At 35.2% G+C, this 57,671-nt stretch carries 50 protein-coding genes, 6 pseudogenes and 1 riboswitch (1 of these 57 running past the window's edge); of the genes and pseudogenes, 8 read left to right on the top strand and 48 right to left on the bottom strand.

All coding sequences use genetic code 11. The features are described from left to right. Positions 1 to 909 carry the 5' portion of a bifunctional diaminohydroxyphosphoribosylaminopyrimidine deaminase/5-amino-6-(5-phosphoribosylamino)uracil reductase RibD gene (ribD, locus tag EM4838_RS15955; protein ID WP_071868068.1) on the bottom strand. It extends 165 nt beyond the left edge of the window, so the window shows 909 of its 1,074 coding nt (coding positions 1-909); it begins with the start codon at positions 907 to 909; the stop codon falls past the left edge of the window. Between the two features lie 109 nt (positions 910 to 1,018). After that, a riboswitch (FMN riboswitch) is annotated at positions 1,019 to 1,152 on the bottom strand. Between the two features lie 266 nt (positions 1,153 to 1,418). Here ribD and EM4838_RS15950 point away from each other — a divergent pair. Beyond that, a complete protein-coding gene (locus EM4838_RS15950) occupies positions 1,419 to 2,003 on the top strand; it encodes a recombinase family protein (protein WP_269149441.1) in 585 nt (194 codons plus the stop codon). Between the two features lie 28 nt (positions 2,004 to 2,031). On the opposite strand, the gene EM4838_RS15945 is transcribed toward EM4838_RS15950, so the two are convergent. From EM4838_RS15945 to EM4838_RS15925, 5 genes are all read right to left on the bottom strand, one after another. Continuing rightward, a complete protein-coding gene (locus EM4838_RS15945) occupies positions 2,032 to 2,355 on the bottom strand; it encodes a DUF7006 family protein (protein ID WP_373865806.1) in 324 nt (107 codons plus the stop codon). Positions 2,356 to 2,521: 166 nt separating this feature from the next. After that, positions 2,522 to 5,020 carry a WxL domain-containing protein gene (locus EM4838_RS16700; protein ID WP_179948064.1) on the bottom strand — a complete coding sequence of 833 codons (2,499 nt, stop codon included), beginning with the start codon at positions 5,018 to 5,020 and terminating at the stop codon, positions 2,522 to 2,524. 1 nt (position 5,021) lies between these two features. Continuing rightward, positions 5,022 to 6,080: a WxLIP family cell surface protein gene (locus tag EM4838_RS15935; RefSeq protein WP_071868079.1), complete on the bottom strand. Its 1,059-nt coding sequence runs from the start codon at positions 6,078 to 6,080 to the stop codon at positions 5,022 to 5,024. Between the two features lie 144 nt (positions 6,081 to 6,224). Continuing rightward, complete coding sequence (locus tag EM4838_RS15930; RefSeq protein WP_071868078.1) at positions 6,225 to 7,022, bottom strand: WxL domain-containing protein; 798 nt, start codon at positions 7,020 to 7,022, stop codon at positions 6,225 to 6,227. A 4-nt stretch (positions 7,023 to 7,026) separates the two neighbouring features. Beyond that, positions 7,027 to 7,395 carry an LPXTG cell wall anchor domain-containing protein gene (locus tag EM4838_RS15925; RefSeq protein ID WP_071868077.1) on the bottom strand — a complete coding sequence of 123 codons (369 nt, stop codon included), beginning with the start codon at positions 7,393 to 7,395 and terminating at the stop codon, positions 7,027 to 7,029. An 853-nt stretch (positions 7,396 to 8,248) separates the two neighbouring features. Between EM4838_RS15925 and EM4838_RS15920 the strand changes: the two genes are divergently transcribed. Next, on the top strand, positions 8,249 to 8,464 hold the full coding sequence (locus EM4838_RS15920; RefSeq protein ID WP_071868076.1) for a DUF378 domain-containing protein: 216 nt from the start codon (positions 8,249 to 8,251) through the stop codon (positions 8,462 to 8,464). Positions 8,465 to 8,701: 237 nt separating this feature from the next. Here EM4838_RS15920 and EM4838_RS15915 read toward each other — a convergent pair whose 3' ends face one another. From EM4838_RS15915 to EM4838_RS15900, 4 genes are all read right to left on the bottom strand, one after another. After that, entirely contained in the window at positions 8,702 to 9,229 is a 528-nt protein-coding gene (locus EM4838_RS15915) for an NAD(P)H-binding protein (RefSeq protein ID WP_307725293.1), read from the bottom strand. Between the two features lie 360 nt (positions 9,230 to 9,589). Continuing rightward, the gene (locus EM4838_RS15910) at positions 9,590 to 9,805 is read right to left on the bottom strand and encodes a hypothetical protein (RefSeq protein WP_071868075.1); all 216 of its coding nucleotides are present in this window, start codon (positions 9,803 to 9,805) and stop codon (positions 9,590 to 9,592) included. Positions 9,806 to 9,871: 66 nt separating this feature from the next. After that, positions 9,872 to 10,072 (bottom strand): cold-shock protein, encoded by a 201-nt coding sequence (locus tag EM4838_RS15905; protein ID WP_071868074.1) that lies wholly within the window; start codon positions 10,070 to 10,072, stop codon positions 9,872 to 9,874. Between the two features lie 268 nt (positions 10,073 to 10,340). Continuing rightward, entirely contained in the window at positions 10,341 to 11,096 is a 756-nt protein-coding gene (locus tag EM4838_RS15900) for a trypsin-like serine peptidase (protein WP_071868073.1), read from the bottom strand. 394 nt (positions 11,097 to 11,490) lie between these two features. Between EM4838_RS15900 and EM4838_RS15895 the strand changes: the two are divergent. Continuing rightward, positions 11,491 to 11,932: pseudogene (locus EM4838_RS15895) on the top strand (recombinase family protein). 135 nt (positions 11,933 to 12,067) lie between these two features. Here the strand turns inward: EM4838_RS15895 and EM4838_RS15890 are convergent. From EM4838_RS15890 to EM4838_RS15840, 11 genes are all read right to left on the bottom strand, one after another. After that, positions 12,068 to 12,415, bottom strand: coding sequence for a DUF7006 family protein (locus EM4838_RS15890; RefSeq protein WP_071868072.1), 348 nt, complete (start codon positions 12,413 to 12,415; stop codon positions 12,068 to 12,070). Positions 12,416 to 12,434: 19 nt separating this feature from the next. Continuing rightward, entirely contained in the window at positions 12,435 to 13,913 is a 1,479-nt protein-coding gene (locus EM4838_RS15885) for a helix-turn-helix domain-containing protein (protein WP_100917309.1), read from the bottom strand. Positions 13,914 to 13,963: 50 nt separating this feature from the next. Then, positions 13,964 to 15,247 carry a helix-turn-helix domain-containing protein gene (locus EM4838_RS15880; RefSeq protein WP_100917308.1) on the bottom strand — a complete coding sequence of 428 codons (1,284 nt, stop codon included), beginning with the start codon at positions 15,245 to 15,247 and terminating at the stop codon, positions 13,964 to 13,966. A gap of 61 nt (positions 15,248 to 15,308) precedes the next feature. After that, entirely contained in the window at positions 15,309 to 21,482 is a 6,174-nt protein-coding gene (locus tag EM4838_RS16940) for a WxL domain-containing protein (RefSeq protein WP_233433789.1), read from the bottom strand. A gap of 13 nt (positions 21,483 to 21,495) precedes the next feature. Beyond that, positions 21,496 to 22,539: a WxLIP family cell surface protein gene (locus EM4838_RS15870; RefSeq protein ID WP_100917307.1), complete on the bottom strand. Its 1,044-nt coding sequence runs from the start codon at positions 22,537 to 22,539 to the stop codon at positions 21,496 to 21,498. 90 nt (positions 22,540 to 22,629) lie between these two features. Next, positions 22,630 to 23,436: a WxL domain-containing protein gene (locus tag EM4838_RS15865; protein WP_100917306.1), complete on the bottom strand. Its 807-nt coding sequence runs from the start codon at positions 23,434 to 23,436 to the stop codon at positions 22,630 to 22,632. A gap of 24 nt (positions 23,437 to 23,460) precedes the next feature. Then, a complete protein-coding gene (locus tag EM4838_RS15860) occupies positions 23,461 to 23,769 on the bottom strand; it encodes an LPXTG cell wall anchor domain-containing protein (protein WP_071868109.1) in 309 nt (102 codons plus the stop codon). Between the two features lie 666 nt (positions 23,770 to 24,435). Then, on the bottom strand, positions 24,436 to 24,924 hold the full coding sequence (locus EM4838_RS15855; RefSeq protein ID WP_100917305.1) for a hypothetical protein: 489 nt from the start codon (positions 24,922 to 24,924) through the stop codon (positions 24,436 to 24,438). Positions 24,925 to 25,100: 176 nt separating this feature from the next. After that, positions 25,101 to 27,086, bottom strand: coding sequence for a BspA family leucine-rich repeat surface protein (locus EM4838_RS15850; protein ID WP_100917304.1), 1,986 nt, complete (start codon positions 27,084 to 27,086; stop codon positions 25,101 to 25,103). Between the two features lie 200 nt (positions 27,087 to 27,286). Further along, positions 27,287 to 27,655, bottom strand: coding sequence for a DUF7006 family protein (locus EM4838_RS15845; protein ID WP_071867407.1), 369 nt, complete (start codon positions 27,653 to 27,655; stop codon positions 27,287 to 27,289). A 126-nt stretch (positions 27,656 to 27,781) separates the two neighbouring features. Further along, positions 27,782 to 28,381 (bottom strand): TetR/AcrR family transcriptional regulator, encoded by a 600-nt coding sequence (locus EM4838_RS15840; protein WP_071867406.1) that lies wholly within the window; start codon positions 28,379 to 28,381, stop codon positions 27,782 to 27,784. 77 nt (positions 28,382 to 28,458) lie between these two features. Here EM4838_RS15840 and EM4838_RS15835 point away from each other — a divergent pair, with 77 nt between their 5' ends. Continuing rightward, positions 28,459 to 29,064: a TetR/AcrR family transcriptional regulator gene (locus EM4838_RS15835; RefSeq protein WP_071867405.1), complete on the top strand. Its 606-nt coding sequence runs from the start codon at positions 28,459 to 28,461 to the stop codon at positions 29,062 to 29,064. 7 nt (positions 29,065 to 29,071) lie between these two features. Here the strand turns inward: EM4838_RS15835 and EM4838_RS15830 are convergent, their stop codons facing one another. Genes EM4838_RS15830 through EM4838_RS15805 form a run of 6 tightly spaced genes read right to left on the bottom strand, consistent with a single transcriptional unit; the run spans position 29,072 to position 33,244 of the window. Continuing rightward, positions 29,072 to 29,356 (bottom strand): hypothetical protein, encoded by a 285-nt coding sequence (locus tag EM4838_RS15830; RefSeq protein ID WP_071867404.1) that lies wholly within the window; start codon positions 29,354 to 29,356, stop codon positions 29,072 to 29,074. A gap of 4 nt (positions 29,357 to 29,360) precedes the next feature. Continuing rightward, on the bottom strand, positions 29,361 to 29,819 hold the full coding sequence (locus EM4838_RS15825; protein WP_071867403.1) for a hypothetical protein: 459 nt from the start codon (positions 29,817 to 29,819) through the stop codon (positions 29,361 to 29,363). Position 29,820: 1 nt separating this feature from the next. Next, positions 29,821 to 30,321, bottom strand: coding sequence for a hypothetical protein (locus tag EM4838_RS15820; RefSeq protein WP_071867402.1), 501 nt, complete (start codon positions 30,319 to 30,321; stop codon positions 29,821 to 29,823). Positions 30,322 to 30,359: 38 nt separating this feature from the next. Beyond that, positions 30,360 to 30,848 (bottom strand): hypothetical protein, encoded by a 489-nt coding sequence (locus EM4838_RS15815; RefSeq protein WP_071867401.1) that lies wholly within the window; start codon positions 30,846 to 30,848, stop codon positions 30,360 to 30,362. A gap of 17 nt (positions 30,849 to 30,865) precedes the next feature. Next, on the bottom strand, positions 30,866 to 31,339 hold the full coding sequence (locus EM4838_RS15810) for a hypothetical protein (protein ID WP_071867400.1): 474 nt from the start codon (positions 31,337 to 31,339) through the stop codon (positions 30,866 to 30,868). Between the two features lie 9 nt (positions 31,340 to 31,348). Then, positions 31,349 to 33,244: a BspA family leucine-rich repeat surface protein gene (locus EM4838_RS15805; RefSeq protein WP_071867399.1), complete on the bottom strand. Its 1,896-nt coding sequence runs from the start codon at positions 33,242 to 33,244 to the stop codon at positions 31,349 to 31,351. 366 nt (positions 33,245 to 33,610) lie between these two features. On the opposite strand from EM4838_RS15805, the pseudogene EM4838_RS15800 reads away from it, so the two are divergent. Next, positions 33,611 to 34,929, top strand: a pseudogene (locus EM4838_RS15800) (IS4 family transposase). A 246-nt stretch (positions 34,930 to 35,175) separates the two neighbouring features. Here the strand turns inward: EM4838_RS15800 and EM4838_RS16935 are convergent. Next, positions 35,176 to 35,994: a DUF6710 family protein gene (locus EM4838_RS16935; RefSeq protein ID WP_071867398.1), complete on the bottom strand. Its 819-nt coding sequence runs from the start codon at positions 35,992 to 35,994 to the stop codon at positions 35,176 to 35,178. 196 nt (positions 35,995 to 36,190) lie between these two features. Here EM4838_RS16935 and EM4838_RS15790 point away from each other — a divergent pair, with 196 nt between their 5' ends. Beyond that, positions 36,191 to 36,685 (top strand): hypothetical protein, encoded by a 495-nt coding sequence (locus EM4838_RS15790; RefSeq protein ID WP_071867397.1) that lies wholly within the window; start codon positions 36,191 to 36,193, stop codon positions 36,683 to 36,685. Positions 36,686 to 36,994: 309 nt separating this feature from the next. Here the strand turns inward: EM4838_RS15790 and EM4838_RS15780 are convergent, their stop codons facing one another. The 9 genes from EM4838_RS15780 to EM4838_RS15735 all read right to left on the bottom strand — a co-directional run bounded on the left by EM4838_RS15780 (position 36,995) and on the right by EM4838_RS15735 (position 43,973). Next, positions 36,995 to 37,336, bottom strand: coding sequence for a helix-turn-helix domain-containing protein (locus EM4838_RS15780; RefSeq protein WP_071867395.1), 342 nt, complete (start codon positions 37,334 to 37,336; stop codon positions 36,995 to 36,997). Positions 37,337 to 37,682: 346 nt separating this feature from the next. Further along, the gene (locus EM4838_RS15775) at positions 37,683 to 38,216 is read right to left on the bottom strand and encodes a hypothetical protein (protein WP_071867394.1); all 534 of its coding nucleotides are present in this window, start codon (positions 38,214 to 38,216) and stop codon (positions 37,683 to 37,685) included. 134 nt (positions 38,217 to 38,350) lie between these two features. Next, the gene (locus EM4838_RS15770) at positions 38,351 to 38,530 is read right to left on the bottom strand and encodes a hypothetical protein (protein WP_071867393.1); all 180 of its coding nucleotides are present in this window, start codon (positions 38,528 to 38,530) and stop codon (positions 38,351 to 38,353) included. 401 nt (positions 38,531 to 38,931) lie between these two features. Further along, positions 38,932 to 39,627 carry a hypothetical protein gene (locus EM4838_RS15760; protein WP_071867391.1) on the bottom strand — a complete coding sequence of 232 codons (696 nt, stop codon included), beginning with the start codon at positions 39,625 to 39,627 and terminating at the stop codon, positions 38,932 to 38,934. After that, positions 39,620 to 40,057, bottom strand: coding sequence for a hypothetical protein (locus tag EM4838_RS15755; protein ID WP_071867390.1), 438 nt, complete (start codon positions 40,055 to 40,057; stop codon positions 39,620 to 39,622). The genes EM4838_RS15760 and EM4838_RS15755 overlap by 8 nt, the downstream gene beginning before the upstream one ends. A gap of 3 nt (positions 40,058 to 40,060) precedes the next feature. After that, complete coding sequence (locus EM4838_RS15750; RefSeq protein WP_071867389.1) at positions 40,061 to 40,279, bottom strand: DNA helicase UvrA; 219 nt, start codon at positions 40,277 to 40,279, stop codon at positions 40,061 to 40,063. A 433-nt stretch (positions 40,280 to 40,712) separates the two neighbouring features. Beyond that, positions 40,713 to 40,973, bottom strand: coding sequence for a hypothetical protein (locus tag EM4838_RS15745; protein ID WP_071867388.1), 261 nt, complete (start codon positions 40,971 to 40,973; stop codon positions 40,713 to 40,715). Between the two features lie 488 nt (positions 40,974 to 41,461). Next, entirely contained in the window at positions 41,462 to 42,976 is a 1,515-nt protein-coding gene (locus EM4838_RS15740) for an ABC transporter transmembrane domain-containing protein (RefSeq protein WP_205216947.1), read from the bottom strand. A gap of 112 nt (positions 42,977 to 43,088) precedes the next feature. Then, a complete protein-coding gene (locus EM4838_RS15735) occupies positions 43,089 to 43,973 on the bottom strand; it encodes a helix-turn-helix domain-containing protein (RefSeq protein ID WP_071867386.1) in 885 nt (294 codons plus the stop codon). A gap of 195 nt (positions 43,974 to 44,168) precedes the next feature. On the opposite strand from EM4838_RS15735, the gene EM4838_RS15730 reads away from it, so the two are divergent. Continuing rightward, positions 44,169 to 44,675 (top strand): hypothetical protein, encoded by a 507-nt coding sequence (locus EM4838_RS15730; protein ID WP_071867385.1) that lies wholly within the window; start codon positions 44,169 to 44,171, stop codon positions 44,673 to 44,675. A gap of 13 nt (positions 44,676 to 44,688) precedes the next feature. Further along, positions 44,689 to 45,723 carry a radical SAM protein gene (locus tag EM4838_RS15725; protein ID WP_081367449.1) on the top strand — a complete coding sequence of 345 codons (1,035 nt, stop codon included), beginning with the start codon at positions 44,689 to 44,691 and terminating at the stop codon, positions 45,721 to 45,723. Between the two features lie 536 nt (positions 45,724 to 46,259). Here EM4838_RS15725 and ssb read toward each other — a convergent pair. The 11 genes and pseudogenes from ssb to EM4838_RS15665 form a co-directional block, all read right to left on the bottom strand. Then, entirely contained in the window at positions 46,260 to 46,724 is a 465-nt protein-coding gene (gene ssb / locus EM4838_RS15715) for a single-stranded DNA-binding protein (RefSeq protein WP_071867382.1), read from the bottom strand. 2 nt (positions 46,725 to 46,726) lie between these two features. Continuing rightward, positions 46,727 to 47,626: a nucleotidyl transferase AbiEii/AbiGii toxin family protein gene (locus EM4838_RS15710; protein WP_071867381.1), complete on the bottom strand. Its 900-nt coding sequence runs from the start codon at positions 47,624 to 47,626 to the stop codon at positions 46,727 to 46,729. Positions 47,627 to 47,638: 12 nt separating this feature from the next. Further along, complete coding sequence (locus EM4838_RS15705; protein ID WP_071867380.1) at positions 47,639 to 48,235, bottom strand: type IV toxin-antitoxin system AbiEi family antitoxin domain-containing protein; 597 nt, start codon at positions 48,233 to 48,235, stop codon at positions 47,639 to 47,641. An 80-nt stretch (positions 48,236 to 48,315) separates the two neighbouring features. Next, a complete protein-coding gene (locus tag EM4838_RS16655) occupies positions 48,316 to 48,465 on the bottom strand; it encodes a hypothetical protein (RefSeq protein ID WP_164885436.1) in 150 nt (49 codons plus the stop codon). Between the two features lie 15 nt (positions 48,466 to 48,480). Further along, positions 48,481 to 50,684, bottom strand: a pseudogene (locus EM4838_RS15700) (type IA DNA topoisomerase). A gap of 10 nt (positions 50,685 to 50,694) precedes the next feature. Beyond that, positions 50,695 to 52,164, bottom strand: a complete 1,470-nt coding sequence (locus tag EM4838_RS15690; RefSeq protein WP_071867378.1) for a toprim domain-containing protein — start codon at positions 52,162 to 52,164, stop codon at positions 50,695 to 50,697. A 61-nt stretch (positions 52,165 to 52,225) separates the two neighbouring features. Then, positions 52,226 to 54,997: pseudogene (locus EM4838_RS16930) on the bottom strand (ArdC-like ssDNA-binding domain-containing protein). A gap of 18 nt (positions 54,998 to 55,015) precedes the next feature. Further along, positions 55,016 to 55,219 (bottom strand): hypothetical protein, encoded by a 204-nt coding sequence (locus tag EM4838_RS15675; protein WP_233433788.1) that lies wholly within the window; start codon positions 55,217 to 55,219, stop codon positions 55,016 to 55,018. Between the two features lie 132 nt (positions 55,220 to 55,351). Beyond that, positions 55,352 to 55,540, bottom strand: a pseudogene (locus EM4838_RS17185) (hypothetical protein); the annotation flags it as partial. A gap of 84 nt (positions 55,541 to 55,624) precedes the next feature. Beyond that, positions 55,625 to 57,107 (bottom strand): annotated as a pseudogene (gene mobP2, locus EM4838_RS16925) (MobP2 family relaxase); the annotation flags it as partial. Positions 57,108 to 57,125: 18 nt separating this feature from the next. After that, complete coding sequence (locus tag EM4838_RS15665) at positions 57,126 to 57,548, bottom strand: hypothetical protein (protein WP_071867376.1); 423 nt, start codon at positions 57,546 to 57,548, stop codon at positions 57,126 to 57,128. Between the last annotated feature and the right edge of the window lie 123 nt (positions 57,549 to 57,671).

Raw genomic sequence — 57,671 nt, 5'->3', positions numbered from 1 at the left:
TTCATCCCAGAGACTTTCTGCTAAAAAAGCATCATGGATTTTCGCTCCACCTTCTACATACAACGACTGAATACCTTTCTTTCTCATGGTCTCAATAAAGAACGTAAAAGAAAACTTAGGTGTATAAAAAATGGTTACATGAGGAAATCGTTCCTTTAGCTTAGAATTTTCCGTAAATATCCAGACCGGACTTGTTGTCGTTTGAAAAAGATCGAGTTTAGGATTTTTAAGGATCCGTCCTCTACGATCCAAAACAATGCGCACTGGTGAAAAGCTAGTTTCGGCATCAGGTAACAAACGAGGGTCATCAACTAGAACGGTTTCGCTCCCCACAACGATTCCTTGATATTCTCCTCGCTCTTTGCGTACTCTTGAGATTGACTCTGAGCCCGTGATTGAGTACCGAGAATCTTTCTTTATAGAAATTTTCCCATCTAGTGTAACGGCTTGTTTCAATATGATATAGGGACGATCCATTTCAAAAAAATGGTTATAAAAAGGATTCAGTCCTTTACATGTCTCTTCTTCGACACCTACAATTACTTTGATTCCATGCTTTTGTAAAAATTTTCTGCCTTTTCCTGCTACTAAAGGATTTGGATCAAGTTGCCCTATGACTACCGTTGTGATACCAGACTGGACAATGGCTTGCGTACAAGGTGACTGCTTTCCTTGGTGGTTACAAGGTTCTAAAGTAACATATAAAGTTGAATCAAACAGTTCTTCGGGGGAACCACAATTTTGAATAGCATTTACTTCAGCGTGAGCCTCGCCATAATGTAAATGCGCACCTAGTGAAATTAGCTTTCCTTCTTTGACAATCGCAGCGCCAACTAATGGATTGGTAAAGGTGTTTCCCTTTCCTTTTTTTGCCTCTTCAATCGCAGCTAGCATGAAAGACTGGTGCATATCAATTCCCCCTTTCAACAAAAAATGCCCTGCGAAATTAATCACAGGGCATAACTAAATAAACCTAAAGATAATCGATTTTAATACAAATAAAACCGATCTTCAGTCGATTTTTCTTCTCCCATCCAGACTTTAACTGTCGGTGCCAGATTTTCACTAGCTCAACCACAAAAATGTGGGTCACGGACTTCGAGTAAACTCGTCACCGTCGGTCGGGAATTACACCCTGCCCCGAAGAAATATTTAATTCGTTTAGAGTATATTCTTAAATCTCAAATGTGTCAACCTAAAAAAGTAAAACGTAGTATGAACGTAAGCATTGCATTAATGTTGAACGTATAAATAAAATAAGAATATCGTGTCCAGAAAATGGTCCGTTTCTGGACATTTTATTTTTTTACCTTAAATTTAAATTTCTCTATACTTTTAGTGTTCATAAACCCATATCAAAATCTATGTTCAATTAATCTATATGGAGAAAGTTATGTTACAATAGATTTTAGTTAGGAGTGATTTTTTTGAAAATAGGATATGCCCGAGTATCCACTGGATTACAAAATTTAGATTTACAAAAAGATAGTTTAAACAAATTTGGTTGTGAGAAGATTTTCACCGATCATATGAGTGGAGCAAAAAGTAATCGACCAGGATTGGACATGGCCATCGATTTTGTTCGTTCTGGAGATACTCTCGTAGTTTGGCGTTTGGATCGGCTGGGAAGAAATATGGAAGATCTGATTTCGATCGTCAATCGTTTGAATGAACGTGGTGTGAGTTTTCATAGTCTTCAAGAAAATATCACAATGGACAAATCTAGCTCTACCGGACAACTTATGTTTCATTTGTTTGCGGCTTTTGCCGAATTTGAACGCAATTTGATTTTGGAACGCTCGGCTGCTGGAAGAGAAGCTGCACGTGCAAGAGGAAGGTTTGGTGGCCGTCCTGAAAAGCTAACTTCTCAGGACTTGGAATTACTGAAGACTCTAGTAGATAACGGTACGCCTATTAAGACGATTGCCGAACGTTGGAATGTTTCTCGAACAACTATTTATCGTTATCTTAGTAAAATAATGGAAAAGGAAACACCTAAGTAGTTATTAGGTGTTTCCTTTTCTTAGAAATTTATACTACATTAAATACCATTGAATATTTATTATTTGCACTCAGATCATTGCCACAAAGTTCCTTAAAATACGTACGGTAGTCCGTCTCCACAAGCCGCGAAATCTCTTTTATTGGCAATTTACTATAGTCGTAACAAATTATTTCTGCCATTAGTGTTAGTTTCGCATCAATCCCTATAATTTTAGGGAGATTTTCCCAAAAATTATCTGGTGAAATCGTGCTTATCAATTGATTAAGTTCCTCGAACTGTTGCGTTAAGTACGCATTCAGTTCTTCATTTTCTCTTTTGTCATGTGACATTCTTTCTTGAAACTGACGCAGATATTCATCCTTTGTTAGAGTGGTTTCATCTTACATTCTCCTTTCCCTTTGTCTTTATTTTTTATGGATATAGCTACAGTATTTAGATCATCATTCTGGATAGCAATTTTTGGATTTATCAAAGTTTGTAAAGTTATAGCAAGAGTAGAGAAAATGGAATGCTTTTCTAATTGTCAGGAACACTACTTAATTCCCACGTCAACTTGGTCGAATAAGTAGTTGCTTCTGGATTCGCTCCTTTTGGTACATTGAGTGCCACACTTTCTTTTGCCGTTTCAGCATTCCCAAAACGATAAATCCAAGTACCTATCCCTTCATTCCCTTGTGCTTTTAATAAGATACGACGATTCCCTGGGATTAGCTCACAGGGAGCAGATTGCAGTCCAGGCGCTGTTCCCCCTTGAGCAGTAACGACTTGTTGGTTTAACAGAGTTATACTAGCGCCATTCAATACTTGGTTTTCTTTCCCTTTAAATTGTTCTTGTTGTGTGACGGCTAATTCCCAACCATTGCGCTCAGATTCTGGGCGTCGATCACTAATCTGGACATAGTTTGGTCGTACTTCTTTTTCATTGACCGCCCCATCTTCATTCAATAGCCGTTGTGCTTGTGCATGATACGTTTGGTCATGAATAGAAATAGCTTGGGAGCCAAAGTTAAAGGAAGAAACAAAGTCAATACTTAATAACCCTTGATTTCCAGGTAGATTTGGTTTATTTTCTGGGTCGACTTCAATTTCTGGCTTTAATGGATCTACAGGATCTACTGTGTTTTTCATGTATCGAAAAATGATAAGTTGTTCTTCTTCAGCAAATCGACCGGAAGTATTATCTGGAATTTCTTGTAACGTATACCCTTCAATTGCTTTTTCTTCAATTTGAAATGGTTCACGTATCCCACCAGTAATGATTTCTGGAGCGATAACTTCTTGATCATTGATATCTCTGTAATGAACGACTACTGATCCTTTTTTTTGCCACTGATAAGTACCTGGATTACTACCATCGTATTCCCGCCAAAAATTAGTTGAAGAAGAGGTAATATAGGCTTCAGGAATTGTATTTCCTTGATTCAAATAATAGACCCAGCTACCAGTATAGTTATCTGAAGAAGTAATGATAGGCATAGTAGGAGGACTAGCCAAATGGTCAAATCGGGAATTTGTTCCTAGACGAAGATCTGAAAGATTGGTCGTATTAGAAAACATATTGGTAGCTACAGAGACATTTGCAGTATTCCAATTTGAGATATTTAATGATTCTAGTCTACGATTACCAAAGAACATCCATCCCATATCGGTAACATTCGACGTATTCCAGCTTGAAACATCTATTGCTGTTAGACTTTCGGTATTCTGGAACATCGTTGTCATACTGGTAACATTCGATGTATTCCAATTGGAAACATCTAGGGTTTCTAGATTCCTTGCACCATTGAACATCGTTCTCATATTGGTAACATTCGATGTATTCCAGTTCGAAACATCTATCACTTGTAAACTTTCGGCATTCTGGAACATCGAGTTCATACTAGTAACATTTGACGTATCCCAGTTTGAAACATTTAAGGTTTCTAGATTACTATTAAGATTGAACATAAATCCCATATCAGTAACTTTCGATGTGTCCCAGTTTGAAAGATCTAACGTTTTTATGTTGTTCGTTCCACCAAACATATTATGCATATTAGTGACATTCGAGGTGTCAAATCTCCCAGCATTATCAATACTTTCCAAATTTGGCAATGCCCAAAATAAAGCGGTGGAATTTGATGGTAATATCACTTGATCTTCTACGATAATTTGTTTGACCGAAGAGTAGGTTTTCCATGGAGCATCTCCTCTTGCGCCAGCTTCCCCACCATATAATGTGATTATTTCAGTTCCTTCCTCATACGACCAAGGGACCGTTCCCCATAGATTCTGTTCAGGCTCATAAGTATATACAACCGTTTGTTCTTCTACTCCAAAAGTTCCAGAGGCATTTTCAGGAATCTTACTCAATTGCCAACCACTAATGTTTAGAGCTTCAGTTGTATAAGTTTGATCAACTAAACCAGTCAGCACGCTAGAATCAGCTAATTGATTCCCTGCCTCATCTTCATGCTTTACAGTAACATTTCCACCTTGAACTGGCTCAAAGACTGCACGAATCACAGAGTTTCCAGGTTCTCTTTGGCTTACACTAAGATCTTCGCTATTTGGACTAAATATAAATATCGGACCTGAGGCGACTTCCCAGTGTAAAAATCGATAACCGGGATTGGGAAATGCTCTCATATTCCCCAGATTATCTCCTACCCGGAGCCATACCACATTCGATCCTGCAGAATCAGTTCGTCTTGGGTTGCCACCGGCTGGAGGGCTTGCAATTAATTCTAAACGATATTCAGTAGCACGATTACTTACCTCTTCACTTTCGGTTTTTTCTGATTCTTCTTGCTTTTCTAAATATTCCGAAGTCGCTGTTTCTTCATGATTATCAGAAGAGCTTGAATAATCATGTGTATAAGTTATTGGATCCAATAATTCTGCTTCTTTTGTTAGCTCCACAGAATTATCGATCGCAAACACAGGCATACTCGTTTCAATTACTGGAGAAAAAAGCAAAGGAAAACAAAGAAGACAAGTGCTTGCCACGACCAAGGCTTTTTTAATTTTCATCATGTTAGACCTCCTTGTCATTTTTAGGTCTTCGTTTTTTAATAAGTAGCCAAACAATAAGCAATAACAATAGAATAATCAAGATAATCGCTGCAACGAGCCACCAATTGAGACTCGTATCAATTTTGACATCTTGTTGATTCAATGTTCGAGCTTCATCTGCTTCAATGGTAAACTTCCGTTCCCATTGCCATTCCTCTCCTCCTGAACGTGCCGTCATTTTCAATACGTAGTCACCACTGCGAAAGCGATCACCCTCTAAAGAAATTGGAAAGTTGAAATTGGAGTTTGGTGCCATTTGCATCTGTTCTTGACTGGCTTGGTATAAAATATCCTCTTCGCCAACTCGTTGAACCGTTGCTTCAACTTCTAAGCGATTCACGAATGTTGGGGTGAAGTTTTGTAGATTCGCACTGATCACATTGCGGTAGTTGAGTTGATCGGCAAAAACATCTAACAACTCTAAATCAGGTTGCACGGCATCTTGATTGTTACTCACCACCACACCGAGGATATACGCAAACTCGTTTTGGATGGCGACTCCTTCTTCCTCGCTTGTTTCTTCAGTTATGTCTTCTTTGACTTCGGATACCCTTAAGCCACCCGCTAAGAATCCTTCAAAAGCTTCTTTTGGCATCTTCAGATCAAGTGTCACCGTTTTCGTTTCATTGCCACCAAGTTCAAGGATTTCGGGTTGTTCGATCAATTCATCCAGCGAGTGCTTGAGTGTGGGATCTGCTTTTTCCGCGTCTTGCCCGTATTCCACAACCCCCATCACGTTCGTATACGCAGTATGTGGCGTGATTTTGATTTTCTTTGCTTCTGCATTGGCGTTTTGTAGTTTCAATGTCAGTTTTTCTGTCGCATCCGGTGCAAGTGTCAACTGAAAATAGCGATTATTTCCTGACTGTTGATTGTCTGAGAACTCCGGTGTCACATAAAAATTCAACGTTCCCTCTTCTGCCCCCACACGCATCGGTGCCACCAAACTGACCAACAACAGAAGCAGTATCATTCCTGTTTGTTGGATTATATTTTTTCGATATGTACTGACTTGTTTCATTCATTTACCCCTTCCTTTAAAGAAAGTAGCGCTACAAAATTGTAACGCTACATCTTTTGTTTCTATCAACTGAAACCGTTGGTTTCGTCATGACTATACGCCAAAATTTTACTCAGGTTGGTTTACATCTTCGTTATCGTCATTCTAAGGAGTAGAAGATAATTCCCAAGTCAGTGTGGATTTGTATTGTGTCGCATCTTTCGCTGTCGAACCAGGAATAAATAATCGGATGGCATTATTTGTAACTACATCAACCTTATCGTCCGCCTCTTGTGCATCTAAGTTTGCTTGATCCCCCCAAACGACGGAAGAAACACCCGCACCTTTATCTTTTTCCGCAGTCATCACGGATACAGCAGACTCATTTGGTATTAATTTTAATTCAGCTGCATGAGCCACTGGTGCATTACCAGGCGTACTTCCTCCATACTGGATACTTGGATTCAATAATGAAATCTGTGCACCACGCAAAGTATCATTGACTGTTTCAGTCGTTGCTTTGAAATCTGTCATACGTACTTGTAGATCCCAACCCGCATTCGTCCCACGGACATCTTGTACTTGTGCAAAACTGACATAAGGGACTTTATTTGCTTCACCAGTCGTACCGGTTTTTTGTTGTTTTTCTGCGATCATATTGTAAGTTTGATCCTGATTCGAGATCACTTGTGAACCGAAATTCATCGTGGCAGCTTTCATGATCGATAAAGGTCCAGTTGTGCCTGGCACTTCAGGCTCGATCTCAACATCTGGTCCTCCTTCTGGTGGAACAACGACGAGGTCTTCCTCTTCATTTGGTGTAAATTCAATTGTGCCATCGGTTGTGACGTTACGTATTTCTTTTGATGTTTCTTCAATTGTGTCGTCTGCGAATGCTGTGATACCGCCGGCAAAAATGGTGGAGCTTAACGCTACAATAGTAGCTAATCTAACGAATTTCATATATTTAAATCCTACTTTCTTTATTTGTTTTTTTCTTTTTGCGGATCCAAAACCAAAAACTAAGTGTGACTATGATGATCAGAATCCCCAACATTTTCCAAGTACCCATCTGACTCTCGTTCGTTTGTGGTAATCTTTTATGCTCGCTCTTTCTCACTTCTGAGGGTGATTGGGCAATTTCTTTTGGAAAGCTTGGTTTTACCTCAACTTCTGGTGCTGGCTCCGGTGTTCCTGGTGTTTCGTAGACGCCAGTAAAACCAATTTTCCCTTCAGTTTCTACCGAACGTACTTCTTTTCCAAAAACAACTAATGGCGCATATACTTGAATCAGCAACATACCCATACTTAGTATGTATCTTTTTTTGTTTTTCATATCCCTCTCCCTATAACCTTTCTTAGATTTCTCGAAAATCTTCGTTTTTAAGGAGACGACAAAAAAAAGACATCCGATCACATCGAATGTCTTGAAAAAGTTGTTAGATTAGTTTCTCTACCCTGAGATATAAATAACAAATTCCTATTATTAAAAACGAAGGTTTTTGAGAATTATTCTATAAGAATGTGCCTCTATGATAGATTCTTACCCAATAAATATTAACAGTTTTTCCGCTTTTAAAAAAACATTTATTTCACACATGTATGAAATAAATGTTTTTATTTTCTTTTTTGATCGTCTTATAAAAAAATGATCATATGTTCCAATAGAAACTAATTTTTCTTTTACGCGTGTCAACAGCTGTATTCAATAAAATGAAGTGACGTCAGGGTATACCCCGTTGGACTACTATTAAACATCTGAATCTAACTAATTATGTGAACTTTCAAATAACTAAAAATAATCATACATCTTGAGATATGTTATAAATTACTTACTCAACATATTGTCCAGCATTCGCCTCCACATATACCTCAACTTCATTTACAGGAATTGAGGGGAGCCAATAGTAATCGGACGGATTCCAATTGTTACCATAAGATTGTTTATCATCTAAAAGACAACAGATTGTATTCTATTTTAAATTTCCAGATGATTTAATTTTCAAAATATTTGTAATCTAATGTTTTATAAGTCAGATATTATTTTTTATTTTTAAATGCATTATCTGCGATACATTTGCTTGTTTTCATCTTTTTACGTAGTTTACTAAAATTCCTGAGCGTTATTTAAGCAATGTTTCTTTTTTTAGTACATAATTATTATAACAAATTAAGAAAGGAGAACTCTAATGAAAACTTTAGATGCTATTGCATTAACTTTATTGATTGTGGGAGGGCTGAACTGGCTGTTAGTCGGCTTGTTCGAACTTGATTTAGTTGCTATGATTGCTGGTGGTTCAACAACTATCTTTGCAAAAATCATTTATATCGTCGTAGGCATTTGTGCAATCTACTGCATGAAATTCTTCCCAATGATTACTAAAAAAGTTGACGAAACATATTAAAAAGCTATTATCTTCATAATCCTTCCCGTTACTGGGAAGGATTTTTCGTTTGTGATCATCTGTTTTACATATTTAAATATAAAAAAGGATTAAAAAATTTTGAGTTTTTGATACCTTTTTAAAATGGTTCCAGAATTCAACCTTCTAACTTTTAAGTTATTACATTTCAATTTGATTTTCAAAAAGCTTGTCAAGAACCAACGGGGCTCCTGGACAAGCTTTCTCTCAGTTTAATTTTCAGACATTTCTTAAGGCATCGTTAATAGGAGTTTCTCCATCGCGCATTTTGATGATCTTATGAATCGTATTATCAAATTTTAGAATTCCAGCAAGCGTGATAGCTACGTTCTCAATAGAATTTTCGGCAAATTTACCGTTATCTATGGTAATCTTCTGACTTCCTTTTTTATCTACTAAATTTGTCGGTTGTAAAATCGTATAGTCTAATTTAGTATTATGCACTAAGTAGGTATCTGCTAAAAACTTTGCGACATTGTAATCCGGAATTTCCTTTAGCCCTTTTTGTTTCCACTGTTCCGGTTCTAACGAAAAAATTGAACTAAGCATGATAAAACGAGAAACACCATTAATTCCTGCTGCTTGCATTATTTTTATCGCACCAAAAACATCTGTCTGTAACAGATTTTTTCCACGTGAACCGGCAGTAAAGTATATAGTATCAACTTTACCTATAGTTTCACTAATTGAAGACAAATCATCATGAAGATCTAAAAAGACAGCAGAGATTTGCGGATGTTTTCTTATGTTCTATGGATGACGAGACCCCGCTAAAATTTGATGTCCTTCTATAACAAGCTGATCGATCAACTTGCTTGCAACACGTCCTGTAGAACCAACTATAAATATTTTCATATAATCTTCCTCCATTGTTTTACTTACCTATCCAACATATCATCAAATTAAGATTAAATCAGTTTTATATTTTATCTATAGAAATCATTATGAAGGGATTGACTTCAGTTTTTTTATTTATTACTAGATGTACATATAATTTATGATAACATATGACTTCCTCTTATTGTCTTTGCGTTTTTTGCGTAAAGGCAAAGACAGAGATTCCTGTAATGAATTTAATAGTACCTTTTTAAACTAGTAGTACTTAATTCAGATAGCTACTAAATTTTTATAACTGATCACCGTTTTTTCTGAAGTAACGCTTACTTGGGCTATACTTAGAGTGACAACTGCCGAATTGTTTAGCAGGGATACGATGGTTCCAACGACTTGTTTCTTTTTATGTTTAAATGATACCTGTTGATTTTCTTTAAAAGCCAAGCCTTCAATCGATGGTTCTATTGGTTTCCACTTTCCAAAACTCATAATAATCTCCCCTTTTTAAGTATTAAAAAAACCGTCTCAAGCAATTGAGACGGTTGAACAAATCATTTATGCTGTGCAAATATTAACGGCTTGCATGCCACGTTGACCTTCTTCAGTATCAAAGGTGACTGCTTGACCTTCATCAAGAGACTTGTAGCCATCTGCTTGAATCGCAGAAAAATGAGCAAAGACATCTTGGCCATTCTCTCCGGTGATAAAACCAAAACCTTTATCTGCATTAAACCATTTTACTGTACCATTATTCATACTATTTCCTCCTTGTGCATCACTACGTATGCGTTTTGTTGCAATAATTGTTTGATAAGCAAAAGGAGAGTATAAATGTAAGCATAGCACTCTTAATACGTTTCAAAGTATATCACTATATTTAGTATACCACACAAGTGGGTTGTATTCCAATTTTATAAAATTTATTTTGGTCTAAAGACAATAATATGAGAGCAGAATGATGTTCATTCCGCTCCCATATTTGATTTTATACAACGAATCAGTCTTTATTGACAAAGATCCATAATTATTGCAGGTGATTTAAGATAAAATCATACTTTTCTTTGTTTATTTTTGCAGCAGTATTAACATTTGTGCGTGGTGCGCCTACATGAACACCTAAAATTTCATTAGTAGTATTAAAAACTGGCGAACCAGACTGACCGCCTACTGTAGACATATTATGTTCAATAAAGTAATTATCTACAAACGTTGCCTTACCTAAAGATTCCCACATTGTACCCCAGGGCTTATCTCCAGGATACCCGGCAGTTGACATTATAGTGTTTACGGGTAAATTGTTAACCACATTGAATTTTAAAGGCGGCACAACCTCACCAATACTTTTCCCATTCAAGGGTTCAATAATCATTAGAGCCATATCATTACTTAAAAAGTTATTCTCTAGATACTTGGGAAATATATGAATCTGACTCACTTTGAATTTACCGTAAGGTATTTTACTGCCACTTCTAGCAGGAATAACATACACACTCTCTTTTTCAGGTGTATCACGTACTCTATTTACAACATGAGCAGCGGTTAAAATAGTATTTTCCCCTATTACAGCTCCACTTCCAGCTGATCCATCAGCTGCAATAAAAGCGATACTATTATATGGAGGTTCTGTAGTGTCCATAACTTGCGTACGGTTATCTGTGCCGATTATTACTCTTGTCTGTGAACTATTTTGTTCAGCTACAGCATAACGATTTCCTAGACCAACTCCACCAAATATTCCTAACAGTAAAATAACCACGGTAAGTATTTTTTTCTTTTTCATTATTATTCCCCCTTTATATTCAAAATTTATACAGGCAAAATCATATCTCAAGTTGATAAATGTAAAAAAACTATTCTGAACATTTAAATGAACCTATATAGTTAAAAGTACTATCAAATATATTAACTGTCCAGACATATCATTTTATTACAATATAAATCTAATTTATGTGTAATTATTAGAGTACGGTTGAATACTATTTTATTAGAGTAAAATTGGAAATCATATTCTGCGTTTAAAGTGTATTTTAAATTGCTTAGAAAATTAAGTAATAAATTTGAAAATTGCTTGTATCCGATTTTCATCGATCAATCAAAATGAACAACGGCAAATTGAAAAAATGAAAAAGTTCGGCGTAGAAAAATTTTTCATCGAGAAATAATCCGAAGCAACGATTACTCATCAACCGATTTTCCAGGAAGCTTTAGAGTTTGTCAGAGAACAAGATATTTTTATTGTCGAAGCCATCGACCGATTAGGAAGAAATTATGACGAAATCATTGACTCAGTCAATTACCTCTGTGCAACTAATCATTACTAGTTTACCAATCATGGCTAAAGCGATTGGCAATCCTCTATTGTATAAATTCATCAAAGATTTAATCATTCAAATCCTGGCCATGATTGCTGAACAGGAACGTACAGAATCTAAACGACGCCAGACACAAGGAATTAAGCTTGCTAAGGCTAATGGTGTTTACAAAGAACGTCCTAAGCTCTATAGTGCGGACGCAAAAGCCCTCCAACGTCGCCTTTTTTATAAAAGCATCGTCGAGGATCTAAATCAGGGTATTGCTATTTCAAAGATTGCAACAGACTACAATATTACTAGATAAACAGTTTATAGAATTAAAAATGAAATCAACAATAAGAATACTTATATAAAGACAAATAATCATTAACCATTATAAAAACTCTTACTAAAGTAAGAGCCTACACATTTAAGTTATTCCCATCAGGCCATCAATCCATCATACCACATTGAAAATCATGGAATGTTTCGGGTCCATACTGCGATTGTACCCACATAGTTCTTTAAAGTAGATGAGATAGTCACTTTCGGCGATTCGAAGGATTTCCTCATCTGAAAAATTATCAAAGTCGATCAGATCTGCTACTAGCCTCATCCTGGCATCGATTCCTAATATCTCCGGCAATATTTTCCAAAAATTCTCCTGACAGATCTGACTCACTAAGGTCTCCAATTGTTGGATCTGGGTGTTTAAATAGACCTTTAGATCTTCACTTGCTAGTTTTTCGGCCTCTTCAAAAGTACCTTGAAAGCCCTCCAGATAGGCTTCTTTTGTAAAAAATGTCATTATTTTTTCCTTCCTTCTTTTAAAATATTTCCTGATCGATCAGTGGATTCAACTGATGCTTGACTCTTGCCCAATCTTGCGCCGTAGGAATACTTCCCATAAGAACATAATCTGTGTCAAGAGCGAAATCCAAAAGGTACGGTCGATAGTTCGTTACAATCAAATCAACGTGCTCATCATTTAAACGTTCCGGCGTCAATTCCTGAATTGGCATAAACAACAGCTTATGATATTCCCCTAGTAATACACGTGCCTGCATTCGGATTGATTGAACCACTAAGTAGTCGCCTTCTAATAAAAATAAAACTTTTTTGACCGGTTGGTAATAGTGGAACAATAAGTTCATATATGCCGTAAAACTCACCACGATATCTTCAAAATATTGGGCAGAAAAACTGAGTACTGGGGCGTGTTTTAAGAGAAATTGTTTATGGTCCTCATAAATCTGTTTGTCGCTTTTCTTCACCATCAAATGGATTTCTTTTAGCTCTTTGTTCAACACCGGACTCACTGCTTCATTCATCAAGTGCGAAATGAAAAAAGAGGTCATAAACTGTCCTAAAGTATCCGTATCCCACTGTTCAAAAAAAGGGTCAGAAAGGTAATCTGACACAATGAACTGAAGGTCCTTCCAATGGCTGAATCGTTGGTTAAAAGTTTGTTCTTGGTCCACACGATGGATCGTCCGTTTGGAAATAATCGATAAATGGATCCAAGCGAATTCTTCTTTTGGTAGATAGATCTCGTATTCCTGTTTGATCCTTTCTTGTAAAGAATAAAGCAACTGAAAATCTTTTTCTTGATAAATGCTTACCTTTAGCCATTCAGGTAAGGACACAAAATGGTTCTGATGGACTCGGACCATTGCGATATAAAGCTGGTAATAAAAGGCTGAAATCGTGATTCCTGTGCCCAATTCATACTTACCCAATTTGCCAGACAGTTCGTTCAAGACTAACGTATGTAAGCTTTCTGGCGGACGGATTGTATACGGAGTTTGTTCACTGCTATAATAAAAATCAAAAAAGAACTTTCGGATATTGACTTCTTCCCCTAAAAAATTGACTGGGTTAAAAGCAAGTGTTAACTCATACTCAGCTAATACCGGTCGGATTCTTAATAAAAACCTTCGCAAAGTACTCTCTGCATAACTGTACTGGTGAGCCAAGTCAGCCACTGTAAAATCTTTTCCCAAAAAAACATTTCCCACGATTTCAAATAACACTTCGTTTTCCAACAGTTGTTCTTTTTTTTCTTGGTAGTCACTACGATTTCGTTCTTCAAAACGATACCCACTATAATTCGAGCGCAATTCGATGCTTGTACCAAAATGGTTTTTGAATGTTTGAATATCTTTTATCAAGGTACGTTGTGAAATAGCCAGTCGTTCACTCAGCTCTCCAATCGTAAAACGTCGTTCTTGTTCCATCATACTTAACACCTGCATCCTTCGCTTAACCTCTGCGCTTGTAATAAACGCCATCTGAAACTCACGCAACTTTTTTCCCCCCTCACTTGTTCAAATATTTTTCTTTCCTGCCTGTTAAATCATCTTGACTCAAAAAATACAGAGAGCACTTCAATGATGTTCTCCTTGCTAGGTACGTAGGGAAGTTCAATCGTTGCACGAGCATTTCTAGCTTGTGGTTGATTCCCGATTTGTACATGGCGTACTAGTCCGAGTGGATTCATTTGGGCAGCTTCAACCACCTGTAGGCCATCTTTTTTTAAAATCGTTTCAATTTCCTGTTTGATCCATCGTGTCAAAGCACGTGGTCCTACTAGCTGATAGGAAACATAAATCGTCTGGCTATATTTTTTCTTTTCGGCTAAAAAACGTTCCATGAGTACGTCTAAAGGAGACGGTTCCTCACTGTTTGCATACGGCACTTGTTCTGGTGCTTCAAGTGTAGGCAGCTGGAAGAAGACCTCCATTAAAAAGAGGAGGATTTCGAAAAAATCATAAGTCAGACCTTCGGTCTCACCCATCGGTAACTCATACTCACTCGCAGGTGAAAACGTGCGGATAAATACTTGTTGTGTCATAGGGTTCAGAAACTGGCGTTCATCTAATGAGAGGAGGAACAACGCGGCTTTTTCTGATCCTGGAAGAGCCACACTTACCTGTTGATCCAAAGCCTGGGTTAGAGTCGTTTGAACTTGTTTATATGCCACTTGTTCATGTAAGCAATGACCCTGGTCAACCCGTTGCTTGGCTAGTCTCAGCCATTGATTAAACAAAGTTTGGTCTAGGTGCCAAGGCCCGTCTTGAATCGCCACTTTCTCCTGATGCAGGTCCTGAATATGTTCTGAAAGAAACCTGGGATACAATGGTAAGGTGAAATAAAAATCATAAAGGAATTGGCGAATACCCGCTTCTTCGCCCCACAATTGATTGTTTTTAGATTCAATTTGTATCCCATAATAGGTCTTTAATAACGTTTGAAGCTGCCGTTTCATCCGTTGAAACCGCGTACTCGAAACATCAAGATACGCCATCCACTGTTGATTGTCTAAACACGTTCCCGCAGCCAACTGATCCACCAAGAGAAAAAGTTTCTCTTTATCTAGTAACGCTTGTTTCTTCTCATAATACACTTTAGGGTTAAGAAAAGAAAAGTGGTAGCCCTTCTCATCGCCGATCAAATGGATTCTCTCACCAAAGTAGTCCTTGATCGCCTTCATGTCCTCAATAATCGTCCGTCGCCCAAATCCAGTCTGCTCAACTAAGGTGTGGGCGATAACGTGTTCCTCTTCTTCTAACGTTGCCAACAAGACCAGCCATCGTTTAGTCTTATCCGCCATGACTAAATGATCAAATAAAATGTGCATATCTTTTCTCTCCTTTCTATGAAGAAAAAGAAAAGAGCCGTAGCTCTTCTCTTTCTTGTGACTAATTGTCGGGAACTACACTTAGTTCCCAGGTGAGTGTTGTTTCGTATGTGCTTGCTCTTGGATTCGCGGTTGGAGGGACTTCAAGTGCCACGCTTTCGCTTGCACTTTCACCGTCACCAAACCGATAGATCCAGGTACCTGCTCCTTGGCCATCGAGCGCAGTCAAAAGTTTAGTCTTTTCTCCTGGAATTAAGGTGACACCGTCTTGATTATACAACATTGGTTCGTCGCTTCCATGAACAGACGCCAATTGTTGGTTCGCTAAAGACAAACGCGCCCCTCTTAGTTCATTTTCCTGTAGATCCGTAAATTGATTGTTTTGCGTAACTGCTAATTGCCAGCCGTGACGTTCCTCTTCTGGCCGTCGATCACTGATCTGGATATAGTTTGGTCGCTCTTCAGCCTCATTGACGGTTCCATCAGGATTTAACAAGCGTTGCGGTTGCGCATAATACCGCTTCGTTCGCGTAGAGATTGCTTGTTCGCCAAATGTGAATTGAGAAGCAAAATCAATACTTAATAAGCCTTGTTCTTCTTCGAGCTCAGGTTTATTCTCTGGATCGACTTCAATTTCTGGATTCATCGGATCTACCGGTGAAACAGGACCAAGATTCCCAACCGTTAAAATCGTCGCTGGTTCAAATGTCACATCATGAAACAGTAACTCGGTTGCCGGATTGATATTACCTCGATCATTATTTGTTTCAGGTGGAGCAACGACCTCTGCGACCTTTGCGGATCCTGCATTATCCCGTAAAAAGATTTGAATTTCATCATCTTCTTTTAGTGAGAGTTTACTTAGATCAAGCGTAAATCTGCCATCATCGTTAACAGTGACCTCCGACGTATCAAAGGATTGCCCATTATGCGTTGCGGTCACTTCAACCTCTTTATTTTCTGAAATCCCTTGGATGGTTTTACTATTTTCACCAATGATAGAAGATGAGAATTTCGCAGGTACCGGAGGGACAATTGGAAAGACTTCCACAGTGTTCGTTAAAATCTGATGATCAAAGCCTTCGGTCAGTTCTCCACTTGTTAATTCTACATGGCTGATTCGAACTTTTGATCCCGCTTCGAGGGGGGCAGGTAAGGTAATTTCAAAAAGTCCGCCACGTGGGGCTTCCCCGTAGATACTGATACCTGGTGATTCGTCTGAATGACCGACGGTCTTAGTCGTATAGTCTTGTGTGTGTCCTGATGGAGATTCTACTTCGACTGTCACGATCGCTTCATCATCCCACGCTGGACGACTATCGTCTAGTCCTACAGGAAGACTCACACGCCCATAGATTTTCTTATCAGCATTGGTTGGCACTCTCAGCTCATCTGCGATGGCCCATCGCCCATTATTACTACTTAAACGACTGTATGCAGTTAAACCTGTGTTTCCAAACACTTCCGTATTTAGTTGATCTGGTGCACTTGTCTCGCCTAATATGTTGAAATTTGCACCTCCGAATGAATAATCAATACTACGGAAATCCAAATCTGGATCCCCAGTAAGATCTGCACCATTTTTCCAAACAGATAAATCACTATTCGTCGCATTTAATGTAGAACCATTATTGACATTAAAAATATTTCCCCCACCTGAACGATTATTTTGAAAATTCATATACAGAGGATTCTCAAAGTTTACATTAATTACTGCAGCGCTAAATACTCCTGCGGTAGCTGACGCAGTTCGACCTTCGGCTCTAAATATACCCCCATTTTTTACATCAAGTGTAGGAGAACTTGTTCCCATGTCTAACGCAGGACCACTTTCAGCAATAATATTGACATTTGAACCAATTCCTTCAATAGAAAAAGAATTATTTGTACCACCTGGATAACTAATTCCTTGGTTATTTACTCCGATTCCTCCATCATTTGCTGTACCATTTCCAGGATTATAGACACTAAATTCACCGCCATTTTTAACCATTATGGAATTATTATTTCCAAACATGCGCATTCCAGGTGTTGATCCACCCGTTTTTTCAATACTCATCTTCGCATCATCAATCGTAAAACTACTACTACCAAATTGCATAAATCTTACCGCTGCTGCTGCACCTCCAGCAGGCTCAGAAGAAGCCCCTTGTTTAACTAGTAATTCTGCTTTCTCCGAAATGTTAAATTGCGCATTTTCACTCCAAAGTCCGATTGTAGTTGCCATATTACTAGTGATTTCAACAGAAGCTTCATCTGAAACATTAATTTCTGCTCCTGGTGATACCCCCACGCCAGTTCCCAAATACACTGTAGCTACAGAAAAAACGGCAGCGGCTGAACTAGCAATCGTAACTTCTGTACCTGCGTCTGAAACATCTAGTTTAGGATAACTACCATTTAGCCAAATACTGCTTGCACTAACAGAATTTATGTTAACTTTACTTTTAGAGGCAATATTAACTACATTAGTACTTCCTTGTGTATATATGTTACGTCCACTTGTGGTCTCCAAAGAAACCTCACTTGAGTTATTGATACTTAGGTTATTGTTACTTCCAATTTGTGAAATATTATCTCCACCAACTGTTTCTGACGAAAATATACTATTTTTTATTTCAAATATCCCGTTATTACCATCAGAATAGAAACTTGATCCGTTAAGCAGATTTGTTTCCAACTCACTATTTTCTATAATAGCTTGAGATGTATTACCTGTCATAACTAATCCTCGACGATTACCAGATGTGATATCAATGTTAATTTTTGAATCAAGAAGGTCTATCTTTGGTGAGTCACCTCTTAAATGTAACACATTATTCGCGGCATCTGTTGCAGCTACAGCTGAGCTCATGGTTGTGACAAATATTTTAGAACCACCAATCACAGAGAGCTCTGGTCTAGCATTATTATTGCCTATTTGAATATTCTCTGACCAACCAAGCCCAGAACTGTTTATATTGAATTCACTCTGATTATCCAGTGAAAGTAAAGCATCCGGTCCTTGTAAAATCATCCCTTGGGAATCACCAGTATCTGTCATGGTAAGCTGACTATTATCTAAAAGAACTCGTGGCGTCACGCCTTGCAAATAAATTCCTCGACCAGTGGAAGCAGCCATTTCCAATTGACTATTTGCCAGAGACAAGGTAGGTGTTTCCCCTATCAAATTCATCCGTTGTCCCGTACTAGAATGAATGGTCATCTCAGATTCATCCAATTGGAACAACGCATTTTCCCCAGACAAATTAACTGTAGTTCCAGTTGTCGTTTCTATTTCTGAAGAAGATTGAATCATTTTTACTGTAGGAGAAAGTCCTAAAATACTCAACGCTTCACCCGCAACAGTATGGATATTTAATTGCCCATCATTAACGTTTAACTCTGCATTTTCTCCATTTAAGTAGAAGCCTCTTCGGTTATTATTAGTCACTGAAATATTCAAAGAAGATTCGCCAGATATTGTTGTTTTGGGCTCTGCTCCTCTCAAGTGAAGAGCATTATTAACAGTATCTGTCGGTAATATAGCTGGGCTTGTTGTAGTGACGGATAGCTTAGAACCGGTTGTCACTAAGAGCTCTGGTCTAGCGTTGTTATTACCTATTTGGATATTCTCTGAATAACCGAGACCGGAACTATTTAAGTTGAATTCACTCCTATTATTCAGTGAAAGCAGGGCATCCGCTCCTTGTAAAATCATTCCCTGAGAATCACCAGTATCTGTCATAGCAAGCTGACTGTTTTCTAATAGTACTTGAGGCGTCACACCTTGCAAATAAATTCCTCGACCAGTAGAAGTAGCCATCTCCAACTGAGTGTTGACCAAAGATAAGGTAGGCGTTTCTCCTATTAGATTCATTCGCTGTCCAGAACTAGATTGAATGGCTGACTTGGTTTCATCTAATTGAAACAATGCATTATTTCCTGATAAATCAACGCCAATTCCTGTTGTGGTTACTATCTCTAAGGAGGATTTTATCATTTTTACTGTAGGAGAAACTCCTAGAAGACTCAATGCCTGACCCGCAGCAGTACGTACATTTAATTGGCTATCACTAACTTCTAACTCTGCATTTCCTCCATTTAGATAGAACCCTCTTCTGTTATAACTTGTCACTGAAACATTCAATTTGGAACCTCCGGAAATTGTCGCTTTAGGCTCTGCTCCTCTCAAATGAAGAGCGTTGTTTGCGGTATCTGTTGGTAACACAGCACCGCTTGTGGTCGTAACAGAAAGAGTTGAACCACCTGTAACAGAGAGCTCTGGTCTGGCGTTATTGTCTCCTATCTGAATATTTTCTGATGTTCCTAGCCCTGCTCCTGTTAAAATAAATTCACTCTCATTTGCTAAAGAAAGCAAGGCATCTGGCCCCTGTAAAATCATTCCCTGAGAATCACCAGTATCTGTCATGGTAAGCTGACTGTTATCCAAATGAACCTGAGGTGTTTCACCTTGCATGTATACCCCTCGTCCTGTAGAGGAAGTCATCACCATCTGCGTATTGGAAAGTTTTAAACGCGCAGCATCTCCAATCAAATTAACCCTTTGACCACTCGTACTAGATAGTTTTACAGTTGAAGTGTCAAAATTTACGGATGGTTCTCTACCAGTCACATTTATTGCTGTACCAGTAGGTGAAGTAAGTTGAATCGTACTATTTTTTGTAGAAAATATGGGAGTATCCCCAGTAATACTCACGGCTGATTGTGATGCGGAAGTAACAATTAATTCGGAGTCATTCACCATGAGTTGTGCGGTGTCTCCACCTAAGTGTATCCCTCTTTTTGCTGCAGTAGTTGTAATCGTTAAACTGCTCTCTGAGTTGATAAATATTTTCGGTCCAACTCCGGTAAGTACTACCGCATTATTTATTATATCTGATGGAACATCTCCTGTTCCTCCAGTAGTGATTGTGAGCTGACTATTTGAACTAATAGATATCTCTGGGTTTTCTCCCCTAAAATCGATTGTATTTGCTGCTCCAGCACTTGTGGTAATCGTTATGGTTGAACCATTTTCTATGATTAACTTTGGATTTGTTATAGTAGCTCCTGAAAAGAAAACAGTTGAGTTTCCTCGGTTAATGGTTACCCGTGCTTGGTTTATAGCGTATATTTCTTTTGCTTCAATAAAAATTGTAGTAGCTACAATCCCTTGAAAATTTGATTGGCCTCCTGTAAAAACTAGTTTCCCTTCAGGAGAGGATACTAACCTCAATTCATTGGCATTCAATGCTGTAATATCTTCTAATTCAATGGTCCAATTACGACTACTCTCAGAAGAGGCATTCATTAATGGAGTAGTACCTACCTTTGCAATAGTCGCATTTTCTATCCGGAAGGTAGTCTCTTCTTCTACATCTTCAAATTGAAAATAAAACCCATCGTTACCAAAAGTTAGTGTATGACCATTTCCTTGTATCTTGATTGGTCGGTCGATCGTCATGATATTGGCTGTACTTTCAGTTAAATTCGCTTGGACAGAGATAATGCTAACTTCAGGATTTGCGACAGCTTCTCTGAATGCAGCCATTGTTGAAACTTCTTCTGTATTTCCATCAAAGACCGCCTGTTTGAATGTTTCGTTCTCAGGAGGAATAGCTTCCTCTTTCGATTCTTCGGTTGCTACAGGCGCTCCTTTTTCTTCTGATTGTTCAGTCGTATTTGGATATTGCTCATGTTCTTCATTTGATTCATCAGATGAATCCTGATTCATTTCTGATTGATCTTCAGTCTCCGTTTCTTCCTTTTCCGATATTTCAAGTGTCGCAGTTACGTCTTCGATCGACACCTCATAACTACCTTCAGAATCAAAAACCACCGGAAGCACAAATGCTTGTTGCGCTCTCTCTGATTGAATCACCCATTCATCTGATTCTTCTTCTTGGTTGACGGTAACTCCAGCTTGTAACTGGTCTTTTACCAGCTTTGCTTCCTTCGGAAGGGTAATACTTGCCTCTGTCACCTCTTGATCTGAAACAAATGTCACCTTCAATGGCTCTTCAACCGTTCCTTGAAGGCGAGAGCGAGGAAAGGAAAAGCGAGGATTGCCTTCTTCCACTTCTAGATAGTTTTTTATGGATGGAAGTTCCAATTGTTCTTCTTCCTGTACTTGCCCCCCTTCCTTTTTATCCGTGGTTTCCGCATAGACGATGCCTACTGGCAGGAGGAATGCATGCAGAACAAGAATCATCGTCCCTAAAATGAGCATTCCTTTTTTCATTAGCTTTCTCATGGAATCCTCCTCTCTATACTTCTTTTTCGCTTTCACGTGCTCTTTTCTTTTGCCACATCAGGTAAAGCACAAGTCCAAGCATTAAAATGAGCAAAATAATCGCACCGATCATCCACCAATTGACACCAGAATCAATCATTACGTCTTCTCGATTTAACTTGCGGGCTTCATCGGCTTCAATCGTAAATTCACGCGTCCATGACCATTCATTCTCTCCCGATTTAGCTGTTAATTCTAGGACATAGTTCCCACTTCGAAAACGGTCGCCTTCTAAAGAAATCGGAAAATTGAAATTAGAATTTGGGGCCATCTGCATCATTTCTTTCTCAGCCTTATAGAGCACCTCGTTCTCCCCTGCTCGTTTCACGGTAGCTTCCACCGCCAATTGATTGACAAAAGTGGGCGTAAAGTTTTGTAGCGTGGCACTGATCACATTGCGATAGTTCAATTGATCCGCAAACACATCTAATAGTTCCAACTCCGGTTGCACCGAGTCTCGGGTATTACTGACGACCACACCTACCACATGGGCAAATTCATTCTTGATAGCTACGCCTTCTCCTTCTGGGACATCACTACCTTCCTCTTCTTTTACTTCGGTGATTCGTAAACCGCCGGCTAAATACCCTTCAAAGGCGTCTTTAGGCATTTGAAGAGGAATTTCTATGACCTTTGTTTCATTTCCCGCTACAGTAATGACCTCCGAAGGAGTCATCAGCTCATCCAAAGAATGAATCAAGGTCGGATCTGCTTCTTTGGCGTCTTTTCCATACTCGACATTCCCCAAAGTATTCGTATAAGCCGTATGCGGTGTCAGCTGAACGTTGATTGGTTCTGAACTGGAATTGCCGACTTCTAGTCGCAAAGTCTCTTTTTGCCCAGGTGAGAGCAATAACTCATAGTATCCTTTACTTTCATCCACTTGGCTCTCTGGAAAAAGAGGGGTAACGTACGTATTTAAACCAGCTTCTTCGGCCTGAACCGTCGGATGCGGCAAGAAAAAGAAGAGCACTATAAGCAACCATAGACTTTTTTGTATCGTTTGTTTGTGTATCATTTGTCATAATCCTTTCTAAAAAAGCAGCGTCACAGAAATCTGTAACGCTGCCAGTGACTAATAGAACATAGAAATAAGAATGGTTACTTCTTAAACCGCATCAGGTGCCTCATTTTCTGGTGTTAGTTCTAATTCCCATGTCAATGTAGAGGTATACGTTACTGCATCTTTGGCAGTCGAGCCAGGAACAAACAATTGGATCGCCTTATTTTCGACGACATCTACCCCATCTTCCACTTGTTTTGCGAGCGCATCATGATCTCCCCAAATAACGGAAGAAGTTCCGCCACCCTTTCGGTTAGCAGCCGTCATGATCGGCACGGCGTCTTCATTTGGAATCAACTCTAAACCACTTGCGTGAATCGTCGGTTCCTGATCTGCATCATTGACACTGTAACGAAGAGAAGGATCGAATAACGTGATTCGGGCGCCTTTTAACACACTATTTAGAGTATCAGTTTCTGTTTGAAATTCACTTAAACTCACGCTCAGTTCCCATCCTTCATTGGTGCCGCGAGTGTCTTGGACTTGCGCCATACTGACATAAGGAATCATGTTTTCTTCGCCTGTTGTTCCGGCTTTCTGTTGCATTTCCGCAATCATGTTGTAATGTCCATCAGCAGTTGAGATAACTTTAGTCCCAAAGTTCATTGTTGGAACTGTTGCAATCGTTAGTGGTCCTGTACCAGGAATTGGTGGGATCGTCACTTCTGGCCCTTCAGGATCAGGTTCTACTATTGTGTCTTCAATATTTGGAGTGAAGGTGACCTGACCGGACGTCGTTGTTTTACGTACTTCTTTTGAATCTTGTCCTGTATCTTCAGCAAAGACTTGTACGCCTCCTGCGAAAATCGTGGTTGATAATGCGGCTACCGTTGCTAAACGAATAAATTTCATGCTTAAATTCCTGCTTTCTTTTAATTAATTTTTTTGTGTTGCTTTTCTTTTTTTATTCCCTACGACTAATAAAACACCTGCCACTAACAAACTGCCAATCCATAGTCCGAGTGAACTACCGGTCATATTGGTTTTCGGCAAAGTTCCTCCCGGCTTTTGTGGACTGGTGCTGGGAGGTGGATCTGGTGATCCGATCGGTTCATAAGTTCCTGTAAATCCAATGGATCCTTCTGACTCGACGGATTGGACCTGTGTACCATAAACCTGCGTCGGAAATTGTATCGCTATTATTAGGGATATTAGACCAATCATAAGACCAATAGTTTTTCGCATCTTCCCTCCTCCTTTAAAATCTATCTCAAAAACTATCGTTTTTGGGTGTACAGCAAAAATAGACATCCGGACTTGTCAGATGTCTAAAGTAATGTTGTTAAATTGGGGTTTCGTTAACTTAGCACATATAAGTATTTCGTTATTCCAAAAAATGATGGTTTTTAATAAGTTTTAGTGAACAAAAAAGGCTTATCTTTCAACCTTCTTTATATTTATTATCTTATAATATTTTATACAATATTAAAAATCACAATTTTCACCTCGTTATGCATATTTAGAAAATAATTCTGATAAAGAAATAAGAACACGAATTTATCAGAATGAATGGGAGAAAATAATTAGCGCGCAAGAAAAATAAAAGGTAAGGATCAAAAATCTTTAAGTTTTTGATCCTTACCTTTTATTTTTCTTGCGCAACTTCGATGTCATTTTCTAATTTAAGTGTTCAACAGCTAAATAGAAATTCCAGCAGGGTATACCCTGTTGGTCTTTGTTGAGTATCAAGATACATATAATTTTTGATCTGTAGATATATTGAGAATTTTATTCTTATATAAAGTAACCACAGCTAGTTTTCAATTGTTTGGATTATATTACAAAATAAACTTTATTGAGTACCTGCATCTAAATATCTCCCCCACGTTACATTCCAAACATATTACTTGATTAACCAATTACTTTGTCAGTCATCTCAGATGTAAATGTTAATGTAGTAGAATAAGTACCAGCTTTAAATGTACTTGGCGAACCAAGAATACCTAGTTCTAATCTGACTAGTTCTTCTGTTTGCCCTGCTGTATAGTCATAAGTTCTCAGAGTATTATTAACTGGTAGTGCATTTCCATCTAAAGTAACATAAGCATTTATAGTTGTTGTAGGATCAATGAATCTTTTAAGTTCAATTTCTCCTGCATCAATTAAACCATCAGTTAACGAAATTGAGACTAATTTCATTGGACTCAAATTGTGAGAAACAGAGTTGATTTTTAATGGCACAGATCCAAAATTATCTAAGACAACCTTAGAAGGTATTGAAATAACATACTCACTTCCAACCTCGTATTCCACTTCAGTTTGGTCATCTGCTTGTACGATGCCACCAAATAGACTTAAAGACGCTAGCACTGCAAATCCTGTAATAATTTTTTTGATCATAAGTATTCTCCGTTTATTCTGATTTGAATTTCGTTCTATTCTAATTTTTATCCCTATTACAATTCTATAATCCCCCTTTCCTTATCTGAATCCCTATAATTAATGCAATCAGATTACAAATAACAACCAAACAAAATGTATAAAGTATTTTTTTAGTTTCATTCATGTACTTACTCCTAATAAAAATCTACGGTGAAATTTAAAATCCCTTCGTAGGTTCCTGCTAATTCTTTTTCTTCAGCTTGCTGAATGTATAAAATATTTTCTTCCTTTTTTATACCTGCTACTTCTAATACATTAGTTGATTCAAGATATTCTTTTTCTTTAGTAATCACCTTCTCAAGTATCCGTGTACTGTCGTGTATATTTCTTAATGACACTTTTTCATCTGTTGAAATGATCAAAGTCTTTGCTTCTACATAATTTTCCGCAACTACCTTTAATTGATTAGTTTCATTTAGATTTATAGTTGCTGGTATGCTCACGGTATAAGCAGGAGTATATTGTGCATACAATGTGAGCGAGCTGGATATGGGAGTTGTGAAATCGTATGGATTGTTTCCATCTTTATCTGTCGACCAATAGTCAAATATATAACCCTTCTTTTCCGGTATATCAGGAACAATCCAATTTTTACCGATAATACTTCTTTGACTATCAACTTCTGTCCCTCCTATCGTATCGAATGTCAAGGTATGCAACTCTTCGATACGATAAGTGTTTCTTACTCCGTTTTTGTTATGAAAATTAACTAATTGATCACTATCTATTATTTCATCTTCTGTGTCTGCCCATACGTATCCTCTACTAAGATTGGGCATATACATAAGGGTACTTAATGTTACTTTAGACCCGATCGTAATTTTAGCAGGTAAGGTATCTTCAAAGAATTTATAAACTGAAACATTAGATGGTATAATCCAATTATCAATATTTAATTCTTTTAAATTCGTCATATCTCTAAATAAATACTCTGCTTCTCGCAAATTGTTTGTCACAAAATGAGATAGATCTAATCTTTCGACGCTAGCTAATCCAGAAAAGCACGCAGAAATTTTTTCTACATTTGAAACATCAAATCCTTGTAAGTTCAAGTTTGTTAAACTAGTCATTGCTGAAAACATATACTCCATATTCTTAACGTTTTTCATTTGAAAGTTTGACACATTTAATTCAGTAATATTAGACGCATTTTGAAACATAAAACTCATATCAGTTGCTTTTCCAGTATTAAAGTTTGAAACATCCAATTGAGGTCCTTTATAACCTATAAACATTGAACTAAAATTAGTGGTGTTTTCAGTGTTAAACTTGCTTACATTTATTGAACTTATAGAGTTACAGCCTTGAAACATTCCTGATAAATTGATTGCTTTACTCACATCGAAATTAGCTACGTCCAACTCTTTTACCTTTCTACAAAATGCAAACATTTTACTAAAATCAATTGAATTAGTGGTTTTAAAATTAGAACAATCAATTTTTTCTAATTTCACACAATTTTCAAACATAGAAGCAAAGCTTGTTGAACTACTAGTATCGAAACTGGACAAATCTATCGTTTCTAAGTTTTCACAGTTATAAAACATCAAAGCAAAAGACTTTGCATTCCCAGTTTTTAATTTTTCCAGTCCCTCGACTGCTATTAAATTGCTACAGTTATAAAACATCGTGCTAAATCCGTCACTATTGTTGGGCGGATCTATTTCGTCAGTAATAATGACTTTAGTTATTTGCCTTCGCCAAGAGTACCATCCAGAAAAAGTTCCTGACCATGATCCTCCCCCACAGACAAGTACCCCATCTTCGTACAGAGTCCAAGTAAATCCAGTTCCATTTTGACCTGAAGCAAGTACCTCTGCTTCTCTATTTTGTGTCTGTGTAACTTCTATTGAACTTCCTTTTACTTCTTCTTGATCTAATGATTCAGAAACTGTTGGCTCATCAGACTCTTTTACTTCCTCTGAACCTTCCTCTAACTCTGATTCAGCATCTATCTCCACCGATGATTCAATATCCTCTAATTGATCATCTTGTACTTCATCAAGTACTTCACTATCAATTGTATCTTCAAATAAAACTTCATTCTCAACAGCATAACTTATATTGGCTGGAATACTTAATACCGCCAGAATCACTACTATTAATGTTTTCCTTTTCATCGTTCGCCTCCGTTTCAAATAAACCAACGCCTCAAAACAATTAATAATTTAACAAAATTCGATTCCCTTGAGGTTTACAAAAACGAAGCGAGTGTACATTTATTCCATGTTTGTAAATTCTCCAACATAACACGCGCATGTAAAACTTAGAATCTATACTTTTTTATGGTCGTAAAATATTCTAAATCACATATTGATCTCTAAGAAATAAAATTAGAAGGAAAGATTAAAGAAAAGTGCTCAGACTGATTAAGAGAGTATCCCCAATTTTCTTTGTTAAAGTGCTTAGATTCTTCTTCAACCATCTCAATCAGTTCCGCTTCTGTCATCCCGTAATATTCCATGAAATTTAAGCTTTCATGCAACAAAACTAATTTTTCATCTAAAATGATCAACTGTACTATATTTTCCCAAACGGCCTCTTGAGAGAACTTAGTGATACAATTCAATACATCAGACTTTATTTGTTTAAAGTACGTCTCTATTTCTTTGAAATTTTTCATACCTTTTTTATTCAGTATATCCTCAAAGGTAGTTAAATAGAAATCTTCATTTCTCATAACAGCCATGATGTTCTCCTTTCCACTTACTTTAGCCTATGAACTTATTTTCATTAAGACTTAAATATAACAAGTAAGTGTGTGCTATTACCCTTTACACTTTGATAACGTAAAATCAATAAATTTTTTTGAGTATTAATTAATCTCCAAATAAATATTCTGTAGACTAACTGCTAAAAGATTTAAAATTTTATCAGAAATTTTTTGGGGAGATTCATCTAAATTATGGTGAAACCAATTTTCTACTATTGAAGCCACTCCGTTCGTTAAAAACAACGAATAATATTCAAGAATCTCTTGATCGATTTTTTTATAATAAAGGTCAGGTAGTGCTTGAATAAAATGCTCATAGTAAACTTTTTGTAAAATTTTCATAAAGTCAATTGATACTTTTGGACTTAGTAAAATAAGAATTAAATTTTTATTGCTTAAAAAGTATTCAATAATTCCTAACGTATTAGGATATAAAATAGTTTTAATTGAGTCTTTACTTGTCATATCAATTTGATTTAAAAAATCTATATTCTCTTTTTGGAGAAGATCAAATTCAGATAAAAAATCATCTAACACACTTAACAACACATCATCTTTATTTTTAAAATAATTATAGAATGTCGTTCTACTAACAAAAGCTTTCTCTACGATTGTTGAAACGGCTATTTGTTCATAACTTCTTTCTTGTAATAACCCCAAAAACGAATTCTCAATTATTTTCTTTACATCTTGATTGCTCATATTTATCCTCTTTTCCTAAAAGCTACTGTTTACATTATAAAACTTTGTTGTGTTAGTATTGAAGTGGGGGGATTGGTATGTACTCAGAAGATAAGATTAAAGACGCATTGATTACACTTTTATCTGAGAAAAATTTAGATAAAATAAAAGTCTCTGAAATAGCTGAGGTTGCTAATGTTAGTCGCGTGACTTTTTATAAATATTTTAATGACAAAGAATCTGTATTAGAACAAATATTAACTGACTTTACGGCAAGTTTAGATCAAATTTTTTATAATAATGTAAAAGCCTTAAATAAAATTGATTTTTCTGATATCAACAAGATAAAGTCTGATTTGGCTCCGCATGCTTTTGAGATAGTTTCATTCTTATATGAAAAGAAGGAACTGATACAAACTCTTATGCTACCAACAACTAATACGAACATATTGAAAATAAGTTATGATAAATTCTACCAACAATTTAAACTATGGCTTCCACAAAAATTTCAAATTAATTATGATCCAAAAACATTAAATCAATACTCGGACTTTTTAACTCGAGGGACTGCCCTCCTTCTCGGTACATGGTTTAGAAAAGGTTTTAAGCAGTCTCCTCAAGAAATGACAGAAATTGTTATAAACGTTCTAAGTCCTAGTCTATATAATATTTACCATCGTACTTATCGCTCTGAAAATAAATAGTTATCCCTTAATCTCTACTATTCTTTTTCTGAAATGAGTACCCAATAATAGTTACTAAACAAAGAGTCATTCCTATTTGTAAAAATATTGAACTTGATTTTTCACTTAATTTTGGGAGAACCCCACTATTATTTATTTCAGTTGGATTAGAGGCTTTATCTTCTTCAATAATTAGTGTCAATTCTGTTTGATTAGCATCTGCAAAAACAGAATTGACACTAATCGTAGAAAAAAGGATTAGATTCATTAATATTCCTATGAATAGAAAAACTACTTGTTTGCGTATCTTCATCTTGTTATTCCTCTTTTAATTCAGCGGTAAATACAATACTTCCTTTATATTCTCCAGCTTTTGCATTTGACCAATCAGCTTCATCAATATCTGACCATAAATCTAATTTCGTTTCTAATCCGGCTAAAATATCTGTTTCTGAAAAAGAGTAGTCTGCTAATTCATCCGTAGATTGATTATATTTAATCGTAAAGGGTAATACATCGTTACTTCCGACGCGTTCAAATTGATTAACTTCCGTAGTGACTTTTACTGTTTGGTCAGGTGCTATATCACCAGTTACATATAAATCTCCGATATTGATATTCTTATCAGTAATAGTTTGATTCGAAGGAATATTAAGAATGTAGTTGCTCTCAAAGTTTGCCGTTAATTCTGTTGTATCTGCTAGAATAGTTGTACTAATTGATAAAGGGGCTACACCAGCAAGTAAAAAACCTAATTTATTTAAACTCATTTTCATATTAATCTTCTCCCAGCATTTTTGATTTGTATTCTGAAGTAAACGTTAACGTTGTAAAATATGTTCCCGCTCTCTTATCACCTTCTGGTTCATCCACGAATAAAGTTGCTACAGTATCAGTTTGACCACTTTTATAGTCAAATGTACCAATTTCTGGTTTATTTATAGAGATTGGGGCTCCTGACGTTGTAACGTTACTTTTTAATGTACTGATATTTCCCGTGGTATCCCCGTCTCTCTTTAAAGTGATTTCACTATCCGCAGTCAAACCATTCGCAATAGACAGAGATACATAGCGATCTGGATCTATATTATGCGAAATTGTCTTTATATCAATATACGTGCGTCTTCCTTCATCTAGCTCTACCGTAGCAGGTATGCTCAATAAGTATTCACTGCCAACTTGATAAGATAATTTAGTTTGATCATCCGCTTGTACCTTGTTCCCAAATAAGCCTAAAGTTCCTAATGCTATAACTCCTGTAATTAACATTTTTTTCAACCCAATTTACCTCCATAATATATTTATTTACATATCTTTTATTCAGGAACATCTCTATCTCTTATTTCTGAACCGAATGTCAGTGTCGTTGTATATTTTCCTGACTTATAGTTGTCTTGAAGTGGATCGATAAATAGTGTAGCAACTGTATATTCTTGGGGATTTCTTGCATCGAATATACTAATTTCTTTATCAACTAGATTGATTGAGGCCCCGTTGTTAGTTATAGTTGTCTTAATTGTCGTATCTGTATCCATATATCTTGATAAAGTTATTTCGCTATTATCAGTTAATCCATTCTCTAATGTAATCATTACATATTCTGTAGGTGATAAGTTATGATTCTTTGTTTTAATATCAAGATAGGTTTTAGAGTAATCACTTAATGTTACTTTCGCAGGTATCTCTAATAAATACTCACTACCTACCGAAAATTCCACTTGTGTCTGATCATCTGCTTGTACCTTATTTCCAAATAAACCTAAAGTTCCTAATACTATAACACCTGTAGCTAACACTTTTTTCATTAATTTTCTCTCCTTTTTCAAATTACGCGTAAATTAAACTTAATTTCTGACCCATTTAATGGAGTTTGCTGCTCATTCATTGAAAAACATTCATATTTCAATATGGCATTTTCATAGTCTCCTTCCTCTAATTCTTGATTCAATTCAATCTCATAGATACCATTGCCCGGTTCAATGAGTTTTGACTGCCAAATTGTTGTCCCATTCGGTAAAAGCAAAGATAATTTGAAGTAACATGTATTGATATCTGGATTATACAGATTCACTGATTGTTTCTTTTCGTTCTTTATAAAAGTCATTGATTCAAAGCCAGGAATAGCAATCGATTCATTTTCTGTTTTTTGGGGAGTATTTTTTTTACCTGTCCACGCTTGACCTTCTGTCTCTGCTACAACAGTATCGTCTTTTTTGTTAGAACCTAATCCAACTGCAACTAAACTAATTAAAATTAGTAGAGCGATAATACCAATAATTTTTTTCTTCTCTTTCATATTTTCCTCCTAATAAAATTCAACCGTAAAGTTTAGAGTTCCTTCATACGTGCCTGCGTGTTCTTCATCTTCTAATGATTGAATAAATAAAGTGTTTTTCGATTTTTCTATGCCGTTCATTTCTAATACCCACGTGGAATCTGCGTATTTATTTTCTTTAGTAATCTCTTTTTCAATAATGTATGCCGGATCACCAGTATTTACTAATGCTATCTTTTCATCCGCTGAAATGATCAATGACTTTTCTTCCTGATAAATTTCTGCATATACCTGCAATTCATTAGTCTCATTTAAATTTATGCTAGCTGGTATAGACACGATATAAGCAGGATTGTATTGTCCATATAATGTTAACGAACTTGTTACCGGTTTTGTAAAATCGTAGGGAGTATTTCCTTCTTCATCTATTGCCCAGTAATCAAATATAAAGCCATTTTTTTCTGGTGCTTCAGGGATAGACCACGTCTTGCCAGCAATACTTTTTTGTTTAGATATTTCTGTACCACCATTCGTATCAAAAGTTAACGTATATTGTTTTTCAACATGATACGTATTTCTTTTACTATCGTTATTGTGATAATCAATTAAACTTACTGTACTTAACTCTTCCTTGTCGACATCGCACCATACTTCGTCACTTGATAAATTTCTTAAACTCATATAAGAAGTCATTTTAAAATTCTCACCAATCGATATTTTTTTCAATGGTGAGTTATTAAAGAAATTTCTAGTATTCGTAGTTTTTATCGTACTCCACTGAGGAATATACAACGCCTCTAATGAATCCATATTCTCAAATGTACCCGTAGCAGTAGTACAAGATTCAGTAACGAAATTGCTGAGATCTAATTCTTTAATACTTTTTGCTTGTCCCATAAATGCATCAAAGTTTAAAACCTTTCGTACATCAAAACTACTTACGTCTAGTTCTGTTAAAGACCATGTATAAAAAAACATATTTCCCATATCAATAACGTTGCTAGTATCAAAGTTACTTAGATCAAGTTTTTCAAGTTTTCTACAATGAGCGAACATAAAATACATATTAGTTACATTTTTTGTATTAAAGCTACTTAGATTTATATTTTCTAGGTTTAAGCAATAACCGAACATCCCACTCATATCAGTTACTTTTTCAGTATTGAAGTTACTAAGAGATAATTCTCCCAATTTATAACAACTACTAAACATATCCGACATATCAGTTACATTTTTTGTATCAAAACTTTCTACATTTATTTTTTCGAGTGAAGAACACCCAACAAACATCTTCTTCATATACAATACTTTTTCAGTATTAAATGAACTTAAGTCAATAAATTGTAAACTGCTACAACCATAAAACATTGACGCAAAAGATACGCAATCTTTTGTATTCAGTTTTTCTAAGCCTTCTATATTTATTAAATTTGATAACCCACTAAATAATAAGGCAAAACCACCAGTAGAATCTGGGTTGATTGTATCTATAATTCTGACAGTAGAAATTTGTGCCCTATAATTATCCCAGTTTGTATTTCTTAACGCCCAGCTACCACCGCCTATTTCCAATACTCCATCACTATAAAGTACCCAGTTCATTCCACCTGAATTTTTTCCTGAAGCAACCACATCTACTTCTCTACTTTGAATATTTGTGCCCTCAATTGAATCTTCTTTTACTTCTTCTTGATCCATTGATTCAGCTATTACCGTGTCATCTTGCTCTGGTACTTGGTCTATCCCTACTTCAGTATTTATCTCATTGCTAATTTCATCACCTTTTAGTTGATCTTCTTGGGTTTCTTCAATAGATTCACTGGGAATTATCTCTTCAATTAAACCGTCATCTTCAACTGCATAACTTATATTGGCTGGAATACTTAATACCGCCAGAATCACTACTATTAATGTTTTTCTTTTCATCGTTCGCCTCCGTTTCAAATAAACCAACGCCTCAGAACAATTAATAATTTAACAAAATTAGATTCCCTTGAGGTTTACAAAAACGAAGCGAGTGTACATTTATTTCATATTGTTAAATTTTTAAACAAAAAAAGAACTTATAAAGAATCATACTTATAAGTTCTAGCATTCTATACAAATTAAAGAGGGGAAAATTTCAATTAAAAACTAACAGGGTATACTCCAATGTCATTAAGTTAAGGCAAAAAGCAGGAAAACATTTAAGTTTCCCTGCTTTATTTTTTCTATATAAAAGGACACTCTCTTGATACAATTATTTTAACAATAATAAAACGTCATAGCGCTACGTATTCTGGAGGTACCCTTATGTCTAATACTATCAACATTTCATCCACACTTCAAGCAGCTCATAAAATCAAACAAAATTTAGAAGATCAAATTCGCTGTATTACAAATCAACCTGAAATTTTTGCTCAATCTCCGCTTGATTTTTCACGAAATAGAAAATTATCTTTTGAGACCACTCTCAAAATTATTCTCTCTTTCGGTGGACAAAGTCTTTCTAGTGAATTACTCTCTTACTTTGATTTTACACTTCAAACGCCAACTGCTTCCGCATTTGTACAGGCTCGAAGTAAAATAAAGATTGAAGCTTTCAAACAACTCTTCTACCGAACCATTCCTTCAAGTAACCAAAACAAGCAATATAAAGGGTACCAACTATTGGCTCATGATGGCTCCGATATTAATATTCCTTATGATGAAAACGATCCTGAATCCCATTACACCATCGGAAAGTTTGATAAATCTGTAGGATCTTTTCATCTCAATGCTTTATATGACCCATTAAATAAATACTATGCATCGGTAAACTTCCAAAAAATTAGACAGCTAGACGAACGGAGCAGTTTGTGTCAAATGGTTGATGAGTTTACTTTGAAAAGCTGACAATTATTATTGCAGATCGTGGTCATGAGTCATTTAACGTGTACGAACATATTAGAAAAAGTGGTCAAAAATTCGTAATTCGAGTAAAAGATACCAAAAGTAATGGCTTTCTTAAAGGACTTGGATTACCTCAAAAAGGAACATTTGATAAAGAGGTTAACCTTTGGTTAACAAGAAGACAGACCAATAAAATCAAAGCTGACAAAAGCTATCAATTTGTGCGTAAAAAAGCCAGCTTTGATTATCTACCCCCCGATTCAAAAGAAAGCTATCCCGTTAGTCTCAGAGTCGTTCGGATTAAGTTGAGTGAGCATAGTTATGAATCTTTAGTCACGAATCTTGATTCCTTCACTTTTAAAAGCGAAGATTTAAAAGTACTTTATCACTTACGCTGGGGAATTGAAACTTCCTTTAGAGAATTAAAATATGCCTTAGGCTTAAACCAATTCCACTCAAAGAAACTAGAGTTTATTATTCAAGAAATTTACGCTCGTCTCATTATATACAACTTTTCAATGGAAATTGCTCAGGTAGTGGCGTTATCAGCTCCTTTAAAGCAGTTCTATCAGCTTAATTTCACACAAGCTATAGGCATTTGTAAAAGATTTTTTCTTGATCAAACCGTCAATGTAGAAATTTTGATAAGAAGATATCTCCTACCCATACGACAGAATCGGAGTGACCAGAGAAATATAACAAAAAAGAAATTTGTTGGTTTTTTATATCGTATTGCCTAATATTATAAATCGGACTATACCGTATAGGACGTTTTATTGTGTTGCTCAAAAATATAAAATTAGGCAAGTTAATAAGAAAAAAGCAATATACTTGAGACTATTATTTACTTTTTTGCCTTAACTTAATGACATTGGGGTATACCCTGTTGGACTAAAAATCAGTATCTTACTGAACCCAATTAAACGGGCTATCGAAAGAGTTTAGAAATGAATAATAAAAAAGGAACAAAAATTTACTAATTTTAACTAATCATCCTCAGCATAATGAATTACTTTTTGTATATCCTTTGGAAAGATATCGATACGATTTTTTAAAAGTCTTCCGATCTCAAATAGTATTCCTGCATAAAATTCATCTTCAGTAGTAATATACTCTCTATGTGGTAAAAAGAAATTTTTAAATTTATTGAATCTGTATTCAAAATATTCTCCGTTGAACTTTACATAATCATAATATTTTTCTATATTAATGACTTCTTGAATACTAGTTATTCCTTTCCCTTTTATCTTCGCAGAATATTGGGAATGATGCCCCCCATGACAAATAGAAATACCTGTAGGATAATAAAATTTATTTATTATATTTTTTCCCCCTTTTTTTCTATCAAATTCGTTATCTTTTGTGGCAATACTTGTAATAGCGTTAACAACACGTTGGAGCATCCATGGATTAAGAACAATAGGATTATTTGCTAAATCTATAGATAGATCATAGTCAATTACTTTATAACCTTCCTTTTTATAAGATAAAGTATTTTCTCTACTAGTTTTTTTCAATAGTATTTTACTAATCTTTTCAATTGACTGTTTTGAACCTTTTCCTTCAAAAAATTTTTCAAACATATTGCCAATATCAGGATATGGGTTCGAATAAGAATTCATTGCTGCCTTTATTGTTATATAATCTGTAATTTGCTTTACAAAGCTAAAAATTGGGTGTAGCTCGTCTTCACAAATCGGTGATTCAGCGATAATAAATTTGGCTTGTTCTATATACTTCTCAAACATTGGATTATTAGTGTGGTGTTGTAGTTTACTAGAATTAACCTTTAAGTAATCAGACATATTTTCCTCCCTATAAGTTATAAATAAAAGCTTCTGGTAATTCTCTTCTAGAATCCCAACTATTTTAAAAAATCTACATAAACACAAAATAAATAGGTTCATTGTAAAGCGACGTAAAGATAAAACTTCTTTCTCTTACCCTACCTTCTCGATAATATAATTTTGTATTCTTATTAAGTCTTAGGAGTGAAGTTTAATGAAACATATCAAATTTATTACTATTGGTTTAGCAACTTTATCTTTATTATCTGCTACAGTTCCTGTAGGAACTACTCTTGTACAAGCTGACGAAATCAAAAGCGTTGCTTCAGAAAAAGATCACTTTAAAGGATTAAGTGATAACGAACTACAAAAACTGGGATTTTCAGCTGAAGAGATTGCTATCTATCACGATAACTTAAATAATCCTGTCTATCTTGAAAATGGTATTATTCTAAATAGCAAGGAACAGCACCAAGAAAGAGGTAAATTTACTTGGGCTGTAAAAGCTATTAGAAAAGGCTACAACAAGTTACCAACTTCAGTTAAAAGATATATTGCTGCACACACAGGATTAGAAACTTTATTAAGTTTCATAGAAAATGCAACTGGTACAATTCAAGATGCAGTATACAACGCATGTAGAAAAGTTGGTATGAGTAAAAGTGTTGCTAACATTGTAACAGCAGCTATTATGACTCTAATATTTTAATAAGAAATCCGATTAGTCAAAAAACTAGTCGGATTTCTTATTAATTTCATGTACAAGTAACCAAAAACCGTAAATAGTGAAACCACCCCATGCTAAAAAAAAGAGTATTAAAAAGATATTTAGTTTAGTGAGTGCAAAAAGGACGTACAACATTAAAATAATGATACTAATAAACCAATAAAAGCTTTTCTTTTCTTTCATTTTATTCAAATAATCTCTTCTTTCTTATATATACCTTATATATACGTTTATAAAACAAACTTTAAAATGATTAAAGCAAACCGTGTTTAAAATAATTTAAAGATATTATTATGGTACAAAATTAGTATCCACTTTCTTTTTCATACAGTTGAAATCATTATTCAACTTTTCCAATTCTTTATAAATTTGATGGATTTCTTGTTTAAATCTCATAACTTCTTTTGTATTCACTGGCCATTGCCCTCTTAATTCTTGATTCTTTTTCAACAAGTCATCGACAGAAACACTATAGATTTCTGATAACAAAATTAAGTTATCCATAGAGGGACATGCTCGATCATTTTCCCAACTTGATATAGATTGACGACTTATGTGTAATTTATTTGCTAATACGATCTGAGATATCCCAACTCTTTCCCTAAGATATTTTAACGTGCTACCTAAAGTCATTATTTAACTCCTTTGTAACTAAAAATTTACTCAAATACATAGTAATACCAATACTAGGAAAATAGAAATTAATTTCATAAAAAGTTGTTTTAATATCATAATTGTACAAAAAGAAAGAAAGTCATTTAGTACAAGACCAATTGACTTTCCTTAATAAGTATTACTAGTTTTCATTTAAATCCTTTAACAATAATTTTGTGCTTTTAATCTTACATCAGTCGCATTTTTGCTAGTAAATAGTTCCTTTCATCCAAACCAGAAAAATATATAATGGAAATACTGTGAAAGATCATGACGTTACAAGTCAAACTGTATACAGAATTAAAAAAGACAGCATGCGTAATGACTAAGATTTTTTCATTTCGTTTTTTTCATAATAAGAAGTTCCTTTACCATATTTATTCATAAAACCATCAAAATCAAGAATTTCAACAAGAGTATCTTTAGTCATAGGTGCGACCACCTCATATTCATTAAATCCCTTTTCTTTGAAGGAAGAGATATCAATTGCTTTTTCTGCTTTCATCACTATGACAAAACCTCGCAGATCCTTGCCTGAGAAATAATCAGAACCTATAACATCAACATCTTTCGTAAAAGATACCCAATGACTATTAAATTCAATACAGCTTATATCATTACGTGCCTTCCATAAATCATGCTTTTCACGGAATATTTTATCTTGATAATCTCCTCTATCAACGTAATCATCTAATACAGGTTCATCATACCCTCCAGAATGAACTCTAAATAGCAAATCCCCTTTTGGATATCTATATTCAGGATCACTATTATAGAAGTCTTCCCAATATTTATCAGATTTCTCCAAGTTTTCTCTCCCATTTGATCCCATTGAATGATTAATCCATTGATCTAACATTAAATAGATTCCTCCCTTTATTTTCACCATTTTTTATGATTTTAAAACAAATTATCTTTCTATTTGAATAATATATTAAAACATTTTTGGAACAAAAGTGATAGCACTTTTTCTGTTTTCTTTTAAAAGTGACGTCACTTTTTTAAGCTTGGAATCTCAAAGTCAGCCTTTTCCTGTTCAATCAACAAATCCAAAGCAACACACATGATCTTTGACTCACTTTTATGATATTTTTCCTTCATCTTTTGGAGTTCCTTTTTTCTGTGATCATCTAAAGTAACTGGCAGCCTTTTATTTCCAATTGCAACAGTCATTTTATAAATCTCCTTTCATCGAAATATTCCTATAAAGAAAACTGTAAGGATCGCTTTCAAAATAAACCAGACAATAGCTACTATTAGACGCCAAAAAATTAAACAGAACAATAGTATTGCGATAAACAGTAAGGAATTCATGTGGAATCCTGTGCTTATATGACGCATGATTGTTTCACCTACAAATAATACAAATAGTAATGGAATAATTTTACTCATAATTTATAACCTCTTTCTTTTTCTTAGGGAAATCGGGCTTTGCCCGCTTATTTCGCACCACCTTAACGGCGGTGGCAGGTGGGAGTGTGGTGGTGCGAAATAAGAACGCATCTAATCTATTTTCGATAGACGATATTCTTATTTCAACCACACACTTTCACTTTTCAGTATAAATGCTAAAATTAACTATATTTCTTTAATAAAAACATTTGATAAGCAACTTGTTTTCTCTCTAACTCTACTAACATTTGTTCGGTCTCATCAAAATGAAATGTCTCATACAGTTCTTTACGCATTTCAGAGTTATTGCCCTTTGAATTTGCAACTTCTTTTTTGTACTCATCAAGAAATGATTGAGGTACTGTTAAAAAATATCCATTGCCAAACACTAATGCTAAATCAGTCTCGGCTGTTAGAAATTGAGCAAAAAGCACATAATAATCAAAGTGATTATATTCTTTTTGATTTAGCTCCTCCATTCTTTCTTCCATGTCCTTGCCACTTTCTACAAATGTTACATAGTCATTTTCTGAATAGTATTCTTTCCTAAGAATCACGCAATTAATATAATTTTTTACATACTCGTTGGTCTCTAAAAATACTTCCATGATATAATGGTCGGTCTCAAAACGTAAAAGAGTACTGTTATTTTCCATTTTAGGTAGAAGTGTATAATAATTAACCTTAGCTTCAACTTTTAAAACACTCGTTTGCTTCTCGTTATATAGCTCTTGTTCCACACTATTTACAAAGTACCCTAACTCTTCCATACAACTAAAAGAATGTTTCACTCTTCTTGTTACCTCATTTAAATGTTCCCTATTTGTCAAAAATTGACAAATGTCCTCCGTCGATAATTGATATACAACCTCACTCATCTTCATTTCCCTCCAATTCAAGTGTGTACAATGCGCCATATTCTTTGATTTTTTCAAATAAATCTAGCCATTTATTAGAAATTGTCTTAGCTTTTTTTGTTTCCGAATATTTGGCATAAGTAAGCTCTAACGCCTGATACTCGGAAGGAGTAATCGCACTCGGTTTAACACCTGAATCCAAGCACACCAGTGCTTGAAACAACCATTTTGGATTTTGTTTCTTCAACTGTTCCAAAGTTCGGTAATACGTTTCAATCAAATTGATTTCTACACTAGATTCAATCATTTCCTCGACAGCTACTGATAGCTGTTTTTTGTAATGTTTTTTTGGCACACGAGTCTCATTGTAAAGAAAGGTCATATCTTCCATTTTTTGTGCCATTTTTTCCAAAGGTAATTTAGCAAATTCATCATAGTATTTTTGAACCATGTTTTATTCCTCCAAGTCATTTTCGATTAAAATGTAGTCGCCACGTACTAATGAATATTTTCTTCCACATGTCTTACACTGATAGCGATATACAGATTTTATAGAATCCGCTTTTTCTCCACAGTCACATGCAATCTGATGTGGTACACTTTTATACCTTATATTTGGTATTGGATACAACACACTAAAAGGTACACCCCAATAATCATATTTTTCTCTCACAGTTGACCCTGCCTCCTCTTAGGGAAAGGTTTTGAACCTTCCGCCGTTTCTTTCTTTATTGATTTGTTGCCCAGAATGAATCAACTAAAACAGCAAAGGACAAGGGCGCGCAGCGTGCATTTTACCTTTGTCCTTTGCTGTTTTTGGTGATAAAAGGCAACTTGTTGCCGGTCTGGCAAATCAATAAAGAAACAGCGGACTGGATCAAATCTTTCTACCAGAGGACGCCTTTACGATCCGTCTTGCGTAGCAAGACCCCATTTCTTTACGAACGCTTTGCGTTCGCTTTTCTCGAACGGCGGTGGCGGTTGGAGTGAGAGAAGGGTTTTACAATTGAGAAGGCGTTTACGCCTTCCTAATAAGGCTGTTTCATTTTTATGTATAAAAAAAGCTACCATTCCATAAAGAAATAGTAGCTTGTCTTTTATCTAAGTTAGATTCCCATACTCTTTGTATAATGGTCTGGATTCAATAAATCCATTGTTTCGATTACTAGTTGTTTTCTTTTATTGAAATGGCCAGTTACAGCGATATTGTATTTATCATCTTCCATAATCAATAACCTATCTGCAATATCGATATTTGCGACAACACAATTAATCGGTCCATTTGTTGTTTGTAACGTAAATCTTAACAGTAAAGGTTGTGTTTGAATTACTCTAATTTTATCAAGTAAACCAATATATTTTTTCATTACGCTCACCTCGTAAAGAGTATAGCAAAATCCTATAAAATTGGAAATTTCAAGTGTGCTATAATGTTATTGCTGTCTGCTACCCCGGCCTATTCTGGCAAGGGGAGGAGGTTATAGATTTGAAAATTCTTTTTGATTTTGTTTTTGCAATCATGGCAGAGGTAGCCGCACACTACATCTGCAAATGGCTTGATTGCAAATTTGCCAAGAAAGACAGTAAGCCTACCCGTTAATTCTTATAATAGAAACGTAAAAGAAAACCACTAGCCCGCCAGCTAGTGGTTTTCGGTTATAGATTGAAAATTCTTTTTGTTGTCTAAATTATAGCATAAACCGTATCAAATGCAACCTGTAGAAGAACCTATTTCGAATGGATAATCTCGTCATAACTGATATTAATTAGACGACTGTCAAAACATTATCTAATTGATAAATAATTTTTTCAAAAGAAAACACGCTAGTATTCCTTAATTTTAGCATTCTCAAAATTAAGCTATAGCATAATAGTCTAAATTTAAAGTATTATATTCATTTTGTTTTAAAAGTCGCTCAGTGTCTCCATGATAAACGAATATCGCGGTTAATAAGTTTTCCCTCAAATAATTGATTAAAGTAATACTTGTTTCATGATCTAAGTTAGCAAATACCTCATCTAACAAAAGTATGTCTGGTTTACTAAGCAAAGCTCGAATCAATTTAATTTTCTGTAATTGTCCACTACTTAAGTTTAAAGAAAATGCATTAACTTTTCGATTTAAATCTATTTCAAATTTGAATTTCCTAATTAAATAAAATAAAAAATCTATTTCATATTCAGGAAGTCCTTTTGTTAAGTTTTCCTTTACTGTCCCTTCAAACAAAAAATTTTCCTGTGGTATATAAATAATTTTCACGTTTTTATCTATTTGAATATATCCAGTAAAATTTTTGTGATAATTTATTAAGCATTGCAATAAAATTGACTTTCCTATTCCATTCTTTCCTGAAATTTTTAAAAGTTCTCCCTTTTTTATATTAAAATTAAGCTCAGTCTTTAATAATGGTCTTTTTTCCACGTAAGGAATGAGCTTACTAACAGAGATCAAGCAATCATCAGAGCATAGAAACCTATCATAGATACCTTCTTTATATATTTCAGCTGGTATTTTTACCTCTTTAATTCTTTCAATAGATACCTTCAATTGAGAAATCATAGGGGATATATTCAATAACCTTCCTATAGGACTAAACAGCAGAGCTGTATAAGTATTGAATGTAATAAGTGATCCCAAACTAAGTTTGTTGTTAATGACTAAAAAGCTACCAACTAACAAAGTAATTAATGGCGTAATTACAGCAATTAAATTAGATATATTATTTAAAAAAGATATAATTGTATTTGTTTTTACATTCACATCTTTCAATTGCGTAGAAACCTTATAAAAATAGTTTGTTTCCTCTCTTCTTGCTCCATAGAGATCTATTAAAAGTTTATTACGAACATAACTATTTAAGAATTCAACTAGCCTATCTCGATATCGTTGTAGCTCTTTAGTAAGAACTGAAACTTTTTTTGAAGTAAAATACGCAATTAATAAAAATAGTGGCAGTCCTAATAAAAGGATTCCAACTAAAAAAGGATTCAAAAATATCAATATTGAAAGATATATGACAATCAAAAGTATATTAGGAAAACTATTAATTATAATATTTAATAATTGTTTCCCAATTAATTCGCAATCATTAGTTATTGTATTAATAAATAGACCATTCTTTTTAGAGTTTTCTTTACTATCAAAAAAAGACATACTTACGTTTTTACGTAACTCAAAAATAATTAATTGATTCCATTTTGAGCATAAATAACTCACAATAATATTCAAAGGAACTTGTACTACAATAAGGATCACTGCAACCATTATAATAACTTTTAACTTGTCTACTTGTTTTTTCATTAAGACTTCATCCACAATAACTTTTGTTAAATAAGGATACGAAGCACTTATACAGATCTGAATAACCATTAAACTAGCTAAAGTCAGAAGTAATAACTTTCTTTTTAATAGAATCTTTTTTACTTGAATAATCTTCATCTCCCAATTTTGAGTCACTTATTACAGAAATTCAGCTTGTGCTTTATAAAATTAGGCAGACTTCATATCCTTGAGTTTCTAAATATTGAAAAATAAATTCTCTAATTGAATTTGCTTTTGCTTCATCAAGTATGTCTAATATCTTTAGGCCTTTTTTTATTGATACTGAGTCCAGTGTTTGATTACTAATACTTGGAAGTAAACCTTTAAAAATCAATAAATAAATTTTAGCTTCTACAAATCTTGAATTAGCACTTACAATCTCAAGATGTCTTACAAATAAACTGGCTAAATTAGCATCAGCTCTTTCAAAACCTAAAAAACAGCCATTAATTAAAAATGTACTTATTAAACTATTGTAATGTGCCTTATCTTGTAATAACCACATCCGAGAAATTACATTCTCAAATTGAACAACTATTTCTTCACTATAAAAAATGAATAAAACATTGTTAAAAATGGTAAGTTCAAAATGACACCAATTCTCTACTTTAAATAGATACTCTTTAATTAGTCGGATAGCCTCATTTTTTTCTAATTCATTAATTTCCAATATAGCAGCTTTTAATATTTTTAGTTGAGCAATAATCATTAAGTAAAAATTGTCTTTGTGCTTACTATAGACATCTTCCAATTGAGTTAAATAAACTTCCAACTCTTTCCTATTAAAATTACTATTTATAATCTCTATAAATCTATTTATTACTTTTTCTTTTTGACTCAACAGATTATCACACAATAGAAATTGGAACTCGTCAAATTTTACATTTAACTTGTCTAAATACTTTAACAGAGCAGAAGAAGATAACTCTGTGTTCCTTCGTTCAAATGAACTAAGTGTTGTTCTCGTGGATATTCCTTTTGCTAACGCTTCTTGTGAAATTCCACGCTCAATCCTAAGTTTTTTTATAATATCCCCTTGCTTCACATTGGTCACCTCGAAAAAATCCTTTATTAAATATAACATATAAAAATTTCATACGATAACACTCGACGCATTTCTATACAATTCAAAATAACCAATATTTTTATGAATATACTTCTTAAATAAGGAGGTAAAAAATATGAAAGATACAGAAAGAGATTATTGGTTAATCGAAGCACAATAAAGGAGTATATAGTCATGGAAAATAAAAGAGTAAATATATTTGAACAAAATCGTGTGAAAGATAATTTTTTTATTGAAATACCGCTAGATACAGAGAAAAAACAGTTTGTGACGACTACTTGGACAGAAAAATTACTAAATTTATCAAAAGATCCTGAAATGTTACAAGCCTGTACCCAACAATCTATCAAACAATTTTTCACTCAATTGTTTAAAAATGAAATTTTAAAATCATCTAATGTTAAGAACAATAAAGCAAAAGTCGTTATGGGAGAAACATGGGTATATACGAACTTTACTATTGCTGTTGAAGGCGGAGGAGTTGTCCTTACTCTAGTTGCAGTAGCTGCAGAGATAGCATTAATAGCTGTGAAAGAAGATAACATAGCAGAAAACTCTTTACGTAGCGAAAAACATAGAGCAATTTCTAAATTTGCTACTAAAAATGGCGGTAGTGATTTTGGTAGCAAAGTTACAGAGATTTTCCAAAAACTTGAAGCCGGAGAATCAGTAAGGCTATAAGGAGGCACCTATTATGACCCATGAGAAAGAATTAGTAAATTGGTTGTCACCTACTAACGCAGCGATAATTACATCTTATAAATGTAATGCACAGTGTAAAGAGTGTTGCTTTGGATGCAGTCCCTTTCAAAAAATCAATACTAATCTCAAGGATTACACAACATTTATTGATAGTGTTATAAAATACAAATCTGTTAAATTTATTGTATGGACTGGTGGAGAGGCAACTTTACTAAAAGAAGAATTACTACTTGCTATTAAATATGCAAAAAGTAAAGGATTGTTCTCTAGGTTAGTAACAAATGGAGTCTGGGCTAGTAACTATGATCGAGCGAATAAATTTTTAAAGAACTTAAGAGATAATGGTGTAATGGAAATAAGCTTTTCTACCGGAGACAATCATTTAGAATTTGTTCCTTTGGATAGAGTGATGACAGGTGCATTAGCATGCATTGAAAATGGGATTAGATGCACTATTTCAGTTGAATCAACAAAACATTCTAAATTTAAGCAAGAACACCTTTTTTTACATGAGTTATATCAAAAAATTGAAAACCATCCTAACAAAGAATTATTTAGCTCCATAAGTAGTACTTGGGTTTCTTTCCATAAAGACACAATTTATGAGTATAATGAGCTAAATCCTTTAGAAGTACAAGATGGATGTAATAATCTTTTTGAATTTATAGGTCTTAATCCAAATAACGAATATATTTCATGCTGTGGATTAACTAATAAATATATTGCAGATATGAAACTAGGTCCGCAAAATACTACTGATCTCCAAGATATTTACAATAAACAGAAGAATGATTTTATGAAGCGTTGGTTGTATGTAGATGGACCAATTAATATACTTGACCAGGTCATTAAATGGAATCCAGATATTAAGCCACCAAAATTTAGACATCATTGTCAAACATGTGCTTATATTTATAATAATCCAGATATTCGTAAAACAATTATCGAAAACTATCCTCTGATAGTTGACGTTATTAACAAAAAATTTTATGATAAACTAAAATTAAGAAAATACCTTTATGCATAAAGGAGTTCATCCTATGAACAAGAAAAGTTTTGTTTTAGTTTGCCTTACATTGTTGTTTTTTTTAATTTCATTATTAGTTCTCCCACAAAATATAGTTTCCCATATAAACAAATTTGCTGTACCTACAGCTTTTAGCAACAAATATATTATGTTTCTAATGTTTGCAGTTATAGATATAGTTGGCAGTATTTTTTGGAATAATATAATCAATAAACTTCAAATAATGAAATTACTTCCCATAATACAAGAAAAATTAGCGATATACTTCAGTTTTCTAATGCTAGTGTTACTTCTTACACTTATGGTTTCTACAATATCTTCATTATTGGCTACCTGTTTATTAATAGGTGGACATATCGTATACGTTCTTTATTTGATTTTCAATATACAAAAATATTCCGTTAAATAAGGAATACATGTATATAATATAGAAACTTAAAACCCCATCAGCATACAGACCGATGGGGTTTTATGATATAAAGAATTATTTCTTTGCAATATAATTATAGTAATAGGAGATTGTAATTTCCAATTAATTAAAATGGTAACTCGTCATCGCTGATATCAATCAACCGACTATCAAAAGGATCCTCTACTTGATTAGTATCATCCTGTTTCTCAAAGTGAGTCGTTCTTGAACTATCTTGCTCTGGATTATACTTGGCACGATTTTCAGTGGCTGTTTTACTTTCTAACAACTGAAAATTATCGGCCACAACTTCTGTCACATATACGCGCTGTCCTTGCTGATTGTCATAGGTTCGAGTTTGAATTCGGCCAACAATACCAATCAGGCTACCTTTTTTAGCTAATGTAGCCATCGTTTCCGCTGGTTTACGCCAAATCACACAATTGATAAAATCGGCTTCTCGATTGCCACTTTGATTGGTAAAATTACGGTTAACGGCTAAAGTAAAAGTGGCTACTGCTGTACCACTAGCTGTATACCGTAAATCAGGATCTTTAGTTAACCGTCCTACTAAAGTTACATTATTGATCATTTTTATCTCTCCATTTCTCGATTCATCTGTTGGTGTCTTTGATAAGCTAGGTTTCGTTCTTTTTCTTCGACGTGAATCACTTTTTCCATCAAATTGCTAATCGAATTCATTGTCTCTTCGTACGTGATCGATGCAGCATAAGGATTACTTTTTTGATATTTCTTCCAAGTATCTTTTAGCTCATTACTATTTTTCAGTACATCCATATCTTTTTTATAGTAAGTCTTTAACGGATCAGTTTTTCCTCGACGTGTGAATGTATTTCTCACACTGTCTTTCAAGGTCTTCTCATCGATCTTCTCCATTTTAGGAATAGTATAGAGATCATAAAAATCTTTTCCTCTCGAATTGTCAGTTAAAAAATCAAAGGTTGCACTTAATTTTTCGGCAATAATTTGTTCTGTAGGATAAGATTCCAAAGGAATTGTTCGATCTTCAAACATCAATTTATGACTGTGAGTGATCGTTGCTGGATAGATCGAATCACCTGTAGTTACATCTACCTTAAAATCTGGCCGCATATTCTCTAAATGTGCCAGCACACGTAAGCTAAAACCAGGATAATAATCGGCTTCTTTCGTTTCTTTTATTCTTTGGATCTCAAATTGAATTCCTTCTTTCGTCGGTGTGGAGAAAATATCGTTTAAAACTTTTGTTAATGTCTCTTTTGTCACTTTCATTTCTCGTAAAGTCGTATCAATGTCTTTGGTTGTTCGATTTTCAATGCCATACTTTGATCCAATTAGGAAGCCGCCTTTTAAAACAAAATTTTCACGATAAGGAGATTCTGAGATTTTTTCCAAGAATTTTTCCATCATAAAATGTCTTAAAACGAGCTGCGGATCAACTTCTTTTTCTCTCGAAATATTCTTCACTTTTGCTTTTAACTGCGTAGGTGTCATGTTTCTTCTCCTTTAATTTAAAGCCATAATATAAGAGCGCATCGTTTTGTCTGTTGGCAAAATTCTTCGATACTCATTCAATTTTCTAAGATTTTTTCTATTCGATTCCATGTAGTTTTTGATTGCTTTTACTTTGATTTCATCCTCAACGTTATACCAGGGATTCCAAATGTCACACAAGGTTCTTTCTTGATCATAGGCTATAACAGGATTCCCATAGCGACTTTTTATTTCAACCTTACCTAGTTCATACCATTCTGTTTTTGTATAGTGTAACTCAACTGCGAATTCCTTCAATCCTTTTCCAGAAACGTGATAACCGTAAGGAACAGTCAAATCGATCTGTCTAGGAATCATATCTGTTAAATCATACAAATCTAACGCGGTAATATGTGAAATAATGCCGCGCTCATATTTCTTTTGCGCCATAAACAATTCATCAGGAAATTGGCCAGGTAAAGTGAAAAAACCTGGATACTCTCGATCCAGCTCCCCTCGATCTACCATACGTTTGATCGTTACAGGAGAAATGCCCGCTTTTTTGGCATCCTTCAAAGCCAAAGTTCCATTAAATTCTTCTAGCAGCTTGTATACCATTGCTTTTGTCATTTTCTCCCTCCTTTGTATACGAATAAACTTATAAATACAGTATAACATAAGTCTATTCGTATACAATAGTCAGGAAGATTTTATCGATCTAATTCGATTTCTTTTTGAATCCGCTGCTGATTCTTTAATTGTTGCAGTCTTCTTTTATTGGCACGTAATTTCTCTTGTTCTGAACGAATTTTTGCTTTTTGATTTTCGATTTCTTGTTGTTTGTGTGTTGTATTTCGCATAAGGTAACTCCTCCATTATTTTGTAGTGCGGCGTGTTCTTTTCTTATAGTTCGATTTTTTCTTTTCAGAAAACTCAAAGTCTGTTGTGAAGTCTTCTTTTAAAACGATCGTTGCTTCAAACGAACCTTTCTGACCTTTTAGTCCTCTGACTGGTTGGCTTGTTCGGCCGTTCTGAATGATCTCTTTCAGTTGTGTCGCTGTGAGTTTCTTTTTGGCAATCGTTACCCACAATTTAAAATCACAGGCTTCAGACGTGCAAGCCGCCACCTTCTGATAAAGTATGACCTCTTTTTCCTGGCACTTTGGACAAGATCCTAAATGACGCGCCGCTTCTTGCTTTTCAGTGGCTGCTTTCACCTCTTGTAACGTTGCTCCAAAATCAGTGGCTTGGATTTGTCCTGGGACGACTTCCAACAAGTGAGAGACAAATTTTTGGATATTAGCTAAGAAAGTTTCTTGTGTCCCTTTTTGCTCACCAATCTTTGTAAGATAGCTTTCCCATTTGGCGGTCATTTCGGCACTTGTTAGCAGCGGCTCTTTTTCCACGGCTTGGCAAAGTAAAATCCCTTTATTCGTCACCACAAGCTTATTTTTCTCTACCTTGATGTATTCCTTTTGTTTCAAAGTTTCAATAATATTCGCACGTGTCGCTTCTGTACCGATTCCTTCGACTTCTTTCAATATGGATTGTGCTTCTTCACTATCCACAGTTTTCCCAGCTGTTTTCATCGCAGTGATCAACGTACCTTCCGTAAAAGGTTGTGGTGGTTTTGTTTCTTTTTCCTGGACTTGTAGATCCACCGTGACCGTTTCTCCTTTTGTCACTTTAGGAAGTAGCGCTTCTTCTTCTTTCTCTTTTCTGTCACTCTCTTTGCCAAACAGCTTTTTCCAACCTAGATCTACTGGTACTTTTCCGACTGCCTTTAGCTGAAGCTGCTGGACTTGCGTCAAGATCGTTGTTTCTTCATAGGTATATTTTTCCGCAAACATGGCCACCGTTGTTTTTAAAACTTGTTCATAAATGGCCTGCTGCAGCGGACTTAGTTGTTCAAAAGCCGCTGCTGACATGACTGTTTTTGTAGGAATGATCGCGTAATGTTCCTGGACTTTCTTATTATTCACATACCGACTATTCGGTGTATGAGTAGGAGTCGGAATTGCTTCAGCCTTTAAAAATTTCTTGTAATCGTCTAAATGATCCAACAAATACGCATATTCCCCTTCTGTAATATAAGGGGTATCCGTTCGCGGATAGCTTAGATACTTTCCTTCATATAACCCTTGCATGGCTTCCAATGTATCTTTGGCACTAGCTTTCATGAGTTGATTCATTTTAGACTGAAGGCTCGATAAAGAAAAAAGACGTGGGCTAGCTGCACTTTTTTTCTCTGTTTCGACTTGAAGGATCGTGCCTGGCTGTTTTCCTACTTGAACACCTTTTTCTTTTAAATACGCTTCAAATGTTTCTTGCGTCACTTGGGTTTCGTTGGGATCAAGCTTCGCATCAAATGTGCCATTTTGAGCGGTTACTTGGGCTTTCCCTTCAAAATAGGGTTCTTTCTTGAAGTTTCTAATCTTTTCCTGCAACTGATAAATCATATAAAGCGTTGGAGTCTGAACTCTGCCTAAGGAGAAACTCCCTGGTATGCCTTTTTGCTGTAAGAGTAAACTATATAGTGGACTACCGTTCATACCGATCAACCAATCGGCGATCTGACGTGCTTGAGCTTCCTCAAATTTTGGATAGGTCTCTCCAGCGTCTCGTAACTGCTGGAATCCCTGATAAATCGCTTCTTTTTCTAATGAATTGATCCAAAGTCTTTTATAGGTTTTTCCCTGGTCTGCACCTGCTTGTTGAATGATCGACCAAGCAATCAATTCACCTTCACGATCGCTATCTGTCCAATAACAACGGTATCGGCCGATTGAAGTTGCTGCTTCACTACGTTAAATTGCTTTTTCTTATCTTTAGGAACATGATAGCGATAATGTGTAGGGAAAATAGGCAAATGTTCTAGTGACCATTGTTTCCATTTCTCATCATACATATCAGGAGAATCTAACTCGACTAAATGACCAAAGCCATAAGTGATTACAATTTCTCCTGAAAATAATTGATCTTGAATTTCAAAATAACCGTCTTTTCGAGTGGCTTTAGAAAAGCTTTCTGCGTAAGCCTTCGCTTGTGACGGTTTTTCTGCTAAAATGACGGTTTTCATCGTGCTTACTTCACTCCCTTTCTTGTTGTCTGCTTTGTTGAAACAACATGGCACGTTTTTGTTTTCTGATTTCTTGTTGCTGGATCTCATGTTTCAATTGATCATTCCAGTCTTTTTTTACTTCAGATACAAATTCATGTTCATGTTTTTTATAGCCCTTATAGTACTCTTCCGCCTTATAAGAAAAAAGAATACTCGCATTCACATCTTTCATATCTGCTTTCTTACTATAAAAACGATCAAAATCATACGTACCATCAGATCGCTCACAAGCTTTTAATTCTTTGGCAACTGTAGTACAGGCTTTCTTTAAATCAATCGTTTCTACCTGTTCGTTGACTGTCAATTTCTTTCCAAATGCTGATTTAACATTATGTGCGGATACTAATTGATTGGTTGGCTCTAAATTATTTTCCGTCTTGTGGATTGCCATAATCGCTTCAGCTGCCACTTTCTCTTCTCTAGCAACTTCTTCATAAATTTCTCGATAGTCTTTAGGTACTTGCCAATCATTGGCAATGCCTCGTTCACACCGAACCCTTTCATTCGTAAACGGATTAACTGCCCCCATCATTTGTTCTTTTTCATAAAAAATATGCCCTGCTCGATCATTATCTACACAAACTTCAATTGATTTTGGAAACTCTTGTTTCTGACTCAGTTCAGAAACAGCTTCTCCAAAATAATGACTTATTACGTTGTGCTTTAAGCCTTCCATAGAAACTAGCCAGGTATCTTGCAACTTCTCACGATTTAACGCTGCATAACTGAGCATATCAATGCTGCTTTCAAAGAATTTTAAGTGCTTCGGATCACCAATTTTTAAATTGAATCCATGATTCGCTGTTGAGTTCTTATCAATATGTTTATACGTTCCTCTTTCACCAAATCGATCAAAGTCTATCTTTGTTCCTTGATAACTTGCTCCAACCGTTTCTTTTGTCTGGGGGTCTTTCCATAAAAAAGCAACGGCATAATCTAAGCGATCGTCTCGAACCAAGAAATTTTGCCGTTCATTTCTTGGCTTTAATTCGGCCAGCAACCCTTCGTTTTCCGCATAATCAATTAACCAACCTGGTAATTTACGTTCTTCCTTTAGATAACTTCTACCTTTTTCTGTAAGTGGTTGGTAATCATTAGGGTGATCTTTATATTGTTCTGTTTCAAAATGGAGATTATCGACTCGTTCTACTTTATTTTCACTCTTTAAAATGAAGTTCGTTGCTGCTTTAAATTGTTCTTTTGGATCTTGAATTTCCTTATCAATAAAGAATAATTTGGTTAATTCAATAATATCTCCATGAATATTTTGACTATTCCAGTGAAACCGTTGTTTTCGTCGATCAAAAACAAAAGAATCATGATCTTCTAACCGATAATCTCGTCCTTTATTAACCACAGCCATTCCATTATTTCGTGCAAAATCTACGATATCGATTTGTTTACATCGTTCTACAATACTCATTTTCTTCTCTGTCATTTTTAAACCTCCAAAAAGAAAAAAGACTATCTGCTTGTTCAGATAGTCTTTCTTGCTTGTTTTATACTCGTTCTTTTTGTGTCATTTGCTGCTCATGATAGATTTCATTTTTTCGTTTCGCCATTTCTGACACTGTTTCTTGCGAAAAATGAAATGGATTACCTAGCGCAAATTCCTCTGAAGATAATGCAGTCTGGATCTCTTTTCCATAACTTTTTCCTTTCAAAATCACTTGATTATGCTGCGGATCTTCAATAAACGCAGCTTCTTTCAAGGATAGCGTTCGTCCGGTATCTTCTTCCATAACTTTGCCGTCTTTCTTGTCGATCCAAAGGGAACCGACACGAACAACATTCTTTTGTTCTACCATTTCTACAGGATTTTTATGATCTTGCTTCACTTCTGCTTGTTGGATCTCAGGATCTCTTTCTCTGTACTGATTGATCTCCTTAGAAATGGTTTGAATGAATTCATTCGCGACACGGCTGACATCATTCATGATTTTCCCGCGTTCCGTTGCTTCTTTATCATCCAAAATCTGACCATTCTTCGTCCATGCTGCAATATAGGGAATTGCTTTTTCAGACATGTCCATTCCAAAGTGCTTGCAAACAATATAAGAGGTCATTTCTGCCTGCAGTTCTTTGGTCGCAGTGTCTAATTCTGAAAATTTGTGCATTCTGGCATGCGCTAATTCGTGAATACTTGTAGCTAAATGCTGCGTCGGTGTATTTCTAGTATTCATGACAATTTCTTCTTGGCCAGTAAATTCGTTATGAACATACGCCCCACGTGCTTGTCCTAATTCTCTTGGATAAACTTCACTCTCTGTCATATCTCGAATTTGTATACCAATAGTGTTGGCTACCGCTTGAATCCCAGCTTGTAGTTCTGATTGTCCTTTTTTATCCAATTGAAAATCAAACACACGGTTCGGAAAGATTTTCGGATAGTCTTCAGGTTTCAACTGTGTTTGTGTGATATCAAACACTTTTTCAATCGTGTAGTAAGGTTTTTTGATCACTTCGATTTGGCCACTTTCGATTCGTTTTTTATCTTCTGGTGTAGCCTCTGTTTCTCGAACAAAGCCACGTCCTTTATCATAGAATCCTTTGACCGTTTTTCTGACAAAGATCTTGTTACCTTGTTCTCCTTTTTTGATATAAATGCCTTCTTTTTTCAACGCGGCACGACCTAAACACGCCGTTGCTCCTGGAAATTGTTCCTCGATCAATAACTGATTTCTAAAAGATCGTTCTGGAAAACGCGACATAAAGTTCAGAGTTCTTTGACGTCTTCAGGAGAATGGGTATATTTTTTCACCGCGTCCAGTGCCTGTTGGGAAAGCGATTTGACTTCTTGCTTAATCTCTTCTGTTGACCGTTTTTGATAACTTGGTTTCTTTGTCTCTACCTTTTTATCGTGGCTACCTATTTCATTTTTTATTACTTTTTCAGTATTCTTTTCTAATGTTTGGTCACATAACTCCTCTAGCTTTTGATAAATAGCAGCATTCAATTGTAACCCGTCTCCAACGTCTAGTCGTAACTGATTAACAACTTCACCTTCTTTTACTTCTTCAAAATAAAATTTGTGGTAGCTTGTTTTCCCTGTATAGTGTGTGTCTAACGCTTTGATTTGTTCAAGAAGTGATTGTGTCACGATTTCACCCTGATAGTTCCGCATTGTTCCATCATTTTCATTGAATTCTACACGATAATAATGATTGGGTTCTTGCTTTTGAACACCATATTCGGCCATCTTATTTTCAAGTAACTCACTCACAATTCTTTTTTCTTCTTCAGTCTTTGGTTGGTATCTTTTGATACTTCAAATTCGCCTTGTTCATTCAACTCTAATGCCACTTTACGATACCCTTTAACAAAATATATAGTTGGATTTTTTTCCCACTGAGTAACGCGGCCACTTTCAATAATTGCCTGCGCTTCAGGCAAAATATTGGCTTTTCCTTTCTCTGATTTTTCTTTCAACTGTTCCAATTCAACTAATTTTTTTTGATACTTTTCGATTGTTTTTACTGAAAATTGAGATTTTCCATTCCTAAATTTTTCGATCTCCTCTTTGATTCGTGGAATATTCTCGATTGTAAGATCTAGCCCACCGTATTTGTTATATCCCATTTTCTAAGCTCAGATTGTCTAGTCAATTTCTCAACATAATTTCTTGTTTTTGAATCTCTTCTTGCAATTGATTAATTTTATTTTCGATTTTTTCTCTTTGACTAAACCAGCTAGATCCGTTTCTTTATCATTCATTGGCTGACCATTTGTTAATTTCTGGTGTTCAGCCAGCCTTTCAAATGTCGTAACATACTCATTTCTTATCGGATAAGCTTTCTTTGTGCTTGTGCAAGCCGACTATTTCCAGTGATTTCTTCTTCGTTTAAAGTGAGACTACTTTTTCCCTTTACCTCTTCTGGCAAAACTGGTGCAGTGAGTTCGCTAGTTGAAACTACTTTGGGGTAGTTTTCCATCATTCCTAACTCTTCAGCTGTCTCCCATAAACTTTCTGGAATATACATAACCCCACTATCTTCATATTGATCTAACCATTCTCTACGGGTTGCTTTGAAGGTGCTAACTTCTTTTTCTAACTCTTTGTATCGTTCTTCCCAACCCTTCCCTACAGGCGTCCCCAATCCTGTAAAAATATTTTCAGTATCCTTTAAATCATATTTCATTAAAGCAATTCTGAAATTAACAGGATTTTGAGAAAAGATCACTATAATTTCATTTTGTGCTTCACGTGAAAGTGATTCCCATTTCTTTAGTTGTTCTTGTACTTCAGGATTTACTTGTTGAGATTGTTCCATTTTGTTCACCATCTTTTCTTAAATAAAAGGATAATTTTCTGCAGCATCGACAAATTTTTTGGTAGTGAGATCTAGTATTAAGAGATCACCTGGTCGATACGCTTTTGCTTCTTTGTCTGTGACAATAAATGTTCTTTCTGATTCGACTTCTTTCACAAACACTAGATTGTCTCGACTCTTATCACAATCACAGCTGTAATTAATTGGGCCATTTTTATTCACCTCCTCCTCTTCCAACTAAAAAATAGTTTGATATAATACGCTTGAAACACAGCACTCAGTGAATTGGCGAAAACAATTCATTGAAAAAAAGAGTCCTGAACAATCACGTTCAGGACTCTTTTACGTCTCCTCCTATTGTCTCTCTTGTTCCAATTGAATTCTTCGTTGTTGTTCCTCATATGTCTTTAAAGCTTGGTATTTTTCTTCATGGGCGCTAATTGTACGATTCAATTGTCGCAAGCTCCGTTGTGTGACCACGCGTTGTTGATATTGCTTTCTTTTTTTTATCCATTCTTCATAACTATATTTATACTCATGAGTTGGTAGCTGCTTGAGTGGTTTAAATGATTGTTGATTGTAAATCATCTGTAGATCGTCTAATCCTTCAATCAACGGCTTTATAGTGCTATCTTGTTTCTTCAATTCAGGTTGATATTGTTTTCTTTTCTTTATCCATTCTTCATATCTGTTTTTATACTCATCGGTTGGTAACTGTTTAAGTGTTTTAAAAGATTGTTGATTATAAATCAAATGCAGCCCATCTAATCCTTCAATCAACGGTTTTATAGTACTATCTTGTTTCTTCAATTCAGTTAAAATGGCATTTCCTGTTCGCTTTTTCAAATCAAAAAGAGCATTTTTTTCTGCATCCTTTGATTCCCTTTTACTTTCTCCGTAAAGACTTTTTGCTTCTTCTTTTAATGCTTTTGAAATCTGCATATATTCCTGATATTCAGGTTCATTTGTTAAAACATATTTGGTTAACTCATCGAGTTTCTCCCTAACGTAAGGTGAAAGCTTGGTTCGATTTTCATCCCCGTAGTTCCACTCAGAACGTTTTTCAGGTAAGTTCTTGTAAACTTCTTTTAACAAATTCAAAGCGTGTTGATCGTAACGTACTGGGTTTTTTACTACTTTTGTTAAGGTGTTACGTAAATTTTCCGAGTCAATAAATTACGTTTCTCCATACCAATCATTCGATCTTTTTCATAAGAAAACGTTCTAACTCATGTACATAATTGGTTTTCATGGCATCTAATGTTGCTTGCCTTCTCTTCCCTTTCGGTACGATATAACTCATCCCATTTTCAATCTCAGTGTACGGCTTGCGCGTATTTTCTTTTTCAACAATTGCAAAATGAATATGGATATGTTTCGTGTTTCGATGAATTGTTGCCATCCAGTAGCCTGTGTCATTTAGTTTCTCTTTCTCAAATAATGTCTCCATCATTTTTCTTCCAGCCGCTTTCAAACCTTCTTCATCTAAGGTGTCTGTTTTGGGATCGTACAGTCCTATGTTTTCAAGATACGAATGATCATGAGAGACAACATCTTGATAAATGATCGACCCTTTTTGTTGCCCTCTTTGGAAAATCTGCTTGATCTCTTTCAAATCACTTCCTTTCACTTCATCCGAAGCCATAGAAAAAACTCCAGGAAGATTTCCTGAAGTTTTTTGATGTGGTTCTGTTTGATATTTTTTCATTGCTTGGTTCAAGCGTTGGTATTCTTTTTGTTCACTTTGCGTAAGATTATTTTTTTGTTCTAACGCATAGTGACGTGTCATATAAGAAAGATATTTAGTAAAATCTTGTTCCTCTAACTTGTCAAAATTAATCCCATTTTCCATCAAGGATTTAGCTTCATTCGACGTTTCACTGAATTCTTTGTCTGTCTTACTCTCAGAAAAAGTTTCCCCTTTAGGAATATAAAAATCCTCTAAAGCATTCTTGATCAAACGCAATTCTTGTTCTTCTTCAGGTGTTCGTCGGTCTATTTCTTCCAGTGCTTTTTCTCTTGTCATATAGTCAATATACGTAGAAAAGGATTTTTTATTGGGTAATGTAAATTGACAAGTGAGAATAACCGCAGGCGATCTACTACTCATAATACTCTCCCTCTATATTTATCTTTTTAAAATCTTTGTTGGATCAAATGGGTTTACTCTTTCATGATCAGACTCATTCATTGGCTTCTTAACCTTAGGAGAATATTTCTTCGTTTGATTCACTTTTATCTTTCCTTCCACTCGCTCTTTTGCTTCTTGATAAACCGTTGAGTTTGTACCAAATAGTATTCCTGTATCTTTCAAATGAAGTTCAGCAAACTCTGAAACGATTTCCGTTAATATGGAAATTTCTTTGCTCATTCCATTTAACTTTGCTTGATTAGAATTTAATTTTTTCCCCATTTCAGGATCATAATTCATACATAAAAACCGAACAGCTTCACTATAATTTTTTACATCCGCATGAGTTGCAATGATTTCATCTAGAATATCTATATGGGTTTCGTGAAAATAAATGTGTTTGTCTATGACTTTAGACATGCTATATCTCTCCTCTATTCTGTTCAATTAAAAGTTCGATAATTTGATTATTCTGTCGAATATATTCTTCTAAAATTTCCGTATTATGACTTTGAACTACAGAAAATTTATCTAATAACTGAT

Origin of the sequence: Enterococcus mundtii, assembly GCF_002813755.1 — a bacterium.
In the GTDB taxonomy this organism is placed as follows: Bacteria; Bacillota; Bacilli; order Lactobacillales; family Enterococcaceae; genus Enterococcus_B; species Enterococcus_B mundtii.
Note: the sequence above shows the minus strand (reverse complement) of the source record. Positions and strands in the feature narration are given on the sequence as shown.

Coding starts and splice junctions, on each gene's coding strand:
- EM4838_RS16935 (WP_071867398.1), bottom strand. CDS start 35,994: ATGTCTGATTACTTAAAGGTTAATTCTAGTAAACTACAACACCACACT.
- EM4838_RS15810 (WP_071867400.1), bottom strand. CDS start 31,339: ATGAAAGAGAAGAAAAAAATTATTGGTATTATCGCTCTACTAATTTTA.
- EM4838_RS15870 (WP_100917307.1), bottom strand. CDS start 22,539: ATGATACACAAACAAACGATACAAAAAAGTCTATGGTTGCTTATAGTG.
- EM4838_RS15930 (WP_071868078.1), bottom strand. CDS start 7,022: ATGAAATTCGTTAGATTAGCTACTATTGTAGCGTTAAGCTCCACCATT.
- EM4838_RS15725 (WP_081367449.1), top strand. CDS start 44,689: ATGACCCATGAGAAAGAATTAGTAAATTGGTTGTCACCTACTAACGCA.
- EM4838_RS15840 (WP_071867406.1), bottom strand. CDS start 28,381: ATGAGCAATCAAGATGTAAAGAAAATAATTGAGAATTCGTTTTTGGGG.
- EM4838_RS15880 (WP_100917308.1), bottom strand. CDS start 15,247: ATGCACATTTTATTTGATCATTTAGTCATGGCGGATAAGACTAAACGA.
- EM4838_RS15780 (WP_071867395.1), bottom strand. CDS start 37,336: ATGACTTTAGGTAGCACGTTAAAATATCTTAGGGAAAGAGTTGGGATA.
- EM4838_RS15905 (WP_071868074.1), bottom strand. CDS start 10,072: ATGAATAATGGTACAGTAAAATGGTTTAATGCAGATAAAGGTTTTGGT.
- EM4838_RS15825 (WP_071867403.1), bottom strand. CDS start 29,819: ATGAAAATGAGTTTAAATAAATTAGGTTTTTTACTTGCTGGTGTAGCC.
- EM4838_RS16700 (WP_179948064.1), bottom strand. CDS start 5,020: ATGATGAAAATTAAAAAAGCCTTGGTCGTGGCAAGCACTTGTCTTCTT.
- EM4838_RS15865 (WP_100917306.1), bottom strand. CDS start 23,436: ATGAAATTTATTCGTTTAGCAACGGTAGCCGCATTATCAACCACGATT.
- EM4838_RS15790 (WP_071867397.1), top strand. CDS start 36,191: ATGAAACATATCAAATTTATTACTATTGGTTTAGCAACTTTATCTTTA.
- EM4838_RS15710 (WP_071867381.1), bottom strand. CDS start 47,626: ATGACACCTACGCAGTTAAAAGCAAAAGTGAAGAATATTTCGAGAGAA.
- EM4838_RS15935 (WP_071868079.1), bottom strand. CDS start 6,080: ATGAAACAAGTCAGTACATATCGAAAAAATATAATCCAACAAACAGGA.
- EM4838_RS15845 (WP_071867407.1), bottom strand. CDS start 27,655: ATGGCTGTTATGAGAAATGAAGATTTCTATTTAACTACCTTTGAGGAT.
- EM4838_RS15815 (WP_071867401.1), bottom strand. CDS start 30,848: ATGAAAAAAGTGTTAGCTACAGGTGTTATAGTATTAGGAACTTTAGGT.
- EM4838_RS15855 (WP_100917305.1), bottom strand. CDS start 24,924: ATGATCAAAAAAATTATTACAGGATTTGCAGTGCTAGCGTCTTTAAGT.
- EM4838_RS15890 (WP_071868072.1), bottom strand. CDS start 12,415: ATGACATTTTTTACAAAAGAAGCCTATCTGGAGGGCTTTCAAGGTACT.
- EM4838_RS15805 (WP_071867399.1), bottom strand. CDS start 33,244: ATGAAAAGAAAAACATTAATAGTAGTGATTCTGGCGGTATTAAGTATT.
- EM4838_RS15920 (WP_071868076.1), top strand. CDS start 8,249: ATGAAAACTTTAGATGCTATTGCATTAACTTTATTGATTGTGGGAGGG.
- EM4838_RS15770 (WP_071867393.1), bottom strand. CDS start 38,530: ATGACTGTTGCAATTGGAAATAAAAGGCTGCCAGTTACTTTAGATGAT.
- EM4838_RS15835 (WP_071867405.1), top strand. CDS start 28,459: ATGTACTCAGAAGATAAGATTAAAGACGCATTGATTACACTTTTATCT.
- EM4838_RS15900 (WP_071868073.1), bottom strand. CDS start 11,096: ATGAAAAAGAAAAAAATACTTACCGTGGTTATTTTACTGTTAGGAATA.
- EM4838_RS15760 (WP_071867391.1), bottom strand. CDS start 39,627: ATGAGTGAGGTTGTATATCAATTATCGACGGAGGACATTTGTCAATTT.
- EM4838_RS15910 (WP_071868075.1), bottom strand. CDS start 9,805: ATGAGTTTTGGAAAGTGGAAACCAATAGAACCATCGATTGAAGGCTTG.
- EM4838_RS15730 (WP_071867385.1), top strand. CDS start 44,169: ATGGAAAATAAAAGAGTAAATATATTTGAACAAAATCGTGTGAAAGAT.
- EM4838_RS15775 (WP_071867394.1), bottom strand. CDS start 38,216: ATGTTAGATCAATGGATTAATCATTCAATGGGATCAAATGGGAGAGAA.
- EM4838_RS15690 (WP_071867378.1), bottom strand. CDS start 52,164: ATGACAGAGAAGAAAATGAGTATTGTAGAACGATGTAAACAAATCGAT.
- EM4838_RS15745 (WP_071867388.1), bottom strand. CDS start 40,973: ATGAAAAAATATATTGGTTTACTTGATAAAATTAGAGTAATTCAAACA.
- EM4838_RS15665 (WP_071867376.1), bottom strand. CDS start 57,548: ATGTCTAAAGTCATAGACAAACACATTTATTTTCACGAAACCCATATA.
- EM4838_RS15740 (WP_205216947.1), bottom strand. CDS start 42,976: ATGGTTATTCAGATCTGTATAAGTGCTTCGTATCCTTATTTAACAAAA.
- EM4838_RS16940 (WP_233433789.1), bottom strand. CDS start 21,482: ATGAGAAAGCTAATGAAAAAAGGAATGCTCATTTTAGGGACGATGATT.
- EM4838_RS15755 (WP_071867390.1), bottom strand. CDS start 40,057: ATGGTTCAAAAATACTATGATGAATTTGCTAAATTACCTTTGGAAAAA.
- EM4838_RS15705 (WP_071867380.1), bottom strand. CDS start 48,235: ATGACAAAAGCAATGGTATACAAGCTGCTAGAAGAATTTAATGGAACT.
- EM4838_RS15830 (WP_071867404.1), bottom strand. CDS start 29,356: ATGAAGATACGCAAACAAGTAGTTTTTCTATTCATAGGAATATTAATG.
- EM4838_RS15860 (WP_071868109.1), bottom strand. CDS start 23,769: ATGCGAAAAACTATTGGTCTTATGATTGGTCTAATATCCCTAATAATA.
- EM4838_RS16655 (WP_164885436.1), bottom strand. CDS start 48,465: ATGCGAAATACAACACACAAACAACAAGAAATCGAAAATCAAAAAGCA.
- ssb (WP_071867382.1), bottom strand. CDS start 46,724: ATGATCAATAATGTAACTTTAGTAGGACGGTTAACTAAAGATCCTGAT.
- EM4838_RS15850 (WP_100917304.1), bottom strand. CDS start 27,086: ATGAAAAGGAAAACATTAATAGTAGTGATTCTGGCGGTATTAAGTATT.
- EM4838_RS15925 (WP_071868077.1), bottom strand. CDS start 7,395: ATGAAAAACAAAAAAAGATACATACTAAGTATGGGTATGTTGCTGATT.